The organism is Azospirillum sp. OGB3 (assembly GCF_014192915.1).
GTDB lineage: Bacteria > Pseudomonadota > Alphaproteobacteria > Azospirillales > Azospirillaceae > Azospirillum.
In genome coordinates this window covers 113,423-169,875 of the sequence record NZ_JACHYN010000010.1, presented here as the reverse complement: position 1 = coordinate 169,875, position 56,453 = coordinate 113,423, and the positions used below count along the sequence as shown (strand labels likewise).

Annotated in this window: 53 protein-coding genes, 1 tRNA gene and 1 pseudogene (2 of these 55 running past the window's edge); 34 read left to right on the top strand and 21 right to left on the bottom strand. The window is 68.9% G+C overall.

Going from position 1 to position 56,453, the window contains the following annotated elements; genetic code table 11:
- The 4 genes from FHW79_RS19975 to FHW79_RS19960 all read left to right on the top strand — a co-directional run.
- On the top strand, positions 1–384 hold the 3' portion of the coding sequence (locus FHW79_RS19975; protein ID WP_114860858.1) for a NifX-associated nitrogen fixation protein. It extends 81 nt beyond the left edge of the window; the window shows 384 of its 465 coding nt (coding positions 82–465); its start codon lies off the left edge, out of view; the stop codon is at positions 382–384.
- 10 nt (positions 385–394) lie between these two features.
- The gene (locus FHW79_RS19970; protein ID WP_183180557.1) at positions 395–601 is read left to right on the top strand and encodes a CCE_0567 family metalloprotein; all 207 of its coding nucleotides are present in this window, start codon (positions 395–397) and stop codon (positions 599–601) included.
- Positions 602–762: 161 nt separating this feature from the next.
- Positions 763–1,056 carry a ferredoxin III, nif-specific gene (fdxB, locus tag FHW79_RS19965; protein WP_114860860.1) on the top strand — a complete coding sequence of 98 codons (294 nt, stop codon included), beginning with the start codon at positions 763–765 and terminating at the stop codon, positions 1,054–1,056.
- A 52-nt stretch (positions 1,057–1,108) separates the two neighbouring features.
- Positions 1,109–1,699, top strand: a complete 591-nt coding sequence (locus FHW79_RS19960) for a nitrogen fixation protein NifQ (RefSeq protein ID WP_183180556.1) — start codon at positions 1,109–1,111, stop codon at positions 1,697–1,699.
- A 37-nt stretch (positions 1,700–1,736) separates the two neighbouring features.
- On the opposite strand, the gene FHW79_RS19955 is transcribed toward FHW79_RS19960, so the two are convergent.
- The gene (locus tag FHW79_RS19955) at positions 1,737–2,234 is read right to left on the bottom strand and encodes a hypothetical protein (protein WP_183180555.1); all 498 of its coding nucleotides are present in this window, start codon (positions 2,232–2,234) and stop codon (positions 1,737–1,739) included.
- A 281-nt stretch (positions 2,235–2,515) separates the two neighbouring features.
- On the opposite strand from FHW79_RS19955, the gene FHW79_RS19950 reads away from it, so the two are divergent.
- The 12 genes from FHW79_RS19950 (at position 2,516) to FHW79_RS19895 (ending at position 14,398) form a co-directional block, all read left to right on the top strand.
- Positions 2,516–2,896 carry an iron-sulfur cluster assembly accessory protein gene (locus tag FHW79_RS19950; RefSeq protein ID WP_137102562.1) on the top strand — a complete coding sequence of 127 codons (381 nt, stop codon included), beginning with the start codon at positions 2,516–2,518 and terminating at the stop codon, positions 2,894–2,896.
- A gap of 48 nt (positions 2,897–2,944) precedes the next feature.
- On the top strand, positions 2,945–3,862 hold the full coding sequence (gene nifU / locus FHW79_RS19945; protein WP_183180554.1) for a Fe-S cluster assembly protein NifU: 918 nt from the start codon (positions 2,945–2,947) through the stop codon (positions 3,860–3,862).
- A gap of 3 nt (positions 3,863–3,865) precedes the next feature.
- Positions 3,866–5,083, top strand: coding sequence for a cysteine desulfurase NifS (gene nifS, locus FHW79_RS19940; RefSeq protein ID WP_183180553.1), 1,218 nt, complete (start codon positions 3,866–3,868; stop codon positions 5,081–5,083).
- Between the two features lie 245 nt (positions 5,084–5,328).
- Positions 5,329–6,474 carry a homocitrate synthase gene (gene nifV / locus FHW79_RS19935; protein WP_183180552.1) on the top strand — a complete coding sequence of 382 codons (1,146 nt, stop codon included), beginning with the start codon at positions 5,329–5,331 and terminating at the stop codon, positions 6,472–6,474.
- A 61-nt stretch (positions 6,475–6,535) separates the two neighbouring features.
- Entirely contained in the window at positions 6,536–7,366 is an 831-nt protein-coding gene (gene cysE, locus FHW79_RS19930; protein ID WP_348984228.1) for a serine O-acetyltransferase, read from the top strand.
- 17 nt (positions 7,367–7,383) lie between these two features.
- On the top strand, positions 7,384–7,707 hold the full coding sequence (locus FHW79_RS19925; RefSeq protein ID WP_183180550.1) for a nitrogenase-stabilizing/protective protein NifW: 324 nt from the start codon (positions 7,384–7,386) through the stop codon (positions 7,705–7,707).
- Positions 7,708–8,052: 345 nt separating this feature from the next.
- A complete protein-coding gene (locus FHW79_RS19920; RefSeq protein WP_183180549.1) occupies positions 8,053–8,901 on the top strand; it encodes an electron transfer flavoprotein subunit beta/FixA family protein in 849 nt (282 codons plus the stop codon).
- A 53-nt stretch (positions 8,902–8,954) separates the two neighbouring features.
- Positions 8,955–10,034 (top strand): electron transfer flavoprotein subunit alpha/FixB family protein, encoded by a 1,080-nt coding sequence (locus FHW79_RS19915; RefSeq protein ID WP_183180548.1) that lies wholly within the window; start codon positions 8,955–8,957, stop codon positions 10,032–10,034.
- Positions 10,035–10,078: 44 nt separating this feature from the next.
- Complete coding sequence (locus FHW79_RS19910; RefSeq protein WP_183180547.1) at positions 10,079–11,380, top strand: FAD-dependent oxidoreductase; 1,302 nt, start codon at positions 10,079–10,081, stop codon at positions 11,378–11,380.
- Positions 11,377–11,670, top strand: a complete 294-nt coding sequence (locus tag FHW79_RS19905; RefSeq protein ID WP_014239763.1) for a ferredoxin family protein — start codon at positions 11,377–11,379, stop codon at positions 11,668–11,670. The genes FHW79_RS19910 and FHW79_RS19905 overlap by 4 nt, the downstream gene beginning before the upstream one ends.
- A gap of 223 nt (positions 11,671–11,893) precedes the next feature.
- The gene (locus FHW79_RS19900) at positions 11,894–12,193 is read left to right on the top strand and encodes a hypothetical protein (RefSeq protein ID WP_183180546.1); all 300 of its coding nucleotides are present in this window, start codon (positions 11,894–11,896) and stop codon (positions 12,191–12,193) included.
- 213 nt (positions 12,194–12,406) lie between these two features.
- A complete protein-coding gene (locus FHW79_RS19895; RefSeq protein ID WP_183180545.1) occupies positions 12,407–14,398 on the top strand; it encodes a methyl-accepting chemotaxis protein in 1,992 nt (663 codons plus the stop codon).
- Between the two features lie 50 nt (positions 14,399–14,448).
- Here the strand turns inward: FHW79_RS19895 and FHW79_RS19890 are convergent, their stop codons facing one another.
- From FHW79_RS19890 to FHW79_RS19875, 4 genes are all read right to left on the bottom strand, one after another.
- Positions 14,449–17,430, bottom strand: a complete 2,982-nt coding sequence (locus FHW79_RS19890; protein ID WP_183180544.1) for a DUF3369 domain-containing protein — start codon at positions 17,428–17,430, stop codon at positions 14,449–14,451.
- A gap of 150 nt (positions 17,431–17,580) precedes the next feature.
- Positions 17,581–18,300 (bottom strand): Crp/Fnr family transcriptional regulator, encoded by a 720-nt coding sequence (locus FHW79_RS19885; protein WP_183180543.1) that lies wholly within the window; start codon positions 18,298–18,300, stop codon positions 17,581–17,583.
- A gap of 182 nt (positions 18,301–18,482) precedes the next feature.
- Positions 18,483–19,088, bottom strand: a complete 606-nt coding sequence (locus FHW79_RS19880) for a cold-shock protein (protein WP_051657916.1) — start codon at positions 19,086–19,088, stop codon at positions 18,483–18,485.
- A 351-nt stretch (positions 19,089–19,439) separates the two neighbouring features.
- On the bottom strand, positions 19,440–21,638 hold the full coding sequence (locus tag FHW79_RS19875) for an ATP-dependent RecD-like DNA helicase (protein ID WP_211108398.1): 2,199 nt from the start codon (positions 21,636–21,638) through the stop codon (positions 19,440–19,442).
- Between the two features lie 220 nt (positions 21,639–21,858).
- Between FHW79_RS19875 and FHW79_RS19870 the strand changes: the two genes are divergently transcribed.
- The gene (locus FHW79_RS19870) at positions 21,859–24,030 is read left to right on the top strand and encodes a malate synthase G (RefSeq protein ID WP_183180628.1); all 2,172 of its coding nucleotides are present in this window, start codon (positions 21,859–21,861) and stop codon (positions 24,028–24,030) included.
- 506 nt (positions 24,031–24,536) lie between these two features.
- The gene (locus tag FHW79_RS19865) at positions 24,537–26,489 is read left to right on the top strand and encodes a methyl-accepting chemotaxis protein (RefSeq protein WP_247884510.1); all 1,953 of its coding nucleotides are present in this window, start codon (positions 24,537–24,539) and stop codon (positions 26,487–26,489) included.
- Positions 26,490–26,595: 106 nt separating this feature from the next.
- On the opposite strand, the gene FHW79_RS19860 is transcribed toward FHW79_RS19865, so the two are convergent.
- Positions 26,596–26,670, bottom strand: a tRNA-Val gene (locus FHW79_RS19860).
- A 233-nt stretch (positions 26,671–26,903) separates the two neighbouring features.
- On the opposite strand from FHW79_RS19860, the gene FHW79_RS19855 reads away from it, so the two are divergent.
- From FHW79_RS19855 to glk, 3 genes are all read left to right on the top strand, one after another.
- On the top strand, positions 26,904–27,782 hold the full coding sequence (locus FHW79_RS19855) for an N-formylglutamate amidohydrolase (protein ID WP_183180542.1): 879 nt from the start codon (positions 26,904–26,906) through the stop codon (positions 27,780–27,782).
- Positions 27,783–28,245: 463 nt separating this feature from the next.
- On the top strand, positions 28,246–29,643 hold the full coding sequence (otsA, locus tag FHW79_RS19850; protein WP_183180541.1) for an alpha,alpha-trehalose-phosphate synthase (UDP-forming): 1,398 nt from the start codon (positions 28,246–28,248) through the stop codon (positions 29,641–29,643).
- A gap of 10 nt (positions 29,644–29,653) precedes the next feature.
- On the top strand, positions 29,654–30,628 hold the full coding sequence (gene glk / locus FHW79_RS19845; RefSeq protein ID WP_183180540.1) for a glucokinase: 975 nt from the start codon (positions 29,654–29,656) through the stop codon (positions 30,626–30,628).
- 6 nt (positions 30,629–30,634) lie between these two features.
- Here glk and FHW79_RS19840 read toward each other — a convergent pair whose 3' ends face one another.
- Entirely contained in the window at positions 30,635–31,228 is a 594-nt protein-coding gene (locus FHW79_RS19840) for a uracil-DNA glycosylase (RefSeq protein WP_247884509.1), read from the bottom strand.
- Positions 31,229–31,329: 101 nt separating this feature from the next.
- On the opposite strand from FHW79_RS19840, the gene FHW79_RS19835 reads away from it, so the two are divergent.
- Both FHW79_RS19835 and FHW79_RS19830 read left to right on the top strand, forming a co-directional pair.
- The gene (locus FHW79_RS19835) at positions 31,330–31,731 is read left to right on the top strand and encodes a 4a-hydroxytetrahydrobiopterin dehydratase (protein ID WP_183180538.1); all 402 of its coding nucleotides are present in this window, start codon (positions 31,330–31,332) and stop codon (positions 31,729–31,731) included.
- Between the two features lie 168 nt (positions 31,732–31,899).
- The gene (locus tag FHW79_RS19830) at positions 31,900–33,084 is read left to right on the top strand and encodes a glycosyltransferase family 4 protein (RefSeq protein WP_183180537.1); all 1,185 of its coding nucleotides are present in this window, start codon (positions 31,900–31,902) and stop codon (positions 33,082–33,084) included.
- Between the two features lie 3 nt (positions 33,085–33,087).
- Here the strand turns inward: FHW79_RS19830 and FHW79_RS19825 are convergent, their stop codons facing one another.
- The 10 genes and pseudogenes from FHW79_RS19825 to minC form a co-directional block, all read right to left on the bottom strand.
- Entirely contained in the window at positions 33,088–34,290 is a 1,203-nt protein-coding gene (locus FHW79_RS19825) for an aminotransferase class V-fold PLP-dependent enzyme (protein WP_183180536.1), read from the bottom strand.
- Positions 34,287–34,670, bottom strand: coding sequence for a cupin domain-containing protein (locus tag FHW79_RS19820; protein WP_183180535.1), 384 nt, complete (start codon positions 34,668–34,670; stop codon positions 34,287–34,289). The genes FHW79_RS19825 and FHW79_RS19820 overlap by 4 nt, the downstream gene beginning before the upstream one ends.
- Positions 34,667–35,665 carry an N-acetyl-D-Glu racemase DgcA gene (dgcA, locus tag FHW79_RS19815; protein WP_183180534.1) on the bottom strand — a complete coding sequence of 333 codons (999 nt, stop codon included), beginning with the start codon at positions 35,663–35,665 and terminating at the stop codon, positions 34,667–34,669. Before dgcA ends, FHW79_RS19820 begins: the two co-directional genes overlap by 4 nt.
- Before the next feature lie 79 nt (positions 35,666–35,744).
- On the bottom strand, positions 35,745–36,851 hold the full coding sequence (locus tag FHW79_RS19810; RefSeq protein WP_183180533.1) for a methyl-accepting chemotaxis protein: 1,107 nt from the start codon (positions 36,849–36,851) through the stop codon (positions 35,745–35,747).
- A 431-nt stretch (positions 36,852–37,282) separates the two neighbouring features.
- Positions 37,283–38,593: a methyl-accepting chemotaxis protein gene (locus tag FHW79_RS19805; RefSeq protein ID WP_183180532.1), complete on the bottom strand. Its 1,311-nt coding sequence runs from the start codon at positions 38,591–38,593 to the stop codon at positions 37,283–37,285.
- A complete protein-coding gene (locus FHW79_RS19800) occupies positions 38,568–39,116 on the bottom strand; it encodes a PAS domain-containing protein (RefSeq protein WP_094305923.1) in 549 nt (182 codons plus the stop codon). Before FHW79_RS19800 ends, FHW79_RS19805 begins: the two co-directional genes overlap by 26 nt.
- Positions 39,117–39,349: 233 nt before the next feature.
- Positions 39,350–40,741 carry a CRTAC1 family protein gene (locus tag FHW79_RS19795; protein ID WP_183180531.1) on the bottom strand — a complete coding sequence of 464 codons (1,392 nt, stop codon included), beginning with the start codon at positions 40,739–40,741 and terminating at the stop codon, positions 39,350–39,352.
- A 388-nt stretch (positions 40,742–41,129) separates the two neighbouring features.
- Positions 41,130–41,378, bottom strand: a pseudogene (minE, locus tag FHW79_RS33550) (cell division topological specificity factor MinE); the annotation flags it as partial.
- Complete coding sequence (gene minD, locus FHW79_RS19785; protein WP_035672130.1) at positions 41,375–42,190, bottom strand: septum site-determining protein MinD; 816 nt, start codon at positions 42,188–42,190, stop codon at positions 41,375–41,377. The gene minD and the pseudogene minE, both read right to left, overlap by 4 nt.
- Positions 42,191–42,331: 141 nt before the next feature.
- Positions 42,332–43,090 carry a septum site-determining protein MinC gene (minC, locus tag FHW79_RS19780; protein WP_211108396.1) on the bottom strand — a complete coding sequence of 253 codons (759 nt, stop codon included), beginning with the start codon at positions 43,088–43,090 and terminating at the stop codon, positions 42,332–42,334.
- A gap of 740 nt (positions 43,091–43,830) precedes the next feature.
- On the opposite strand from minC, the gene FHW79_RS19775 reads away from it, so the two are divergent.
- From FHW79_RS19775 to FHW79_RS19725, 11 genes are all read left to right on the top strand, one after another.
- A complete protein-coding gene (locus tag FHW79_RS19775; protein ID WP_137140118.1) occupies positions 43,831–44,568 on the top strand; it encodes a PhoH family protein in 738 nt (245 codons plus the stop codon).
- Between the two features lie 251 nt (positions 44,569–44,819).
- Positions 44,820–47,000, top strand: a complete 2,181-nt coding sequence (locus tag FHW79_RS19770) for a bacteriohemerythrin (protein WP_211108395.1) — start codon at positions 44,820–44,822, stop codon at positions 46,998–47,000.
- A gap of 27 nt (positions 47,001–47,027) precedes the next feature.
- A complete protein-coding gene (locus FHW79_RS19765; protein ID WP_183180528.1) occupies positions 47,028–47,273 on the top strand; it encodes a hypothetical protein in 246 nt (81 codons plus the stop codon).
- Between the two features lie 72 nt (positions 47,274–47,345).
- Positions 47,346–47,948: an SCO family protein gene (locus tag FHW79_RS19760; protein WP_183180527.1), complete on the top strand. Its 603-nt coding sequence runs from the start codon at positions 47,346–47,348 to the stop codon at positions 47,946–47,948.
- 176 nt (positions 47,949–48,124) lie between these two features.
- A complete protein-coding gene (locus tag FHW79_RS19755) occupies positions 48,125–48,487 on the top strand; it encodes an AtpZ/AtpI family protein (RefSeq protein WP_014239729.1) in 363 nt (120 codons plus the stop codon).
- A gap of 12 nt (positions 48,488–48,499) precedes the next feature.
- On the top strand, positions 48,500–49,243 hold the full coding sequence (locus FHW79_RS19750; RefSeq protein WP_035672105.1) for a F0F1 ATP synthase subunit A: 744 nt from the start codon (positions 48,500–48,502) through the stop codon (positions 49,241–49,243).
- A gap of 73 nt (positions 49,244–49,316) precedes the next feature.
- Positions 49,317–49,541, top strand: a complete 225-nt coding sequence (locus tag FHW79_RS19745) for an ATP synthase subunit C family protein (protein ID WP_014239727.1) — start codon at positions 49,317–49,319, stop codon at positions 49,539–49,541.
- Positions 49,542–49,628: 87 nt separating this feature from the next.
- Positions 49,629–50,279, top strand: a complete 651-nt coding sequence (locus FHW79_RS19740; protein WP_051140136.1) for an ATPase — start codon at positions 49,629–49,631, stop codon at positions 50,277–50,279.
- Complete coding sequence (locus tag FHW79_RS19735; protein WP_183180526.1) at positions 50,276–50,755, top strand: F0F1 ATP synthase subunit B; 480 nt, start codon at positions 50,276–50,278, stop codon at positions 50,753–50,755. The genes FHW79_RS19740 and FHW79_RS19735 overlap by 4 nt, the downstream gene beginning before the upstream one ends.
- Positions 50,756–50,851: 96 nt before the next feature.
- The gene (locus tag FHW79_RS19730; RefSeq protein ID WP_183180525.1) at positions 50,852–51,652 is read left to right on the top strand and encodes a class III extradiol ring-cleavage dioxygenase; all 801 of its coding nucleotides are present in this window, start codon (positions 50,852–50,854) and stop codon (positions 51,650–51,652) included.
- A gap of 222 nt (positions 51,653–51,874) precedes the next feature.
- Positions 51,875–53,944 (top strand): HAMP domain-containing sensor histidine kinase, encoded by a 2,070-nt coding sequence (locus FHW79_RS19725; RefSeq protein WP_183180524.1) that lies wholly within the window; start codon positions 51,875–51,877, stop codon positions 53,942–53,944.
- A 19-nt stretch (positions 53,945–53,963) separates the two neighbouring features.
- Here the strand turns inward: FHW79_RS19725 and FHW79_RS19720 are convergent, their stop codons facing one another.
- From FHW79_RS19720 to FHW79_RS19705, 4 genes are all read right to left on the bottom strand, one after another.
- Entirely contained in the window at positions 53,964–54,662 is a 699-nt protein-coding gene (locus FHW79_RS19720) for a class II aldolase/adducin family protein (RefSeq protein ID WP_183180523.1), read from the bottom strand.
- Positions 54,663–54,723: 61 nt separating this feature from the next.
- Positions 54,724–55,728, bottom strand: coding sequence for a WD40 repeat domain-containing protein (locus FHW79_RS19715; protein WP_183180522.1), 1,005 nt, complete (start codon positions 55,726–55,728; stop codon positions 54,724–54,726).
- A gap of 131 nt (positions 55,729–55,859) precedes the next feature.
- Positions 55,860–56,249, bottom strand: coding sequence for a hypothetical protein (locus FHW79_RS19710; protein ID WP_183180521.1), 390 nt, complete (start codon positions 56,247–56,249; stop codon positions 55,860–55,862).
- A gap of 11 nt (positions 56,250–56,260) precedes the next feature.
- Positions 56,261–56,453 carry the 3' portion of a formate dehydrogenase subunit gamma gene (locus FHW79_RS19705; RefSeq protein ID WP_183180520.1) on the bottom strand. Its footprint extends 881 nt past the window's final position, so only the last 193 of its 1,074 coding nucleotides appear in the window; its start codon lies off the right edge, out of view — the gene reads right to left on this strand; its stop codon occupies positions 56,261–56,263.

Here is a 56,453-nt window from a genome sequence, read left to right as displayed (position 1 = left end):
GACAGCTACGGCGCCTGGGAAGGCAAGAGCGACGAGACGATCCTCGCCCCCTTCATCCTCGACAAGGAGGCCCGCGCCGCCATTCCGATCATGGGCGACCCGGACCCCGACACGCTGTGGCGGCTGGAGCTGTTCTACAAGGCCGTCGGCATCACGGTCGAGAAGCAGACCGGCCACATCGCCTCCCCCATCATGAAGATGAGCCACGAGGGCTTTGGCCGCATGGTGCTGACCACCGGCCGGCTGGTCGTGGTGTCGAAGCACCTGCGCGACGTCCACCGCTTCGGCTTCCCGTCGCTGGAGAAGCTGGCCGCCGACGGCGCCAAGATCGTGGAGGAGGCCGTGGCGCTGATCCGCAAGTATCCCGACGTCGCCGATCTGTGAGGAATCCGCCATGTCCGACATCGACGCCCTGAAGGACGAGGTCAAGAAGCTCAACGCCCGCGCGACCCAGAAGAAGATGGACCTGCACGACCTGTCGGAGGAGCTGCCGCAGAACTGGCAGTCCATCCTCCAGGTCGCCCAGGAGACCCACGACGCCTACAAGGCCCTGACCGAGAAGCGCGCCGCGCTGAAAGCGCTGGAGGCGGCGTCCGCCTGAGCGCTGGTTCGGAAACATTGCCCCCACCCTAACCCTCCCCCGCTGCGCAGGGGAGGGAACTGTTCCCCCTCCCCCGCCCAGCGGGGGAGGGCCGGGGTGGGGGCAACCACAGCGTCCAATTCCCACCAAACAACACACCAAGCCCGATTGAGGAGCAGACGATGGCTGAGTTCGTGACCGGCACCACCCGCGGCGGCGCCGCCTGGACGCCGAAATTCGTGGAAAGCGTCGACCAGAAGATGTGCATCGGCTGCGGCCGCTGCTTCAAGGTCTGCGGCCGCGACGTGCTGGAACTGATCGGCATCACCGAGGATGGCGACATCGTCGACGCCTTCGACGACGAGGCCGAGAAGAAGGTCATGAGCGTCAAGAACGCCGGCAACTGCATCGGCTGCGAGAGCTGCGGCAAGGTCTGCTCCAAGAGCTGCATCACCCACTTGCCCCAGGCGGCCTGACGGTCGCCCAACCTTGCCTGAGACGGCCTGACCACCCCCGGAGGAGGACGCCATGGGCATCCTGCACGCCGCCCCGCCGGGGGTGGGCGACACCACGCGGCTGTACCGCTGGCTGACCGACCGCCAGGGACGCTGCAACGTCTTCGACGCGCATCTGTTCGCCTGCATCCTGGCTCGCCGCTGGCCGGCGGGTCCGGGCGCGCTGGGTCTCGACGAGCGGGCGCTTGGCCAGCTTCTCGACCGCTACTTTCCCGGCGCCTTCGCGGCCGGCCTGCCGGTTCCCGACAGCTCGCCCGCCCCTCTGCCTGTGCTTCTCCGGGGTGAGGCGGACGACATCGCCGCCCTCCTGCTCGCCCACCGCTCGCTGGGCATCGAGGAGGAGGACTGGCTCGCCGCCATCGTGGCGCGGGCCATGCTCGACGAGGGTGAGCTGTGGCGGGACCTCGGGCTGGCCGGACCGAGCCACCTCGCGGCGCTGATGGAGCGCCATTTCGAACCGCTGGCCCGACTCAACGCCACCGGCACCCGCTGGAAGGCCTTTCTCTACCGCTTCCTCTGCGCGCGGGACGGGCTGATCCCCTGTGGCGCCCCGGTCTGCCGCGATTGCGGCGCGGAAGCGGTCTGCTTCGGGGCGGGTGACTGACGGACCCGATCCGCCAATCACCCGTCCCTTTGCCGAGTCACTCGTCCCCCACGCCCCTCGCCAGCGCGGCGATGACGCCGTAGCCGACCCGGTCCTGCGGGTCGATCTCCACCAGCTTGGCGAGGATCGCCCGCGCGTCCTCCACCCGCGCGCTGCGCAGGCTGATGAAGGCCAACGCCTTCAGGGTGAAGAGGGTGAAGCGCGGCGGCCCTTCCTTCGCCCAATCCGCGCTGTCCACGCGCAGGCCCCGCCAGTCGCCGGCGTATCCACCCTCGCGCGCCGCCGCGTCCAGACCGATCATCGCCACCCGCTCCGCATCCGCGAGGCGCTTGCGGTTGAAGTAGAATTTGTAGAGCGCGTAGAAGACCGGCAGGACGCGCGGCCCCATCCGGTGGGCCTCCCACAGCAGTGCCTCGCAGGCCGCGGCGTCGGGGCGTGCCTTCACCGCCTCTTGGAGCTTCTCGTCGATGTGCTCGGGCACCTCGCCGAAGGCCATGCGCCCGTTGGACATCCGCAATTCGACCGGCCGCTCCATTACCCCGTCCCTTTCCGTTGTTTCGCGAAACCGTGCGCCCGACCGACAATCCTGTATGGGCCGCAAGCCGGTTTCGCAAAAGCCCATAATCAAATTGTGCGTCCTTTCGTCGCAGGATGTCGCAAAGCCGACATGGCCCCGACCCGACAATTGTCGGGAAAACACCAGCCACCCGATCTGACAATTTATCAAAATCAACAACTTAGAAGTTGGCACACCGCTTGCTGTTCTATGACCAGGAACGGTCGGCATGCCCGACGGAGCATTTGGAGGCGGCAGACATGGTGACCCTGACGGATGCGGCGGTGAACACCCTGGAGCGCGTGCTGGCGAAGTCCGGCGGCGCCGCGGCCGGCCTGCGCATCGCGGTGGCCGACGGCGGCTGCGCCGGCATGAAGTACCAGATGGGGCTGGAGGCCACGGCGGGCGACGAGGACGCCGTGCTGACCTTCGGCCCGGTGACGATCTTCGTCGATCCGACCAGCCAGCCCTTCCTGACCGGCGTGGTGGTCGATTTCGTCGAAGGGGTCGAGGGCGCGGGCTTCAAGTTCGACAACCCGAACGCCACGGGCAGCTGCGGCTGCGGCAAGTCCTTCTCGGCGGGTCCGGGGGGCAGCTGCTCCTCCGCGCCGTCGGCCGGCGGCTGCGGCACCGCCCACTAACCCCGAACACTCTCCCCCACCCGATAACGTCGGGAAAGGCAAGGCGTCATGTGGAACTACACCGACAAGGTCAAGGAACACTTCTTCAACCCGAAGAACGCCGGCGCGCTGGATGAGGCGAACGCCGTGGGCGAGGTCGGGTCGATCACCTGCGGCGACGCCCTGAAGCTGATGATGAAGGTCAACCCCGACAGCAAGGTCATCGAGGACGCGAAGTTCCAGACCTTCGGCTGCGGCTCGGCCATCGCGTCCTCGTCGGCGCTGACGGAGATGATCATCGGCAAGACGGTGGACGAGGCGCTGGCCGTCACCAACCGCGACATCGCCGAGTATCTGGGCGGCCTGCCGCCGGAGAAGATGCACTGTTCGGTCATGGGCGCCGAGGCGCTCCGCGCCGCCATCGCCGACTTCAAGGGCGAGGAGTGGGTCGACGACCACGAGGAAGGCGAGCTGGTCTGCAAGTGCTTCGGCATCGACGCGGCGATGATCGAGCGCGCGGTGACCGTCAACAGCCTGACCACGCTGGAGGAGGTCACCCACTACACCAAGGCCGGCGGCTCCTGCCAGACCTGCCACGAGAAGATCGAGGAGGTGCTGGAGGCCGTGCTCGCCAAGACCGGCGCGCTGGCCCCGCCCAAGCCCCACGCGCCCGGCACGGTCGGGCTGGACGCCATCAAGCCGCTGGCCCCGAAGGCCGAGGCCGCCCCGGCGAAGCTCACGAACGTGCAGCGCATGCAGAAGATCATGGTCGCCATCGAGGAGCTGCGCCCGCAGATCCAGCGCGACGGCGGCGACGTGGAGCTGGTGGACATCGACGGCAAGGACATCTACGTCCGGCTGACGGGCGCCTGTTCCGGCTGTTCGCAGTCCGCCGGCACCATGATGGGCGTGCAGGCCAAGCTGGTCGAGGCGCTGGGCGAGTTCGTCCGCGTCAAGCCCGCCTCCCTCCTGCCGGTGGGGGCCTGAGCCATGACCGCGAACAACCTTCAAAAGGGCATCTACCTCGACAACAACGCCACCACCCGCGTCGATCCGGAGGTGCTGGCGGAGATGCTGCCGCTGTTCACCGAGCAGTTCGGCAACCCCTCCTCCATGCACGGCTTCGGCGCCGCGGTGGGCGGCAAGATCGAATGGGCGCGCAAGCAGGTGCAGGCGCTGCTCGGCGCCGCCCATGACAGCGAGATCGTCTTCACCTCCGGCGGCACGGAGAGCGACAACACCGCCATCCTGTCGGTGCTGGAGGCCTATCCGAAGAAGAAGAGCATCGTCACCAGCGTGGTCGAGCATCCCGCCGTCCTGGCGCTGTGCGACTATCTGGAGAAGAAGCGCGGCTACACCGTCCACCGCATCGGCGTGGACAACCGGGGCAACCTCGACCTCGACGCCTACGAGGCGGCGCTGGGTCCGGACGTCGCCATCGTCTCGATCATGTGGGCGAACAACGAAACCGGGACGATCTTCCCGATCGAGGAGCTGGCCCAGCTCGCCAAGGCGGCGGGGGCGGTGTTCCACACCGACGCGGTGCAGGCGGTCGGCAAGATCCCGATGACGCTCGCCACCAGCGCGGTGGACATGCTGTCGCTGTCCGGCCACAAGCTGCACGCGCCCAAGGGCATCGGCGCGCTCTACGTCAAGCGCGGCCTGCGCTTCCGCCCGATGCTGCGCGGCGGCCACCAGGAACGCTCGCGCCGCGCCGGCACGGAGAACGCGCCGGGCATCGTCGGGTTGGGGGCGGCGGCACAGCTCGCGCTCATGCACATGACCGACGAGAACACGCGGGTGAGGGCGCTGCGCGACAAGCTGGAGCAGGCCATCCTGGCCGCCGTTCCCAACTGCTTCGTCACCGGCAACCCGGCCAACCGCCTGCCCAACACCTGCAACGTCGCCTTCGAGTACATCGAGGGCGAGGCGATCCTCCTCCTGCTGAACGAGGCCGGCATCGCCGCCTCCTCGGGGTCGGCCTGCACCTCCGGGTCGCTGGAGCCGAGCCACGTGATGCGGGCGATGGGCGTGCCCTACACCGCCGCCCACGGCGCCACCCGCTTCTCCCTGTCGCGCGAGACGACCGAGGAGGAGATCGACCGGGTGATCGCGGTCGTTCCCGGCATCATCGCGAAGCTGCGCTCGCTGTCGCCCTACTGGTCGCAGGCGGGCGCGCCGAAGGAGTTCGCCCCGGTCTATTCGTAACACCGAGATCGCAGGCCGGGCCGGGCCCACGCCCCGGCAACCCGCCCGACGACACCCGCCGGGACGCGGTTCCCCGGCCCGGTCTGCGACACACTTTCTGGCCCCGCTGCCCCCTCCCTAACCCTCCCCCGCTTCGCAGGGAAGGGAATCAAGGCCCTCTCCCGCCCAGCGGGGGAGGGAGGGGACCCACGCAGTGGGGAGGGAGGGGGCAACCACCGCGACGCATTCGCATCGAGGCTCACGTCATGCCGATGGCCGGTTCCACCATCATCAACGACACGACGCTGCGCGACGGGGAGCAGACGGCGGGGGTCGCCTTCACGCTCGACGAGAAGATCGCCATCGCCCGCGCACTCGACGAGGCCGGCGTGCCGGAGCTGGAGATCGGCATCCCCGCCATGGGCCCGGAGGAGCGCGAGGGCATCCGCGCCGTCGCCGCTCTGGGGCTGAAGGCGCGGCTGATGGTCTGGTGCCGCATGCACGACACCGACCTGAAAGCCGCGCTGGACTGCCGGGTCGGCACCGTCAACCTGTCGATGCCCGTCTCCGACATCCACATCACCAAAAAGCTGAAGCGCAGCCGCGCCTGGGCCCTGGCGGAGATCGAACGCAAGGTCAAGACGGCCCGCGACCACGGGCTGGAGGTCAGCCTGGGCGGCGAGGACTCCTCGCGCGCCGACATGGATTTCCTGATCGCCGCCGCGACCGTGGCGCAGGAGGCCGGCGCCCGCCGCTTCCGCTTCGCCGACACGCTGGGCGTGCTCGACCCCTTCCAGACGCGCGCCTGCATCGAACGGCTGCGCCGGGCCACCGATTTGGAGATCGAGATCCACGCCCACGACGACCTCGGCCTCGCCAACGCCAACTCGCTGGCCGCCGTGCTGGGCGGGGCGACCCACGTCAACACCACCGTCAACGGTCTCGGCGAGCGCGCCGGCAACGCCCCGCTGGAGGAGGTGGTGGTGTCGCTGAAGGTGCTCTACGGCCAGGACTGCGGGGTGGACACCCGCGCGCTGGGGGCGATCTCCGACCTCGTGGAGCGCGCGTCCAACCGGCCGGTGGCGGTCAACAAGTCGATCGTCGGCGACGCCGTCTTCACGCACGAGGCCGGCATCCACGTCGACGGGCTGCTGCGCGACCGCGCCACCTACCAGAATTTCGACCCCGCCGAGGTGGGGCGCGAGCACCGCATCGTGCTGGGCAAGCATTCCGGCACGGCCGGGGTGAAGATGGCCTACGGCCAGCTCGGCATCGCCTGCGACGACGCCACTGCCCAGGCGGTGCTGCCGCGGGTCCGCGCCCTCGCCACCCGCGCCAAGCGCGCCCCGACGGCGGAGGAGTTGCGCGCCTTCCACGACGACGCCACCCGCTGGAGCGTCGTCTCTTCGTGATCCGGAGGACCCCATGGCCGCGATCGACGCCCACCCGGACCTCGCCATGAAGGAAGCCAGCCTGTGGCGGCTGCTGCGCGAGGACGTCGCCTGCGTCTTCGACCGCGACCCGGCGGCGCGCAACGTCCTCGACGTGCTGACCTGCTACCCCGGCATCCACGCGCTGGTGGTCCACCGGCTGTCCAACGCCATGTGGCGGCGGGGTCTGCGCTGGCCGGCGCGCTTCCTGTCCTATCTGGCCCGCGCCCTGACCAACATCGACATCCACCCCGGCGCCACCATCGGCCGCCGCTTCTTCATCGACCACGGGGCCGGCGTCGTCATCGGCGAAACCGCGGAGGTCGGCGACGACGTGACGCTCTACCACGGCGTGACGCTGGGCGGCACCTCCTGGACCAAGGGCAAGCGCCACCCGACGCTGGGTGACGGCGTGCTGGTCGGGTCCGGGGCCAAGATCCTGGGGCCGATCACCGTCGGCGCCCACTGCCGCGTTGGCGCCAACTCCGTGGTGACCAAGGACGTGCCGGAGGGCATGACGGTGGTCGGCATCCCCGGCCGCGTCGTCCGTCCCGACACCCAACGCCGGCTGGCCGCCCACGGCATCGATCTCGACCACCACCTGATGCCCGACCCGGTCGGCAAGGCCATCGCCTGCCTGATCGACCACATCAACCGCATCGAGGCCCGGCTGGAGGCCCACGCGGCGGAGGAGGCCACGCGCCCCGCCCCGCCCCATTCGGCCCCGCCGCTGAGCGCGATCCGGCTGGACGATCTGCCGCTCGACGGCATCGTCTGCCGGAGCTGCGGAAACCTGTGCGACCAGGACGCCTGCGGCGACCGCAACCACGATCACCACGACACCGGCGCCCACGCCGATCATTACGTCATCTGAACGGAAAGGACCCCGCCATGAGCTTCAAGGACGATCTGGAGGATCTGGAGACCGCGGAGGATTTCCTGCGCTTCCTCGGCGTCACCTACGAGCAGCGCGTGGTGAACGTGAACCGCCTGCACATCCTGCAGCGCTTTCACGACTATCTGTCCGCCGACACCGGCATGGAGGGGCTGGACGACGAGGGCATGGCCGCGCGCTACAGCGCCCATCTCCAGCGCGCCTACCAGGACTTCGTGGTGTCCAACGCCATCGCCGAGAAGACCTTCAAGGTCCACCAGGAGGAGGCCAAGCGGATGGCCGACCGTTTCGTCCCGCTGGACGCCCTGCTGCCGACCTGATCCCTTCTTCGTTCGATTTTAAAACGGCCTGCGGACCCGCCTTCCGGCGCGCGTCCGCGGGCCGTTCCGCTTTCTGGCCGTCCATCGCCGCCGCCGGCCGTTGTCGGGTTTGTCCGGTTGGCGACAGAGGCCGGACGGGGCTCCGGAATCGCGTCGGGCCGCGGCGCACACCCCTGTTGAGAAGCCGACACGTTGGCCCTTTGTCGTTTTTGCGACAATCTCTCAATCGCCATTAAATTGATTATTTTCAATATCTTACCGCAGACGCGCAGAACTGGCACGCCGCTTGCTGATAGGGCCGCAGCCACGCCGCGCGACAGGCGGCGGAATGTCAAGGAGACCGGGATGCACATCGTTGTCTGTATCAAACAGGTGCCCGACAGCGCCCAGATCCGCATCCACCCCGTGACGAACACGATCATGCGTCAGGGCGTCCCGGCCATCATCAACCCCTTCGACCTCTTCTCGCTGGAGGAGGCGCTGCGGATCAAGGACAAGGTCGGCGCCCGCGTCACCGTCCTGACCATGGGGCCGCCGATGGCCGAAACCTCGCTGCGCAAGGCGCTGTCGCTGGGCGCCGACGACGCGGTGCTGCTGACCGACCGCAAGTTCGCCGGGTCGGACACGCTGGCGACCTCCTACGCGCTGACCTCCGCCATCAAGAAGCTGTCGGAGGAGGAGACGGTCGATCTGGTCTTCTGCGGCAAGCAGACGGTCGACGGCGACACCGCGCAGGTCGGTCCGGGCATCGCCACGCGGTTGGGCTTCCAGCAGCTCACCTACATCACGAAGATCGAATCGATCGACCAGGGCGCCAGGGAGATCGTCGTGCACCGCCGTTCCGAAGGCGGCGTGCAGGTGCTGAAGACCGCGCTGCCCTGCATGATCACGATGCTCGAAGGCACGAACACCATCCGCTTCGGCAAGATGGACGACATGTTCCGCGCCGCCCGCTACGGCCTGAAGACCTGGAGCAAGGACACCACCGGCGCCGAAGAGACGAAGGTCGGGCTGAAGGGCTCACCCACCGTCGTGTCGAAGGTCTTCGTGCCCAAGCCGCGCGCCCAGAAGGCCACGATGGTCGAGGCCGACGCGCCGACGCCGGACGCCCAGGCTGCCGCCGCGGTCGAGGCCATCTTCGGCGCCCAGCCGAAACTCGCCGACGAGCTGCTCGCCCGCGCCGCCGGCCTGTGACGCGCTGGCCTTGACGCGCCGTTCCTGACGAATCCTCCGCCGGAGACATCCCGATGAGCGAACCAAGCAAGCCGCAGGGACGCAAGTTCCAACTGCCCGAGCACCTGAAGGAATACAAGGGCATCTGGGTGATCGTGGAGCAGGAGCGCGGCTCCGTCCATTCCGTGTCGTGGGAGCTGGTGGGCGAGGCCCGCAAGCTCGCCGACAAGCTGGGGGTCGAGGTGGGGGCCGTGGTCCTGGGCGCCGACAGCCCGGAGCTGAACGCCATCTGCGGCGACGCCTTCACCTACGGCGCCGACGTCGTCTACAAGGTGACCGACCCGGTCCTGGCCGACTACCGCACCGATCCCTACACGCGGGTGATGACCGACGTGGTCAACACCTACAAGCCGGAGATCGTGCTGCTGGGCGCCACCACGCTGGGCCGCGACCTCGCCGGCGCCATCGCCACCACGCTCGCCACCGGCCTGACCGCCGACTGCACCGAGCTGGACATCTACATGGACAACCGGTCGCTGGCGGCCACCCGCCCGACCTTCGGCGGCACCCTGCTCTGCACCATCCAGACGCTGGCCTACCGCCCGCAGATGGCCACGGTGCGCCCGCGCGTGATGTCGATGCCCGACCGCGACGACAGCCGCACCGGCCGCGTGGTCGAGGTCTTCCCGAACCTGCGTGAGACCGACGTCATCACCAAGGTGCTGAGCTTCATCGCCGACCGCGAGCAGAACGAGGCGCAGCTCGCCTTCGCCGACATCATCGTGGCAGGGGGCAAGGGGCTGGGCAAGCCGGAGAACCTGAAGCTGGTCTTCGACCTCGCCAAGGTCCTGGGCGGCGAGGTCGGGGTGACCCGTCCGCTGGTCCAGGCCGGCTGGACCGGCTTCGACCGTCAGGTCGGGCAGACCGGCAAGACGGTGCGCCCCAAGCTCTACATCGCCGCCGGCATCTCCGGCGCCATCCAGCACCGGGTCGGCATGGAGAAGTCCGACCTGATCCTGGCCATCAACACCGACCCCAACGCGCCGATCTTCGACTTCGCCCATCTCGGGCTGGTCGGCGACGCACTGACCATCCTGCCGGCCCTGACCGACGCTTTCGGCAAGCGCCTGTCGGTCAACCGGCTGGCCGGCTAAGCAACCGCCCGGAAACCAAGGGACGAACAGGAGCCACAAGGACCATGGTCGAAAAGTTCGACGCCATCGTCATCGGTGCCGGCCCGTCCGGCAACGCGGCGGCCTACACGCTGGCCAAGCAGGGCCTCAATGTTCTTCAGCTCGAGCGCGGGGAGTATCCCGGCGCCAAGAACGTCCAGGGCGGCATCATGTACGCCGCCGAGCTGGAGAAGATCATCCCGGACTTCCGCGAGGATTGCCCGACCGAGCGCCACATCATCGAACAGCGCGTCTGGCTGCTCGGCGACGACAACTACATCGGCACCAACTACCGGTCGGACGCCTTCAACAGCGACAAGCCGAACCGCTACACGATCATCCGCGCCAACATCGACAAGTGGTTCTCCGAGAAGATCCGCGAGGCCGGCGGCCTGCAGATCTGCGAGACCACGGTGACGGAGCTGATCCGCGACGCGTCGGGCAAGGTCATCGGCGTGCGCACCGACCGCGAGGGCGGCGAGATCCACGCCGACGTGGTCATCATGGCCGATGGCGTGAACGCCCTGCTCGCCCGCCGCACCGGCTTCCAGCCGGAGCTGGCGCCGCAGAACGTCGCGCTGGCGGTCAAGGAGATCCTGTTCATCGATCCCGAACTGATCCAGCAGCGCTTCGGCCTGAAGGACGAGGAGGGCGTGGTCATCGAGATCATGGGCAAGGTGACCAAGGGCATGGTCGGCACGGCGTTCCTCTACACCAACAAGGAATCGCTGACGATCGGCATCGGCTGCCTGATCTCCGACTTCAAGCAGGGCGCCATCCCGCCCTACAAGATGCTGGAGGACCTGAAGAACCACCCCGTCATCAAGCCGCTGATCGAAGGGGCGGAGATGAAGGAATACGCCGCCCACATGATCCCCGAGGGCGGCTACAAGGCGGTTCCGCAGCTCTTTGGGGACGGCTGGATGGTGGTCGGCGACGCCGCCCACTTCAACAACGCCGCCCACCGCGAGGGCTCCAACCTCGCCATGGCGTCCGGCCGCATGGCGGCGGAGACGGTGATCGAGCTGAAGCAGGCCGGCAAGCCCTTCAACGCCGCCAACCTCGCCGCCTACAAGAAGAAGCTGGACGACAGCTTCATCATGAAGGACCTGAAGAAGTACCGGAACCTGCCGGGCATCATGCACGAGAACAAGCAGTTCTTCGGCGCCTATCCCGACACGCTGACCGCCGCCGCCCACAGCTGGTTCACCGTGGACAGCGTCGACAAGAAGACGAAGGAGAAGGAGATCATGAAGTCCTTCGTCAGGAAGCGCTCGATCATGGGTCTGATCGGCGACGCAATCAAGCTGGTGAGGGCCGTGCGATGAGCATCGTGGTCAAGATCGAAGAGAAGCTGTACCAGAACCGCTACATCGTGGACGAGAGCCGGCCGCACATCCAGATCCGCAACGACGCGGTCTGCAAGTCCTGCGAGTCCCAGGCCTGCACCGTCTGCTGCCCGGCCGCCTGCTACAGCAAGAACGAGACGGGCAGCGTGACGCTGGCCACCGACGGCTGCCTGGAATGCGGCACCTGCCGCGTGGTCTGCCAGGACAAGGAAAATATTCAGTGGGACTACCCGCGGGGCGGCTACGGCATCAGTTATAAGTTTGGTTGAGGAACGCACCGGCGGTCCTACGGCCTTCGCCGCTGGTCCGCCGGTCGTCTCCCTCTCCTATCCGCCATGACTGAAACCCCTCCCCGCCTCGCGGGGAGGGGTTTTCTTTGGTGCCGGGGGGATCGGCGCCCCACCCGAATTTTCAACAATCCGGCGGATGCGGAAGGGACGGACGCTGCTCATATCCGTTGTATCGAGACCCGCGGAACGAGGGAGACGGAACATGCAGCTTCGTGTCTGCTTCGAAAACATGAAATCGGTCAACGTCAACGACGCGTCGATGATGCGGTATTACGCCGAAAGCTATCTGGCCGACTTCCGGCCAGAATGGGCCGGCTTCATCATGCTGCCGCACAACGAGACCCAGCGCGCCACCATGGAGCCGGCCTGGCAGATGCTGATCCGCAACGCCACGCCGGACACGGAGCGGCGGCTGGTCGAGTATGTCCGCGGCAACCCGATGGCCGCCTACCACGTGCACATTTATCGCCGGGACCGCGGCAATGAAATAAAGGTTCACTGAAATTTTCCAAACTCTCCCTATGGCAAAGAACACACAAAGCATAATTCAGGAGAGATAGCAAAAAGGCCGCCGCTTGATGCCCAACATATGACCGCTTACAACGAAGGAATGGCGGCGGCCTTTTGACTTTTTTTACTTATTGAAGTTCACATTGGCGCTCGAAAAGAAACGGACGCAGGCGGATCCGAATCCGCTGCACGAAGGAAGCGCTTCATGAAATTCACCATCAAATTCATTTTGCTCTCGGTTCTCAGCCTGTTGGGCGCCCTGCTGGCGCTGAGCGATCTGGCAGGGCTGCGCGCGCTCAACGTGGCGAACGGAAATCTCCGCACGGTCCACGATGAGCGCGTTCTGCCTTTGCGAGACCTCAAGATCATTTCCGATGCCTATGCCGTCTTCATCGTCGATGCCTCGCACAAGGCGCGCAACGGCAACTTCACCTGGGACGAAAGCCTGTCTTCCGTCCGCAAGGCCAAGGAGGCCATTCGCGAGCGCTGGAACGCCTATCTCGGCAGCGCCCTCAACCCGGAAGAGACGGCCCTGGTGAATGGGATCAAGCCGGACATGGCGAAAGCCGACGCGGCGGTGGAGCGGCTCATCGGCGTCCTGTCGGGTCGGGACGCCGCCGCGCTCGATGCCTACGTGAGGAGCGAGTTGTACCAGACGATCGATCCCGTCACCGACGGCATCAGCCAACTCATCGACCTTCAGGTGCGGGTCGCCGGAGAGCGCTATGCGGAAGCTCAAGCGACCCACGCCACCGCCAATTTAACCTCCCTGATGCTCCTGGGGATCGGCGCTGTGATGGTGATCCTGGGCATGGCGGTGGTGGTGCTCCGCGTCGTACGGCCGGTGGCACGGCTCACCGACACGATGCGGCACATCGTCGGAGGCGACTATGACACCATCGTGCCGGCGACCGGGAGGCGCGACGAGATCGGCGCGATGGCCCAGGCGGTGGAGGTGTTCAAGGCCAACGGGCTGGAAAACCAGCGCATGCGCCGGAAGCAGGAGCACCAGCAGGAGCAGGCCGAGGCCGCCAAGCGCGACGCGCTGGAAGCCATGGCCCAGACGGTGGAGCGCGAAACCCGCAACGCCGTGGACCAAGTGTCGAAACGCACTGGGCAGATGAAACACAACGCCATCGCCATGGCCCAGTCGGCGAGCGCGGTCGGGGGGAACAGCCAGTCCGTGGCCACCGCCGCAGAGCAGGCCCTGCGCAACGCCCAGACCGTCGCCGCCGCCTCGGAGGAGTTGGCCGCCTCGATCCGCGAGATCGGCACCCAGGTGGCGCAGGCCAGCAGCATCACCCGCGTCGCCGTGGAAAAGGGCAATCAGGCGCGCGGCACCATCCAGTCGCTGTCCGACGCCGTGCAGAGGATCGGCGATGTCGCCCATCTCATCCAGAACATCGCGAGCCAGACCAATCTGCTGGCGCTGAACGCCACCATCGAAGCCGCAAGGGCCGGCGAGGCCGGCAAGGGATTCGCCGTGGTGGCCAGCGAGGTGAAGAATCTGGCAAGCCAGACCGCACAGGCGACCGAGGACATCGCCCGGCAGATCGGCGAGATCCAGGCGGCGACCAGCGGTGCCGTAGCCGCCGTCTCCACCATCACCGGCAGCATCGGCGAAGTGGATCAGGTGGCCGGAGCGATCGCCGCGGCGATGGAGGAACAGGCCGCCGCGACCCAGGAGATCAGCCGCAGCGTCAACCAGACCGCCGAAGCCGCGCGTGAGGTTTCCCGCCGCATTGCCGAAGTCTCCGGCGAGGCGAAGGCCACCGGTGACCACGCGTCCGATGTGCGCGTCGCCGCCGACGACGTCTCGGGCAGCATCGACGAGCTGCGCGGCATCCTGGTCCACGTCGTCCGCACCTCGATGAGCGAGGTGGACCGCCGCCGCGAGGCCCGCTACGCGGTGGATCTCCCCGCCCGCGCCGACACCTCCGCCGGCAACCGGATCTGCCGCCTGCACAACCTGTCCTCCAGCGGCGCCGCGCTGGAGGTCTGGGACGGCGCCACGAACGGCGCGCGGGGCACGCTGCACATCGACGGCTTCGGCATGCCCCTGCCCTTCACCGTCGTGACGGTCCAGACTCAGAGCTGCCACGTCCGTTTCGAATTGCCGGACGAGGCGAAGGCCGGATTCGAACAACGGTTCAACGCGCTGGTCCGTGACCGCGCCCTGCGGCCGATGGCCGCTTGAGGAACCGTTTGGGAGCCGCCTGATCGGATGATGGGCATGGCGCCGGCTCGCTAAGCCGGCGCCATGCCATGAATGTACGCGGCGGCGCGGCCAAGTTCATGGTCGACGCGGGCGACCAGCGAACCGATGCCGTCGAGCCGCCGTTCCACACAGGACAGTTCGATGTCATCGCTCGCCGCCGCAAGATCGCGTGCGCCCACCGTGCGGGAGGACCCCGCCAGCTTGTGGGCGGCCTGACGCACGCCGTCCCAATCCTCCGCCGCGTGGGCGGCGACCAGACGATCGCGGCTGGCGCTGTTGGAGACGATGAATTCCTGCAGCAACTGCCCGACAAACTCCATGTCCCCGTCGAACAGCGTCGCCAGCACGCCCACGTCGATGGGCGGCGCGTCGGGGTCGGAGTTTAGCGCCGCGACGGGTGCGGTGGGAGCCGGCACCGGTTCGGGCCCCGGCTTGGACGGCAGATGGCGGTCCAGCAGGCGGCGGAGCTGGCCGATCTCCACCGGCTTCGACACGGCGTCGTCCATCCCGGCGGACAGGCAGCGCTGGGCCTCTCCGGCCATGGCGTTGGCGGTGACCGCGATGATGGGCCGGCGGGGACGCCCTTTCGCCGCCTCCTCGGCGCGGATCAGGCGGGTCAGCTCGAAGCCGTCCATCTCCGGCATCTGGCAATCGGTCAGCAGCAGCGCGTAATCGCCGTCGCGCCACAGGGCCAGCGCCTGGACGCCGTCCTCCGCCATGTCCGCCGTCTGGCCGAGCAGGGCGAGCTGCCGTTGGATGACCTGCCGGTTGGTCGGATGATCCTCGGCCACCAGGATGCGGGGTGCCGACACGCCCCCCGCCGCGGTCGGAGGCGCTGTGACCGGTCCGGGATGCCCCGCCTCGGCCTCGACCGCCGGTCCGCGCCCCGCGGCGGCCAGCACGGCGCGCACCAGGTGGCTGCGGCGAACCGGGCGGGCCAGCCCGACCGCGTCGATCAGGGCACCGCGCCCGCCCAGCAGCACCCGCCCGCGCGCCAGGCCCGGCACCGCGGCGTCCAGCGCCTGCACATCCTCCTCAGCGGTCGTCAGCACGACGTCGCAGAGCGTGCCGGGCGGCAGGGCCCGCACCCCCGCCGCCGCGTCCGGTGCGTCCAGCAGCACCGCACCGTCGGTGCTCAGGTAGCGGGCGAGGAACCCCCGCTCCTCCGCGTCGGCGGCGAGAAGCAGCACGGACAGCCCGGCCAGTGGCGGAGCCGCGACACCCACGGCGTCGCCGTCCGGAGCGAGATCGGCGGTGAAGGTGAACCAGAAGGTGGAGCCGCGGCCCGGCTCGCTCGCCACCCCCACCTCGCCGCCCATCAGCTCGGCGAGACGGCGGCAGATCGACAGCCCCAGCCCGGTCCCGCCGAACCGCCGGGTGGTCGAGGCCTCCGCCTGCGTGAAGGGGCGGAAGAGCTGGGCCTGCGCCTCCGTGGCGATGCCGATGCCGGTGTCGGTCACGGCGATCCGGATGGTCGCCCGCCCATCCTCGAAGCGCACCAGCTCGGCCCGGATGCGCACCGCGCCGGAGGGGGTGAATTTCACGGCGTTGCCGGCGATGTTGAACAACACCTGCCGGATGCGCACCGAATCGCCCATGACCAGCGGCGGCAGGTCGGGATCGACGTAGGTGATCAGCGTCAGGTCCTTGTGCCGCGCCGCCGGGGCCAGCGTCTCGGCCACGCCCTCCACCACCGCGGACAGCGACACCGGGGCGCGCTCCAGATCCAGCCGCCCGGCCTCGATCTTCGAGAAGTCGAGGATGTCGTTGATGATGGTCAGCAGCGCCCCCGCCGAATCGCGCACGACGGCGACCAGCTCCTGCTGCTCGGTGGTCAGCGGCGTGTATTCCAGCAGCTCCAGCATGCCCTGGACGCCGTTCATCGGCGTGCGGATCTCATGGCTCATCGTCGCCAGGAACAGCGACTTGGCCTGATTGGCCGCCTCCGCCTCCGCCCTTGCGGCCTCCGCCGCCTCGGTCGCGGCGACCAGCTCGCGGGTGCGGTCGGCCACTTGGCTTTCCAGGTTGCGGTTCAGCGCGGTCAGCTCCTCGTACAGATGCACGTTGTCGAAGCCGACCGCGACCTTGGAGCAGAAGACCTCCAGCAGCCGCCGCTCATCCTCGGTCAGGGAACGTTGGTGGCTGATGTGGAACACCGTGTCGTGGTGCCGCGAGGTGGAGCGGAAGACCAGCAGGCTGCGCTCCCGCTCGTAGCGGTTCCGCCCGTCGGCCAGCGCCTGGGCCACCGCCTCCGCCGCCTCCGCCGGCAGGGCGGCGCGCACCGGCTTGCCCTCCGCCGCCGCGTGGACGCCGCTCGCCCCAAGCACCAGCGGGTCGCGCGCGGCACCGCCGGTTTCCTCCTCCGTCCAGCGGCTGCACAGGGCGATGCCGTCGCAGGGCGGGCAGATCTCGGCGATCTTCGACACCGCGCCGCGGACGAACTCCGCCATGGTCCGCTTATCCAGCAGGGCGGAGGAGGCGTCCAGGATGCGCTCCAGACCGCGCCGGTGATCCTCGATGGCGGTGATGTCCTGATAGCCGCGCAGGGCGGCGACGACCGAGGTGAACAGCTTCTGCGCCGTCAGCTCCGTCTTCGATTTGTAGTCGTTGATGTCGTAGTTGAGGATGACGTCGCGTTCCGGCGCCTGCCCCGGCTGGCCGGTGCGCAGGATGATGCGGACGCGCCGGTTGTTCAGCTCGCTGCGGATCATGCGCACCAGCCGCAGGCCGGCGTCGTCCGATTCCATCACCACGTCCAGCAGCACCACGGCGATGGCCGGGTTCTGCTCCAGCAGGCTGCGCGCCTCGGCCGCGGTGCCGGCGGACAGGAACTGCGCCGGGCGGCCTTCGAAGGTGAAGCCGCGCAGGACCATCTTGGTGGTCGCGTGGATGGCCTGATCGTCGTCGACGATCAGGATGATCCAGGGATCGGCGGGCTCCGGCGCCGCTTCCTTCGCCGTCTCGGCCTCGATACCCGGCTCGTCGTCGGCGAAAAGAAACTCGTCGCTCATCCAACTCCCTCCGCACCGCCGGCAGCTTCCGGATGCGGGAGGATACCACAGCGCCGCTGCGCGTGAACATGCCCCAGCGGCCCGCCACAACCCTTCATCGGCAAGGCGCCGCCGTTGACGACAACCCCAGACTGCGCCCCTCGCCCCCCGTCAGCCGTGGGAATCGCCTCCGGCATCGGCGTTGCAGAATCCGCGCAGCGCGTCCAGGTCGGCGACGGACACCGTCCCGCCCTGGGTCTCCACCCCGACGCCGCGCAGCTTCGCCAGCGCGCGGGAAAAGGTCTCCGGCTGCATGCCGAGGCGTCGCGCGACCAGCGCCTTGTCGAAGGGCAGAGCGAAGCTGGCGGCCCCGCTCCCGTCCGGGCAGAAGCGCAGCAGGAAGCTGCCGACCCGCTGGGCGGTCGGCTGGACCTGCAACTGCTCGATCTGCTGGACGAGGTGGCGCAGCCGCACCGACAGCGAACCCAGCATGGCGAAGGCGATCTGCTCGTCCTCGCGCAGGCAGCGGGCGAAGCCCTCCGCCGTCAGGGTCATGACGCGCGAGTCGGCGACCGCCTCCGCGCAGACCGGGAATTTGCCGCTGGCGAACATGGCGGCCTCGGCGAAGGTCTCACCGGGGGCGACGATGGTCACCACCGCCTCCGCCCCGTCGCGGGTGAGGCGGTAGAGCTTCACCCAGCCGTCGAGCAGCGCGAAGAAGCGGTCGGCCTCCTCGTCCTGGACGAACAGGGTGGTGCCGCGCGGAACCGTGCGCACCTGGGCGGTGCTGACCAGAAGCTCCAGCGACCGGTCAGGCAGGCGCCCGAACAGCGCGTTGGACCGCAGCGTCGCGGCGTCCTGGGGCCGATAGCCCGGCGGATCGTTCCTCATGCCTACCCTCACCTCGTCACCACAGAACCTCGGCCACTGTCGCAGCTTGCACAAGGTTTGGGCAAGACAGGGAATCACCGCGACGATGCGGATGCCTCGGGCACCGGCACCCGGGACCCGGAAACGAACCGGGGCGCCCCCTTGCGGAAGCGCCCCGGCCGTTCTTCAGAGGCTGAAGAGGCTTAGCGGTACTCGACCTTGCCGGCCTCCGGACCCTTCTGGCCCTGGCGAACGGTCACGCGCACCTGATCGCCTTCCTGGAGCGTCTGCATGCCGGAGCGACGCAGAACGTTCACATGGACGAAGACGTCCTTGCCACCGGTGCTCGGCGTGATGAAGCCGAAGCCCTTGTCGGCGTTGAACCACTTGACGGTGCCGTCGACCTCTTCGCCGCCGCCGGCGTCGTTGCCCCAGCCGCCGCGGTCGTAACCGCCGCCGCCGCCGTAGCCGCCACGGTCATAGCCGCCGCCGCCAAAGCCACCGGCGCCACCCGTGCGGGCCGGACGGGCCGAACGGGACGCGGTGGAGGTGTCCACGGATTGGATGGAAGCAACCTGCGGACCCTTCGGGCCGCGGGCGAGGTCGCAAACGATGGTCGCGCCTTCGTCGAGCGCGTCATAGCCGGCGGCCTGAACCGCGGAGACGTGCAGGAAGGCGTCGGGCGAACCGTCCTCGGGTGACACGAAGCCGAACCCCTTGGTGGGGTTGAACCACTTCACAGTGGCGGTGACGTTGGCCTTGGTGATCTCGGGAGCGCGGTAGCCCTGGCGGGGCGGGCGGTCGAACATGTGTCTTCAAGCTCATAGAGGATGCCGAATTATCTTTGTCACAGGGTACGAGCCATCCGTCAAGCACGCCAAAGGCCAGACGCCCCGTCCTGCGACATTCGGCCAGGGGGAAGCGCGTCCGTTCGGAAGGGGTACCGGTCCCGAAGACGCCTGGTGCCGACCCCGCCCGGCGGGGGGCCGCAACGTCCACCCCGGTCCTGGGACGGCGACGATTTCTTTCGCCAATTGAACAGCTTAAGACATTTTCCACAGCGTTCCGCGGGACACGCGCCGCACAGCGGAGCCGGAGCCGCAAACCCCGCGCGCATACGCTTGTGACAAAATCCCGACATGGTTGTCCCCCGCCAAGGGTCATAGAGGCGACAGCCACTCCCCCAGCTTCGTCCAGCGCCGCCGACCCTGGACTCCACGCACCGCCATGGCGAGCGCGCGGCGCTGGCCGAGCATGATCACCAGCCGCTTTCCCCGCGTCACGCCGGTATAGATCAGGTTGCGGTGGAGCATCGTGTAATGCTGGGTCACCACCGGAATGACGACCACCGGGTATTCGGAGCCCTGGCTCTTGTGGATTGTCGTCGCGTAGGCGAGGACGATCTCGTCCAATTCTCCGAAATCATAGGTCACCGGACGGCCGTCGAAGGTGGCGGTCAGCGTCCCTTCTTCGGCATCGACGGCGGATACGATGCCGAGGTCGCCGTTGTAGACCTCCTTGTCATAGTTGTTCTCGACCTGCATGACCTTGTCGCCGGGGCCGAAGGTCCAGCCGAATCGCTCGACTCGGGACTCGCCCGGTGGGTTCAGCACCCTCTGCAATTCGATGTTCAGCGACCGCGCGCCAAGGCCGCCGCGGTTCATCGGGCAGAGGATCTGCACGTCGCGCACCGGGTCGGCGCCGAAGCGGCGGGGGATGCGGTCGCGCACCATCTCGATCAGCTTCGCCACCCCGGCCTCCGGAGTCGCCGCCTCGACGAAGTAGAAGTCGCTGTCCTCCCCGGCCTTCGGCGTCTCCGGCATCTGGCCGGCGTTGATGCGGTGGGCGCTGACGATGATGCGGCTGGTCGCCGCCTGCCGGAAGATCTCGGTCAGCCGCACCACCGGCACCGCGCCGGAGCCGATCACGTCCCCCAGGACCTGCCCCGGCCCGACCGAGGGAAGCTGGTCCACATCGCCGACGAGCAGGAGGGCCGCCCGCCCCGGCACGGCGCGCAGCAGGGCGTTCATCAGCGGCACGTCGACCATGCTGGTCTCGTCCACCACCAGCAGGTCGCAGTCCAGCGGGTTGGTCTCGTCGCGCTTGAAGCCGCCGGCCTGCGGGTCGGTCTCCAGCAGGCGGTGGATGGTCCGCGCCTCCAGGCCGGTGCTCTCGCTCAGCCGCTTGGCGGCGCGGCCCGTCGGGGCGGCCAGCGCGATCGACACGCCCTTGGCCTTCAGCATGGTCAGGATGCTGTTCACCAGCGTCGTCTTGCCCACCCCCGGCCCGCCGGTGATGACCAGCAGCTTCGACGTCGCCGCCCGACGCAGCGCCTCCCGCTGCCCCTCGGCCAGCGTGATCCCGGCCTTCGCCTCCACCCACGGAATCGCCTTCTCCGCGTCGATCTCCGGCCAGGGTACGGGACCACCGGCCAGCCGGTGCAGCCGCTCGGCGATGGCACGCTCCGCCCGGTGCAGGCTCGCCAGGAACAGGCAGGGCTCGCCGCCCAGGCTGTCGGCGACCACCGCGCCGTCCTGCCGTTCCAGCTCCGCCGCGGTCTCCAGGATGGAGGCGTCGATTTCCAGCAGCTTCACCGCCATGGGGATCAGCTCGGCCACCGGCACGCCGCAATGGCCCTGGTCGGTCGCCTCGGCCAGGGCGTAGCCGATGCCGGCCCGCGCCCGGATCATCGCGGTCTTCTCGATGCCCAGCCGGGCGGCCACCGCGTCCGCCGTCTTGAAGCCGATGCCGCGGATGTCGCGGGCCAGCCGGTACGGATTCTCGGTGATCAGCCGGATGGCGTCCGGCCCATAGGTCTTGAAGATGCGCACCGCGCGCGAGGTGCCGACCCCGTGACTGTGCAGGAAGATCATGATCTCGCGGATCACCTTCTGGTCGGCCCAGCCGGCGATGATGCGCTGCGCCCGCTTCGGCCCGATGCCGGTGACCTGCCGCAGCCGGTCCGGCTCCTGCTCGATCACGTCGAACACCGCCTCGCCGAAGGCCTTGACCATCTTCTTCGCGTAGACCGGGCCGATGCCGCGGATCAGGCCGGAGCCGAGATACTTCTCGATCCCCTCCATCGTGGTCGGCGGGGTGGCGCGCAGGAAGTCGGCCTTGAACTGGAGCCCGTGGTTGCGGTCGTTCACCCAGGCGCCGCTGGCCTGCACGAACTCCCCCGCGCCGATGGTGGCGGCGTGGCCGACCAGGGTGACGAGGTCGCGCTGCCCGCGCACCTTCAGCCGCAGCACGCAGAATCCCGTCTCCGGGCTGTGGAAGGTCACCCGCTCCACCAGCCCCGACAGCGGCTCCCGCGCGGGCGTGCCCGCCGCCGGGGGTGCATGGCCGGATATGCTCATGCCACCCAACATAGGTGCTGGCGTGGCTTTGGGGGAGTTCCCCGCGCAACCGCTGCAGCGCGTCAATTCGGGGGAAGACCGCGGCGCCGCGAATGTGTACCTTGTCGCGCGAAACCCGCGCCGGACACCGGAGCGGGCTTGCGGTGAAAAAACGTCAGCCAAAGAACGACAAACCGAAAAACCGCGGTGTCTACGACTTCGGAAGGAAAGAGCAGCAATGGTGACGGAACGCATTCAGGTTGGCGGCTTGCAAGTTGCCACGGAGCTTCACCGCTTCATCGAGAACGAAGCCCTGCCGGGCACCGGCGTGACGCCGGAGCAATTCTGGTCGGGCCTTGACGCGATCCTCCACGATCTGGCCCCGCGCAACCGCGCGCTTCTGGCCAAGCGGGACGCGCTCCAGGCCCAGATCGACGAGTGGTACCGCAGCCGCCGCGGCCAGCCGCTGGACCGCGCCGCCCACACCGAATTCCTCAAGGAGATCGGCTATCTCCTGCCGGAAGGCCCGGACTTCGCCGTGACGACCGAGAACGTCGATCCGGAGATCTCCACGACCGCCGGCCCGCAGCTCGTCGTGCCGGTGATGAACGCCCGCTACGCGCTGAACGCCGCCAACGCCCGCTGGGGCAGCCTGTACGACGCGCTCTACGGCACCGACGCCATCCCCGACACGGACGGGGCGGAGCGCACCGCCGGCTACAACCCGAAGCGCGGCGAGAAGGTCATCGCCTTCGCCCGCGACGTGCTGGACCGCGCCGCCCCGCTGTCCGACGGGTCGCACGCCGACGCCGCCGGCTACACGGTGGACAACGGCCGCCTCGTCGTCGCGCTGAAGGACGGCCGCGCCACCGGCTTGGCCGAGCCGGAACGTCTGGTCGGCTACAACGGCGCGCCGTCCGCCCCGACCGCCATCCTGCTGGCCGACAACGGCCTGCACATGGAAATCCGCATCGACCGCAGCCACCCGATCGGCAAGACCGACGCGGCGGGCGTCGCCGACCTCGTGCTCGAATCCGCCCTGACCACCATCCAGGACTGCGAGGACTCCGTCGCCGCCGTGGATGCCGAGGACAAGGTGCTGGCCTACCGCAACTGGCTGGGCCTGATGACCGGCAGCCTGACCGCCAGCTTCCCCAAGGGCAGCGGCACGGTCGAGCGCCGGCTGAACCCCGACCGCAGCTACACCAGCCGCAACGGCGAGACGATCACCCTGCCCGGCCGCAGCCTGATGCTGATCCGCAACGTCGGTCACCTGATGACCAACAGCGCGGTCCTGCTCAACGACGGCAGCGAGGCGCCGGAAGGCATCCTCGACGGCATGATCACCTCGCTGATCGCGCTGCACGACGTCAAGGGCGCCCGCCTCAACAGCCGCGCCGGCTCGGTCTACATCGTGAAGCCGAAGATGCACGGGCCGGAGGAGGTCGCCTTCGCGGACGAGCTGTTCGCCCGCGTCGAGGACGCGCTGGGCATCGCGCGCAACACGCTGAAGATGGGCATCATGGACGAGGAGCGCCGCACCACGGTGAACCTCAAGGAGTGCATCCGGGCCGCGGCGGCGCGCGTGGTGTTCATCAACACCGGCTTCCTCGACCGCACCGGCGACGAGATGCACACCGCCATGGAAGCCGGCCCGATGATCCGCAAGAACGACATGAAGTCGTCCGCCTGGATCAAGGCCTACGAGGACTGGAACGTGGACACCGGCCTGCTCTGCGGGCTGAAGGGCCACGCCCAGATCGGCAAGGGCATGTGGGCGATGCCCGACCGCATGGCCGACATGCTGGCCGCCAAGATCGTCCACCCGCAGGCCGGCGCCAACACCGCCTGGGTGCCCTCGCCCACCGCCGCCACGCTGCACGCCCTGCACTACCATCAGGTCAACGTCGCCGCCCGCCAGGAGGAGCTGGCCCGCCGCGAGCGCGCCAGCCTGGACGCCATCCTGACCATCCCGCTGGCCGACCGCCCCAACTGGTCGGAGGAGGAGATCCAGCAGGAGCTGGACAACAACGCCCAGGGCATCCTCGGCTACGTCGTGCGCTGGATCGACCAGGGTGTGGGCTGCTCCAAGGTGCCGGACATCAACAACGTCGGGCTGATGGAGGACCGCGCCACCCTGCGCATCTCCAGCCAGCACATCGCCAACTGGCTGCTCCACGGCATCACCACCGAGGCGCAGGTCATGGAGACGATGAAGCGCATGGCCGCCGTGGTGGACAAGCAGAACGCCGGCGATCCGCTCTACCGCCCGATGGCCGCCGACTTCGACGGCAGCGTCGCCTTCCAGGCCGCCTGCGACCTCGTCTTCAAGGGCCGCGAGCAGCCGAACGGCTACACCGAGCCGGTGCTGCACCGCCGCCGCATCGAGGCCAAGGCCAAGGCTGCGGGCTGACCGGACCCACCAGCCGGCGCGCATCACAGGCCCTTATCCCGAAGGCCCTTCCCCGTTCGCGGGGGAGGGCCTTTTTCTTTGCGTCCGCACAATGACGTGACCGGTCACGGGACATGAAACAAGTCCTCAATGGCGGAAAATCCGGAACATTGAACCACAAATGAAATTGAGGGCTCCAAACAAGTTTTCCCTGAACGAAAGCCCTCGTCCAAACGTCCAATTACCGCGCACCGCGACCGCATGCCAGGTTAGGACCCTTTCTTACGGCAAACGCATCTCTTGGTTCCGTTATAGGATCAACGGTAAACTTGATTTCATGACTGATTGAATGAATTGTCCCAGCGAAACAACTGCCGGCCACAGGTCAATCTCGGCAATATATGGAATGGAGCATTGTTATGAATTTCTTGCACGCCGTGACCATCAAACGAAAGGCAACACTGACGTCCGTGTTCGTTTTTATCGTCATGGCGATCGCAACGTTCTGCGTTGGGAAAGAAACATCGTTGCAGGAGCACCACCTCTCCCACGTCCGCCAGACCGTCGACACGGTGAGCCGCAAGATCGTGCCGCTGAGCGAGATGATCGCCAACATCCGTTACGATGTGGCGCAGGTTCAGCAATGGTTGACGGACGTGTCGGCGACCCGCGGGCTGGACGGTTTGGACGACGGGCCGGCCAAGGCGGATGAGTTCGCGAAGGCCTTCGCCCAGCACGCCGAGAGCGCCCATGCCATCGCCCGGGAACTGGGGCTGACGGACATGATGCGGATCATCGCCGCCACCCGCGACGCCTTTCCCCCCTTCTATGAGTTGGGCCGTCGCATGTCCCAGACCTACGTCGAGGGCGGTCCGTCGGCGGGGAACGCCATGATGGGACAATTCGACGCGGTCGCCGAGAGCATGGACAAGGAGATGGAACAGCTCCTTTCCACCATGGAGCAGATCCGCGACGAGCGTCTGGGCGGCCTCGACGCGGCGGTGACCGACATCGAGACTTCCGCCGCCACGCTGCAAACCCTGCTGATCGCGGCGGCGTCGGTGATGCTGTGCCTCATCGCCGCCTCCATAATCTTCCTGCGGCGGGGGGTGGTCGGCCCGATCGACTGCATGCGGCTGACGATGACCGGCATGGCCGCCGGCAACCTGCGGATGGAGGTCGGGTTCGCGGGACGCCGCGACGAGATCGGCCAGATGGCCGATGCCGTGCGCGTCTTCCGCGAAGCCGGCTTGGAGAACGAGCGCCTGCGCGCCGAACAGGAGCGCGCCCGCGAGGCCGGCGAGATGAAGCGGCGCCTTGCTCTGGCCGCCATGGCCGACACGGTGGAACGCGAGACCCGCGCCGCCGTGGAACAGGTGGCCCGGCACGCCGGGCAGATGGCCGGCAACGCCGAGGCGATGGCCGCCTCCGCCGGGATGGTCAGCGACAACTCCCAGAGCGTCGCCGCCGCGGCGAGCCAGGCGCTGGCCAACGCCCAGACGGTCGCCGCCGCGGCCAACGAGCTGTCCGCCTCCATCCAGGAGATCGGCCGACAGGTGACGGCGTCGGTGTCGGTGACCGGACAAGCCGTCGAGAAGGCCGGGTCCGCCAGGGCGATCATCGGGCACCTGTCGACGGCGGTTGAGCGGATCGGCGCCGTCGCCCGGCTGATCGGCGACATCGCCAGCCAGACCAACCTGCTGGCGCTGAACGCAACCATCGAGGCGGCCCGCGCCGGGGAGGCGGGCAAGGGGTTCGCGGTCGTCGCGCAGGAGGTCAAGAACCTCGCCAGCCAGACCGCCCGCTCCACCGAGGAGATTGCGACACTGATCACCGACGTGCAATCGGTCACCAAGCAGGCCGTTGACCGGGTGAGCGAGGTCGCCGCGAGCATCGACCAGGTGTCCGACATCTCCTCCTCCATCGCCGCCGCGGTCGAGGAGCAGGACGCGGCCACCCGGGAGATCGCCCGCACCGTCAACGAGACCAGCCACTCCGCGCAGGAGGTCTCCAGCCGCATCGCGCTGGTGTCCGAGGAGGCCAACCAGAGCGGCGGGCGGGCCGCCGGGATGCGCGCCGTTGCCGGAGACGTGGCGCGGAGCATCGACGATCTGCAAAGCGTCCTGGTGCGTGTGGTCCGCACCGCGACCAACGACGTCGACCGCCGCCGCAACACGCGCTTCCAGATCGACCTGCCCTGCACCATCGACGGTGCCGACGCCGGAACGGACGGCAAGGCGCGAATCGCCAACCTCTCCTTGGGCGGCGCGATGATCGCCGACGCGCCGATGATGAGGGTGGGCACTCCCGGCACCCTGCGCGCGCCCGGCCTGTCCCGCCCCGTGCCTTTCACGGTGAACTCCTGCGCGCCCGGGCAGTTGCAGGTGAAGTTCCATGTGCCGGAGGCCGACCAGCCGGCGCTGGAGCGCGATCTGGAAAAGCTGGCGCGCGGCACGGCGCCAAACCGCAACGCGGCCTGACCCGCGGGATGGCAAGGCCCTTGCCCACCGTGGCAAGGGCCGGTCGCCCGGCAGAGCCCAGATGTGGCGAAGGCCGGAAACCCGCTAGGGTTCCGGCCTTCGAGGATGGTGGGCGCGACAGGGATTGAACCTGTGACCCCTACGATGTCAACGTAGTGCTCTCCCGCTGAGCTACGCGCCCATCCGTGCCGCCGGTCGGTTCGGGGTTCGGCATCCGTCTTGCGTCCCGTCCGGCGTGGGCGTGGGGTGTACCATCATCCCGGGGGTCTGGCAAGCCCGGATTTCACTTTTTTGCCGCCCGGCAGCGGACACCGTCATTTTTCCGCCGAGGGGACAAGCCGCGCTTCACATCTGTTGGGGCGTGAGCGGGACGGTGCGTGACAGAGCCGTCCGGGTCCACTACATCACAATGCCATGGATGCTTCCGTCGACGCCGCCACACCGGAGCCGGCCTTCGAACTTCTGGCCCCGGACGAACAGACCCAGCCGCTGGTGCTGGCCTCGCCGCACAGCGGCAACCGCTATCCGGCCGAATTCCTGGCGGCGGCGCGGCTCGACCCGCGCGCGTTGCGCAAGTCGGAAGACTGTTTCGTCGACGAGATCTTCGCGGGCGCCCCGGCGCTGGGGATCCCGTTGATCCGCGCGCTGTTCCCCCGCGCCTTCCTGGACGTCAACCGAGAAGCCTACGAGCTGGACCCGGAGATGTTCGCCGACGCCCTGCCGCCCTACGTCAACACGCGCTCGCCGCGCGTCGCGGCGGGGCTGGGCACCATCGCGCGCGTGGTTGCCAACGGCGAGGACATCTACCGCGGCAAGCTGCGCTTTTCCGAAGCGGTGCGGCGGGTGGAGCAGTGTTACACCCCCTACCACACCGCGCTGCGCCGGCTCGTCGAGGACACGCGCGCCCGGTTCGGCCACGCGGTGCTGATCGACTGCCATTCCATGCCCTCCCCCGGGCTGGGCGACCGCGACAACCGGCGCAGCGACATCGTGCTGGGGGACTGTTTCGGCAATTCCTGCGCGCCCGCGGTCACCGAGACGGCGGAGCGCTTCCTGCGCGGCCTGGGCTACACGGTCAGCCGCAACGCGCCCTACGCCGGCGGCTACACCACCCGCCATTACGGGCGCCCGCGCCAGGGCATCCACGCGCTCCAGATCGAGATCAGCCGGGACCTCTACATGGACGAGGCCTCGCTGTCGCGTCTGCCCTTCCTAACCGTCCTGACCCGGCACATGCACGAGATGGTCGACAACATCGCCCACCTGCCGCCCGGCCCCCTTGCGCCGCGCTGACCAGCCTTTCACGCGCCGAACGGCGCACAAAAAAAGGCCGGGGCAAAGGCCCCGGCCCGAGTCTAGGGAGGAAACGCCCAAGAAGTGCGTTACGGCACCGCCCGCGTCGCAGACACGATCGATGCCGCACTGCACAATATGATGAAACCCCGTCCGGGGATCAAGAGGGAAAATGTTTTTTCATGCTATTCAATGGTTTAACCAAAGTTAAGACAAAGCTTCGGCGCGGCGCAAGCAGCCGTTTATGCTGCATTGCACACAGAGTCCCATCCCTGCTCCCGCACAATCTGGGGCTGGCGGCGCGCCCGCCAACCCACCCCGGCCCTTCGGCATAACCCATTCGACCGATAGGGAACCAACCCCCCACACGGTCGTTTTGTCCCTGCGCGTCCCGGGGTCCGCCCCGACACGCGCCATTCGGCCGCTTAACCACGCGGCCGTCCGGCACCGGAGAACCACCCACGTGAGCAGACTGGTCGTCGTATCCAACCGCGTCGCCCCCATCGACGAAGGCAAGCAGGCCGCCGGGGGCCTCGCCGTGGCCGTGCTGGCCGCGCTGAAGAAGACCGGAGGCATCTGGTTCGGCTGGAGCGGCACGGTGGTCGAGGAGGAGTCGCAGAGCGAGCCCCGGCGCACCGACGTCGGACGCCTGACCTACGCGACGCTGGACCTCAGCCGCCGCGACTTCGAGGAATATTACAACGGCTTCGCCAACCAGACCCTGTGGCCGCTGTTCCATTACCGCGTCGGCCTGATCGAGGTCAGCCGCCGCACGCGCGAAGGCTACAAGCGGGTCAACGGCTATTTCGCGGAGAAGCTGGTTCCGCTTCTCCAGCCGGACGACATGGTGTGGGTCCACGACTACCATCTGATCCCCTTCGGCGAGGAATTGCGCCAGCGCGGCTGCACCCAGCGCATGGGCTTCTTCCTGCATACGCCTTTCCCGGCCCCGGAAATCCTGGTGGCCCTGCCGAACCACCGGGAGCTGATCCGCGAGCTGTGCGCCTACGACCTCGTCGGCTTCCACACCCAGGTCGACCTGCGCAGCTTCGCCGACTACATCCGGCAGGAGCTGGACGGCGAGGTGGAGGACCGCGGCCCCGAGGGCGGCATGCTGATCCACGCCTTCGGGCGCACGCTGCTGGCCCGCGCCTTTCCCATCAGCATCGACACCGAAAATCTGGTGGGCATCGCCGAAACCTCCGGGCGTTCACGCCACACCCAGCGGCTGAAGGAAAGCCTCGTCGGGCGGCAGCTGATCATCGGGGTCGACCGGCTGGACTACTCGAAAGGCCTGCCGCAGCGCTTCCAGGCCTTCGAACAGCTTCTGGCGGCCTACCCGGAGCATTGCAACCGCGTCTCCTTCCTTCAGGTGGCGCCGCCGAGCCGCGAGGACGTGCCCGAATACATCGCCATCAAGCGCGAGCTGTCGGAGCTGTCCGGACGCATCAACGGGCGCTTCGCCGAATTCGACTGGGTGCCGATCCGCTACCTGAACAAGAGCTTCGGGCGGCGCGTGCTGGCCGGTTTCTACCGCACCGCCCATGTCGGGCTGGTCACCCCGCTGCGCGACGGCATGAATCTCGTCGCCAAGGAGTATGTCGCCTGCCAGGACGCCGACGACCCCGGCGTGCTGGTGCTGTCCAGCTTCGCCGGGGCGGCGCGCGAACTCGATTCGGCGCTGATCGTCAATCCCTTCGACATCGAAGCGGTCGCCGACGCCCTGCAGCGCGCCCTGACCATGTCGCTGCCCGAGCGCAAGGAGCGCCACGCCGCGATGATGCGCATCCTGCGCAGCCACGACATCGGCTGGTGGCGGGAAAGCTACGTCGATGCCTTGACGCGCGCGCCGTACGGGTGAAACTGACTTTATGACCACAGACAGCAATGCCGCCTCCGGCCCCGTCACCCTGGTCGCCGACATCGGCGCCACCAACGCCCGCTTCGGCCTGATCGACGGCACGGGCATCCACGGTTCGCGCGTGCTGCGCTGCGCCGACTTCCCGTCGCTGGAGGCGGCGGCGCTCGCCTATCTGGGCGGCGTGGCGCACGACGCCCGGCCCAGCCGCGGCGCCTTCGCCATCGCCGGCCCGGTGACCGGCGACGCGGTGCTGATGACCAACCGCGGCTGGTCCTTCTCCACGGCCGAGGTGCGCGGCCGGCTGGGGCTGGAGCGGCTGGCAGTCATCAACGATTTCACCGCCGTCGCCCTGTCGGTGCCCCGCCTCACCGCCGCCGATGTGCGCCAGGTGGGCGAAGGCGCGCCGGAACCGGGCCGCGTCGTCGGGGTGATCGGGCCGGGCAGCGGGCTGGGCGTGTCGGGGCTGGTGCCCGGCGCCGAGGGCTGGACCGCGCTCGCCGCGGAGGGCGGCCACGTCACCATGGCGCCGGTCAGCGACCGCGAGAGCGCCGTCCTGGCCCAACTCCGCAAGAGCTTCGACCATGTGTCGGCGGAGCGGGTGCTGTCCGGGCCGGGGCTGGTCAACCTCTATCAGGCGCTGTGCGTCCTCGACCACCAGGAGCCGGAGCCCTTCACCCCGGCCCAGGTGTCCGACGCGGCGACCGCCAACACCAACCCGCATTGCGTGGAGGCGGTGGAGATGTTCTGCGCGATGCTCGGCACCGTGGCGGGCAACCTCGCGCTGACGCTGGGGGCGCGCGGCGGCATCTACATCGCCGGCGGCATCGTGCCGAAGCTGGGCACCCTGTTCACCCACTCCCGTTTCCGCAAGCGCTTCATGGAGAAGGGCCGGATGCGTGACTTCCTGACCCCCATCCCGACCTACGTCATCATTCACGAGCTTCCCGCCTTCCTCGGTCTGGCGGAGGCCGCCGAGCGGGCGTAAGGGCGCTTACGCCGTCAGGCGCGACGCGGCCAGTTTCAGGTCGGCCAGGAAGGTCGGCTGTTCAGCGAGCTGGCCGCGCAGGATGTAGCTGGGGTGGAAGGTCGCCACCACCTCCGCCCCCGGCACGAGGCGGCAGGGCTGGACCGTGCCGCGGAGCTGCATGATCCCGTTCAGCCCGGTCAGCGCCCACAGCGGCGTGCGGCCCAGCGCGACGATGACGCGGGGGGCGAAGCCCTCCAGCGTCCGCTGCAGATGCTCGATCTCGCCGGAGAATTCCCCCAGCACCCAGTCGGAGGTGCCGAACGGCCCCCAGCGCTCGTCCAGCGCCCGCCCCTCCTTCCTGGCACGGGTGCGCGAGGCGAAGAAATGGCCGACCTTGTTGCCCGGCGGCTGGTAACGGAAGACGTTGGCGACGAGGCATTCCGCCCGCTCCACGCCCACTGCCTTCAGCGTCTCGTCGAGGAGCTGGCCGCTGCGCCCGACGAAGGGCACGCCGCGCCGCACCTCCTCCGCCCCCGGCGCCTCCCCCACGATGGCGAGGCGCGGCCCGGCGGCGGTCTTCGTGGGCTGTTGGTAATCGGCGAAGGGCAGGTCCGTCATGCGCGCGTCCATGGCTGGTCGTGAGGCTTGCCGCCGCGAGGCTTCGGCCCCAGCATTGTTCAAAACGAGGAGTCGAATCCAACAACACAGGAGGACGCGAGATGGCGACACACCAGGAGCTGGCGGGAAAGAGCTGCGAACCCTGCCGCGGCGGCATTCCCCCGATGGACCGCGCCATGGCGGAGAATTATCTGGTGCAGGTCCCCGGCTGGTCGATCAAGCCGGACCCCGACCGGCTGGAGCGCGACTACCGCTTCTCCAACTTCCGCGAGGCCCAGCATTTCGCGATGCGCGTCGGCGACCTGTGCGAGGCGGAGGGCCACCACGCCGAGATCCTCTATGGCTGGGGTCATTGCACGGTCACCTTCTGGACGCACAAGATCAGGGGCCTACACGAGAACGACTTCATCATGGCCGCCAAGGTCGAAGGGCTGATCGACGAACCCTACGCCCCGGTCTCGGAGTCCATGGGCGACGTCTCTCCCACCGCGCGGCACGGCTGATTTTTCCCCTCTCCCCTCAACTTTCTCCCCTCTCCCCTCCGGAGAGAGGGTTAGGGTGAGGGGGGTGCGCCTTTGCCGGACCGACCACAAAGCGCATCCCCCTCACCCGGCCCTCCGGGCCACCCTCTCCCCAGAGGGAAGAGGGCAATCCAACCCGGAGCACGCCCCATGCCCAACGCCCTGCCCGCCGTCATTCAATGGGGCCTGTCCAGCTACAGCGGCTGGGGCGTCAACGGGCTGCAACTGGCGCTGAGCTGGACGCGCAGCGGGCGGCTGGTGCCGGTCTGCTCGCTGCCGCTGCGGCTGGAGGACATCGCGCTGTCGCCGCTGGAATGGCGGCGCATGGCCGGCTTCGTCCGCGAATCCGAGGCACTGTGCCGGCAGATCGCGCCCCATGCTGGGCAGGAGATCGGCGTGTCGGTACCGGTGCTGCGCGGGCTCGGCAACAACCTCGTCGGCAGCCGGTCGGTGGAGGGGGTGACGGTCAAGGGCCAACCCACCGTCGGCGTCTGCTATCTGGAGGACTCCGCCATCGACGCCGAGGGCCGGGCACGGGCGGAGCAGTGCGCGGCCATCGTCGCCGGGTCGAGCTTCGTCGAGCGGGTGCTGACCGGCGCCGGCATCGGGCGGGTCCGCACGGTGCTGCAGGGCGTCGATCCCACCCATTTCCACCCGGCGCCCAAGGTCGGCTGGTTCAAGGACCGCTTCGTCGTCTTCTCCGGCGGCAAGCCGGAGTTCCGCAAGGGGCAGGACCTCGCCCTGCTCGCCTTCTGCGCCTTCGCCGAGCGCCATCCCGAGGCGCTGCTGCTGACGGCGTGGCACAACCCCTGGCCGGAAAGCGCCCGCTCGCTGGAGGCCAACCCCGCCGTGGCGCCGGTGCCCTTCCACGACAACGGGCAGTTCGACGGCGCGGGCTGGGCGGTGGCCAACGGCGTGCCGCCCGATCAGGTGATGGACCTCGGCCCGGTGCCCAACGCCGACATGGCCCGCATCCTGCGCGAGGTCGACGTCGGCCTGTTCCCCAACCGCGGCGAGGGCGGGACCAACCTCGTCGCCATGGAATGCATGGCCTGCGGCGTCCCTGCCATCCTGTCGGCAAACACCGGGCACCTCGACCTGATCGGAACGGACCGTTGCGTCCCGCTGACCCGACAGGGCGCCATCCGGACGTCCTTCGGCACGGAGGGCTGGGGCGAGAGCGACGTGGAGGAGATCGTCGCGGCGCTGGAAGGGCTGTGGGCCGACCGGGCCCGCGCCGCGGCCATCGGGCGGGCGGGCGCCGCCTTCCTGGCCGGGCTGACCTGGGACCGTTACGCTGACGGCGTGGCGGAGGTCGTGGAGTCGGTGCTGTAGCGCCTACAGCGCCTTCACCGCCGCCAGCAGCCGTTCCACCTCCGCCTCGTCGTTGTAATAGTGCGGAGAGGCGCGGACGACCTCGGTCAGGCCACGGGCCTCCATGTCGAAGGGGGTCGAGGGCGCCGAGGACACCGACAGGTTGATGCCCTGACCGCGCAGGGCGGCCTTGATGGCGCGCGGGTCGTGACCGTCCACCGTGAAGGTGACGATGGCGCAGCGCTCCGCCCCGAGGTCGCGCACCGTCACGCCGGGAAGCGCGTCTAGGCCCTGCCGCAGCGCGTCGGCCAGCGCGAAGGCGCGGTCGCGGATCGCCGCCAGCCCCCAGGACAGCGCGTAGTCCACCGCCACCCCCAGCCCGAGCCGGGCGGCGATGTTGCTTTCCCACAGCTCGAAGCGGCGGGCGTCGGGGCGCATGGTGTAGCGGTCCGGCCCTACCAGCGCGGCGCCGCTGTGATCCAGCGTGTGCGGCTCGATGCGGTCGAGCCAGTCCTTGCGGACATAGAGGAAGCCGGTGCCCCGCGGCGCGCGCAGGAACTTGCGCCCGGTCGCCGACAGGAAGTCGCAGCCCAATTCCTCGACGTCCACCGGCATCTGGCCCACCGTCTGGCAGGCGTCGAGCAGATAAGGGATGCCGTGCCGCCGCGCCACCCGCCCGATGGCGGCCGCCGGGTTGACCAGCCCGCCGTTGGTCGGGATGTGGGTGATGGCGATCAGCCGGACCGGACCCTTCCCCGGCTCCCCGATCATCGCCTCCAGCGCCGCGACGGAGGTCTGGCCGGTCTCATCACTGGGAATCACCTCGACCGCCACGCCGGTGCGCCGGGAGGCCTGCAGGAAGGGAATCAGGTTGGCGGCGTATTCGGCGCGCGCCGTCAGGATGCGGTCGCCGGGCCGGAAGCCCTCCTCCGGCAGGGCGGCCAGCGCGTTGAAGGCCATGCCCCAGGCCGCCGTCGCGCTCTCCGTCAGCGCCACCTCATCCCGCGAGCAGGCGAGCAGGCGGGCCACGGAGTCGTAGACGCCCTCCAGCCGGCCGTTGGCGTGCTCGGCCGCCTCGTAGCCACCGATGGTGGCCTCCAGCGCCAGATGCGCGGTCACGGCGTCCAGCACCGGCTGCGGCGGCAGGGCGGCCCCGGCGTTGTTGAAGTGGGCGACGTGCCGGGTGCCCGGCGTCTCGGCGCGGGCGCGCGCGACGTCGATGGTCATTGGTCCTCCCCCCGCCCCGGTGTCTCCGGGGGCTGCTTCTCGCCGATGTGAACCGCCAGCCAGACGGTCGGGGCGGTCGGATCGGTCCAGGCCACGCGATGCCGCCGCCCGGCGGGGATCATCAGCCAATCGCCGGGTCCGAGCGTCCGCTCCGCCTCATCCTCAAGCTGCAACCGGGCCGCGCCCTGGACGACCAGCACGAACTCGTCCCACGCCTGATCGTACCAAATGCCGTCGGGGGACGCCTGACCGGTGGACAGGATGCGCTCGATGCGCACCGTGCCAGACGACGCCGCCGCTTCCGTCAATGTCGTGAAAATCTCGTCCGGCAGCGCTTCCGCCGGCAGGCCCGCCAGCAGGTTGCCGGCCGGAACGCTCATCCCCAGAGTTCGGGGGCCGGCGGACACAGAGTTCCACCGTCGTAATGCAGGGCCGGCGTGCGGTCCTCGGCCAGCAGCAGCGGCCCGTCGAGGTCGACGTAGCGCGCGCCCTGGGCCAGCAGCACGGCGGGCGCCATGGCCAGCGAGGTGGCGACCATGCAGCCGACCATGATCTCGAAGCCGGACTCCTGAGCCGCCTGCTTCAGCAGCAGCGCCTCGGTCAGGCCGCCGGTCTTGTCCAGCTTGATGTTGACCACCCGGTAGATGCCCTTCAGCCGGTCGAGCGAATCCAGCCCATGGCAGGATTCGTCGGCGCCCAGCGCCACCGGGCAGTCGATGCCGCGCAGCGCCTCGTCCTCGCCGGCGGGCAGCGGCTGCTCGATCAGCTCCACCCCCAGATCGGCCAGCACCGGGGCGAAGCGGCGGAGCATCTCCAGCGTCCAGGCCTCGTTGGCGTCGACGATCAGGCGGGTGGTCGGGGCGGCCTCGCGCACCGCGCGCACGCGGTCGAGGTCGCCCTCCCCGGTCAGCTTCATCTTGAGCAGCGGATGGTCCGCCGCCCGCGCCTTGGCGGAGGCGGCCATCGCCGCGGGCTCGTCCACGCTCAGCGTGTAGCAGGTGGTCAGCTTCTTCGGCGCGTCGGGCAGCCCGGCGAGCCGCCACGCCGGTTTGCCCGCCTGTTTGGCCTCCAGGTCCCACAGCGCGCAGTCCAGCGCGTTGCGCGCCGCCCCCGGCGGCAGAAGGGCGCGCAGCCGCTCGCGGTCCAGCCCGTCCGCGACCGCCCCGGCCAGGGACTCCAGCGTCCTGACCGTCTCGTCCAGCGACTCCCCGTAGCGGGCGTAGGGCACGCATTCCCCGCGGCCCCGCTTGCAGGACTCGACCACTTCGGCGACCACGACCTCGGCCTCGGTCTTGGCGCCGCGCGATATGCGGAAGGTCCCCGCGATGGGGAAGGTATCGCGGCGGACGTATAGACGGCGGGCGGTGGACGACATGAAACTCTCCAGCAACGCGGCGGACCCGAAGTGTAAGCAAACCCGCCGCGATGACCAGAGCAGGGTGGGAATGCCAGCCTTACCCGTGAAGCCCGGCCCCGTTCATTCCCATACGCCCGTGCCCACCAGAGGTTGCGGGCGCCTGCTGCTGGCGTGGATCGGGGTCCTGCACGATCACCCCGTACCAGCCCAGCCCCTTGTAGGTCTCGTAGCCCGGCGTCAGGGCGTAGCCGTAGGTGCGCCCGGCGCCGTCGGCGTAATGGCCCATGCTCTCGCCGCTGCGGCGGATCTGGACGGTCTCGCTGAGGATGCCGCGCCCGTCGGACGAGGCGATCACGCGGTGCCGCGCGTCGAGCAGAAGGCAGCGCGAGCGGGAGCGCTCCTCCTCCTCCAGCCGGACGCCCTGGACGACGGCGGCGGCCTGAGGCTCCCAGTCGAAGAAGATGCCCAGCACGCCGATCGGATCGCCGTCCGCCTCGCCGCCGCGCCGGATCGCGGTGGCGTAGGTGGCGACCACCCGGTCCTCCAGGCGGCCGTTGCGCGCCACGTCGCCCACCGTGAACTCGCCGCCGTTGCGCGTGGCCAGCGCCTGGCGGAACCACCCCTCGTCTCCCACGCGGGCACCCTGGGCGCCGGGGTAGCGGCCGGGACGGCCGGTGGCGATCACCTCCCCCTTCAGGTCGGCGATCCACAGGTCGAGATAGACGGTGTAGGATTCCAGGATGACGCCCAGCCGGTGCGAGGCGTGCTGGCGGTTCACCTCGGTCGGGTCGGCGGCGCAGTCCACCACCGCGCTGTCGGTCGCCCACCAGCGCACGTCGCAGGACCGCTCGTACAGGTTCCGGTCGATGATCTCGATCATGTTCAGCGACAGGTCGGCCAGACGCCGCCCGTGCATCTCCTGCACCATGGCGCTGCCGGTGGTGGTCAGGTGGTCGACGCGCGAGACGATCTCCGACCGCAGTTCCTTGGTGATGGTGTTCACCTGCTTGGAAATCTCGGAGACCTCGTTCGCGACCACCGCGAAGCCCCGCCCGGCGTCGCCGGCCCGCGACGCCTCGATCAGGGCGTTCATCGCCAGCATCTTGGTGCGGCGGGTAATGTCTTCGATCAAAGACACTTTCCGGGAAGCGACATCCAGGACGCCCCGGGAAAGCTCGAACAGTTCGTTTCCGGCCACACTCATCCCGAACACCTCTGTGAGTTTGGGTGGGATATCTTTTTTAGACGTCTAACCATCAAACGCTGTGCCAACAGCCCTTTTGGGACCATCAGAGCGCGCAACGCCCTGGAACGCCTGCGTTTTCACGCAAACTCCCGAGATCGGCCTCAATGTTTTCGAGATGTCAGTTTCGAAATTGTGATGAATTCGGCGTCATAATGGAGTCCGAACAATCACACGCGGCACCGGTCCTGCCGCGCCGCACCCCACGCACCGCGTGCGCCGCAACAAAAACACCGGTTTCTCCTAAAAAATGAGGCAAAAGGTCGCATGGACCCATTGCACCGCTTCGACACTGCTTAGCATACAAGCAAATGCCGGGCGGCTAATCAATGCCCACCTAATAAGCAAGTGCAGTTTTTCGGACAAAAAAGGCGACTATGCACAAAGAAGCGTCAGGCGACCTTGTGCATCTCGTCGAGGAAAAGCTGCACCTCGCGGGTCAGGCGGTCGGCCTGGACGCTCATCCGCTCCGACGCGGCGAAGACCTCGTGTGCGGTGCCGCTGGTCCGTTCGGCGGCGGTGGTGACGTCCTGGATGTCCTCGGTGACGGCGCGGGTGCCGGCGGCGGCCTGATCCATGTTGCTGACGATCGAGCGGATCGCCGAGCCCTGCTGCCCGATGCCCGCGGCGATGCCGCCGGCGATCTGGTTGATGTCCTGGATGGTGTGGCCGATGCCGACGATGGAGGCGACCGCCACGTCGGTGGAGGACTGGATGCCGGCGATCTGCCCGGCGATGTCGCCGGTGGCCTTGGCGGTCTGGTCGGCCAGCCGCTTGACCTCCTGCGCCACCACGGCGAACCCCTTGCCCGCCTCGCCGGCCCGCGCCGCCTCGATGGTGGCGTTGAGCGCCAGCAGGTTGGTCTGGCTGGCGATGTCGTTGATGAGGGTCACCACCTCGCCCACCGTCTTGGCGGCCCCCGACAGTTCGGCGATCAGGGCGTTGGAGCGCTCGGCCTCGCCCGCCGCGTTGGCGGCGACCTTGGCGACCTCCTCCACCTGTCGGGCGATCTCGCGGATGGAGGCCGACAGCTCCTCGGTCGCCGCGGCGACGCTGCCGACCGAGGAGCCGGTCTGCGACGCGGCGGCGGCCACTGAGGACGCCTTGCCGGTGGCGGTCTGGGCGTCGGTCTCCATGGTGCGGGCCGACATCTCCAGTTGGTGGGCGGTGCCGGACACCTGCTCGCACACCGCGCGGATCTGCGTCTCGAAGCGGTCGGTGACCCCGGCGAAGCCCTTCACCTTGCCGGCGATGGCGTCGGTGGCGGTGTTGATGGTGCGCGACGCGTGCAGGAAATTGCCCTGCATGCCCTTCAGCACGATCCGCCGGAAATACTTGTTGGCCGACACGTAGCTCATCGAGGCGGTGGCCTCGCGGATGAAGGCGTCGGTGCGGTCGATCGAGTCGTTCAGGGCGTGCATCAGCTCGCCGAGGTCGCCCGTCTCCCGGACATTGACGACCCGCGCCTCGAAGTCGCCGCGCGACACCGCCTGGCAGACCGCCACCGCCTGCCCCACCGCGGCGCGGGCGCGCACCATGCACAGCATGACGCCGACCAGCGCGGCCAGCGCGGCGGCCCCGATCCCGATGCGCAGCGGCGCGCCGCCGACACCCAGCGAATCGGTCACCAACAGCGCTGTGACGAGCAGCGCGGCAACCGCCCCCAGGCCGAACGCCTTAGAGAGAGAAGACGAATTCGTCATACCCGATCCCCTTCTCGGTCAGCAGCCCGACAACGGTGGCGAAGGCCTCGTTCATGCCCTGCTTGCGGTCTTCGTGGCGGTTTTCAATGTCCAGGAGCGTGCGGTAGAGCGGCACCACCTTGTCGATGGCGCCGCGGTCCGGCACCCGGCGCGACGAGTGGTAGCCGACGAGCCGGCCGTTGACGTCGTAGCTGGGGGTGACATGGGCGAAGACCCAGTAATGGTCGCCGTTGCGCGCCCGGTTGACGACATAGGCGAAGATCTCCTGCCCCGCCCCCAGCGTGTCCCACAGCAGCTTGAACACGCAGCGCGGCATGTCCGGGTGGCGGACGATGGAATGCGGAGCGCCCATCAGCTCCGCCTCGCTGTAGCCGGCGACGCGCTGGAACACCCGGTTGGCGTAGGTGATTCGGCCCTTCAGGTCGGTCTTGGAAACGATGACCTCGTCGGCGTCGAAGAACCGCTCGACCCCGGTCAGCGTCCGGTCGCGGGGGCCGGGACTGAGAACAGCGCTGTGTGCCATGTGCCTGCGGTCGCGGGCCGAGAGCCCGGCGCCCCCTTATTGGTTCGCGGTCGGTTACAGGGCGTACATCTCCCCATCCGCGCGCTCCCGTCGGGCACTGGCGGACGCCGCAAAATAAAGACCATGCAGGTTATACAAAAGATTAAATTTGTTGCCGGACGGAAATATGATTCAGCTCAACCGTTCGCCCGGCATCGCTCAACCGTCGGCCGGACGCAAGATTGTGCCGCGCCTCACTCCGGCGGGTAGGGCACGGTCAGCAGGCGGCCGATGGGCGGGTTCTCGACGATGGCCGTCATGCCGTCCGGCCAGCGCACCTCCAGCCGCTCCACCGCGCGGGCGGCGCCCAGCCCGAAATGGGCCACCGGCTCCATCTGGCAGAGATAGCCCGACCCGGCGCAGACGGACCGCACCTGCCGCCGCCCGTTGGCCGTGCAGGTGACGACGGCGCCGCGGGCCGGCGCGCCGTAGTGGGTCAGCGGCAGCACGCGCAGCCACCCGTTGTGGTTGGCCGCCGTGCGGTAGAGCGACAGGGGCTGCGGCGATCCGCCGCCATGCCCGCCGCCCTCTCCATGGCCGTGGGCGACCAGCAGTTCCAGCCGCCCGTCGCCGTCGATGTCGGCGACCGCCGCCCCGGTCCCCAGCCCCTTGGGCTCCAGCGCGTCGCCGAGGTCGATAGCCTGCCAGCGGTCGTCGCGCCAGCCGAACAGGCGGTTGGGTTCGCCGTGCAGGTTGAAGAACAGCTCCTCGTAGCCGTCGTTGTCGAAATCGGCGGCGATCACGCTGGACACCCGGCCCGGAAAGGACATCTCGGGATCGGCCTCGTCCACGAAGCCGCCGCCGGAGCGCTGGACGAACAGGCGCTGCGGCCCCTCCCAGGCGCCGACCAGCAGCCCGAACCCGCCATAGCCCGGCCCGTCCACCGCGGTCACCGCCCGCCCGGCGAAGCGCGAATCGGCGACGCCCCGCTCTTCGGCGATCTCCTCGTAGGTGCCGTCGCCCAGGTTGCGGAACAGGAAGTTCGGTCCGCCCTCGTTGCAGGCGAAGAGGTCGACGCGGTCGGACAGGAACGGCATGGCGAGCAGCCCGCGCCCGGCACCGATCAGGTCGATGCCCGCGTCCTCCGCCGCGTCCTCCAGCCGCCCGCGCCGGCTCAGCTCGAACAGGCGGAAGGGGCCGCCGTCCGCCGCCACGACGAAGCCGTAGCGGCCATGGCCGTGCCGGTCCATGGCGATCACCGACCGCCCGGCGATGCGGTTCGCCATGCCGGCGTTCTCCGGCTGGGCCAGCAGGTCGAGCCAGTGCTTGCCGAAGCAGGCGAACAGCCGGTCGCCCATCTCCTTCGGGCCGCTCGCCCGGTCGGAGTTCAGGACGTACAGCTCCTCCCGCCCGTCGCCGTCCACGTCGGCGGCGGCGATGGCCACCGCGCAGCCCGAGGCGTCGGCCAGCAGAGGCCCGGCGATGTCCACCAGCCGGGAGCCGTCCCATTTGAGGATGAGGTTGTTGGTGGCGTAGCCCGTGACCACCAGTTCGAATGCCCCGTCACCGTCGACGTCGGTCACGGTGATGCCGTTGGACAGGCGCGGCTGGTTGCCGTCGATCAGCCGCGAGCATTCGAAGAACATCGGGCGCCACTCCCTCACTGCCGCGACGACGCCCGGGGAGGGTTTGACCCGCGAGGGCCGGTCCCTGACGGGCTCTCATCCGTTGATACCTCTTCGAACGGCTGAGGTAAACCCGCACGGAAGTCCAGCCCGGCAAGGAGCTGCGGCCTATGACCGCGCAGGCAGCGTTCCGGCGGGCATGAAAAATCCCGCCGCAGCGGGCCGGCTGCGGCGGGATTGGTCTCGGATCGCGCGACTCTCAGCGGCGCTTCTTGACCCCGCCGTTGGTCAGCGAGCCGCCGGCGGCCAGCTTGACCGCATCGGACTCGTCGCCGTCCTTGGCCGCCGCCGGACGGTTGCCGGCCACCGCCAGCTTGGCGCTTTCCTTCAGCGCCTTGGCGGCGGCCTCGCGGGCCGGCAGCTCGATGTTCAGCTCCAGCGTCGAGCAGTCGCCGCCGCGGTCCAGCTTCACCTCGACCTTGTTCTGGTCGATGTCGATGTACTTGGCGATGACCGCCAGCAGCTCCTGCTGGAGCATCGGCAGATAGTCCGGCCCCGTCCGCCCGGCGCGCTCGTGCGCCATGACGATCTGAAGACGTTCCTTGGCCTGGACCGCCGACGCGCGCGGGGCGGAGCGGAAAAAGCTGAAGATGCTCATGCGGACCTCCGGAGGAGGCGGCTGAACAGGCCCTTCTTCTGCGGCGTGACGAAGCGGTGCTCGACATCCTCGCCCAGGAAGCGGGAGACCGCGTCCAGATAGGCCTGGCCGGCGTTGGACGCCTCGTCGAGGATGACCGGCATGCCGACGTTGGAGGCGCGCAGCACGGCCTGGCTCTCCGGGATCACGCCGAGCAGCTGGATCGCCAGGATCTCCAGAACGTCGTCGACCTTCAGCATCTCGCCGCGCTCCACCCGCTCCGGGTCGTAGCGGGTGAGGAGAAGCTGCTGGGTCACCGGCTCCAGCCCCTGCTCCGCCCGGCGCGAGCGCGAGGCCAGCACGCCGAGGATGCGGTCGCTGTCGCGCACCGAGGAGACTTCCGGGTTGGTCACGATCACCGCGTGGTCGGCGAAGTACAGCGCCATCAGCGCGCCCCGCTCGATGCCCGCCGGGCTGTCGCAGACGATGTAGTCGAAGTCCTTGGACAGTTCGTTCAGGACCTTCTCCACGCCTTCGCGGGTCAGGGCGTCCTTGTCGCGGGTCTGCGAGGTCGGCAGGATCGACAGGTTGTCGATGCGCTTGTCCTTGATCAGCGCCTGGCTCAGCTTCGCTTCGCCGTTGATGACGTTGATGAAGTCGAACACCACGCGCCGCTCGCAGCCCATGATGAGGTCGAGGTTGCGCAGCCCGACGTCGAAATCGATGACGACCGTCTTGAAGCCGCGCAAGGCGAGTCCGGTCGCGAAAGCGGCGGAGGAGGTCGTCTTGCCGACGCCGCCCTTGCCGGAAGTCATGACGATGATCTTGCCCAACGGAGCTTCTCCCACGTTCCTAAATGTTGCCGCCAAGGTCCGGTTACCGGTTTACGCAGATCAGGGTCTGTGCCGGGCACGCTTTGCGTGACACCGTCCTCGCACAGAGGGCCGTTCGACCGAAAGCGCTCAAAAGCGTCATCACTGGGGCTCCATGTGAAGATAGCCGTCGCGCAGGAAGATCTGCACCGGCTTCTTCAGCACGTCGTTCCCGAAATCCTCGCTGACGCGGTACAGCCCGGCCACCGAGACGACCTCGGCCTCCAGGCTGTGACAGAAGATGCGCGCGTTGGTGTCGCCGGACACGCCGGCCAGCGCCCGGCCGCGCAGCGCGCCGTAGACGTGGATGTTGCCGTCGGCCACCACCTCCGCGCCGGGGGAGACCGGGGCGGTGATGACCAGATCCGTCTTCTCGGCGTAGATCTGCTGGCCGGAGCGCACCGGCTCGGTCACCAGCAGCGCCGGGCGGTAGACCGGCTCGGGCGGCGGGGCGGGAATCGGGGCGGCGCCGGCCTGCGGGTCGGCGGGGGGTGCGGTGGACTCCAGCTTGGCGGCGCGCCCGGCGGGCATCGGGGTCAGCCCGACGGCGAGCGCCCCCTCGTGGACCGCGCGCGGGCCGCCGCGGAAGCCGACCGGCAGCAGGTACAGCGCGCGCAGGTTGGTCACCAGGGCGGCGATGTCGAAGCGCGGGGTGTCCTCCGTCAGCTCCTCGAAATCGAGGACGACGGGGGCGTTGCGGAAGAAATTGGGCGCCTGCCGGACCTTCACGGCGAGTTGGGTGAAGAAGTCCGGCGAGGCCGGATCATTCACCTTCAGCACCATCATGGTGAAGGAATTGCCCCGCAACTGGAACGGACCGTCCCGATCGGCACCCTGCCTGGCGCTGCTCACCGCTGCCATCCTGCTTGTGTTCCTGCCGAATCCGTATCGTCCGCATGTCTGGGGCCATCGGCCAGGCACCAGGGCGGAAGGGTCAACCACCCGGGTTCTAGCGGCGCGGACCCCATCCGTTCAAGCCTTTCCCGGCGCCGATGGAGTGACAACCGCCGGACACACGCGCCATGGGCCGGAACAGGGCATCCCCGTCCGGGCTAGAGGTCCATGTGTTGCGTCAGCGGAAGGTCTCACCACAAAGTATGGTAATGGAACTGGATTCGCCGGGCAAAGGGTTTTGCAGGGATATGCCCTTTTCACGCTGCGGCATCTTTCCCTCGTCCCGACACCCGCAGAGATGGTCATGGGTCCGTCAGAACATCCCTGCGTCGCGATGCCGCCGGGTTCCCTCCGCCTCTGGCGGTAGTCCGTCGCCGCTGCGCCTCCCCCTGCGGCTCATCCACAACATCTTGTGTGAATCTTTTGCGATGCCCGCAATTCCGCCTGACCTTCGCCGCCGGGCGACCTATGTTTGTGATGTGAGGTTCCTAGTCTGACGAAGAGGTTCCGCTTGCACCCTGCTTCGTTCCCGAGCGTCCGAATGTCGCCGGCAGCCCATGACGGGCGCAGCCGACGGGACGCACGCCTCGCACCGGCAAGCCAGACTCCGGCCATCCTGTTGCACAGCAGCATCGACGACCTCCCCCTGCGGGAGGTTTTTTTGTGCCCGGAGCCGCCGCCCACCAACGTGACGTTAGGAGAGCGATATGGCCAAACGCCAGACCAAAGGCAGCGCCGTTTCAGCGTCCGAGTCGACGGTCCACCCACTGTTCCCCGCCGCCGGCTGGGACCCCGTGGGCGGCGCCGACCGCCGCGACCAGAGCTATCTCCGCAAGGTCAAGCCCCAGAGCCCCAACCAGAAGAGGCTGATGGAGGCGATCAAGGACCATAACCTCGTTGTGGCGCTCGGCCCCGCCGGCACCGGCAAGACCTACCTGGCGATCTCCTCCGCGGTGGAGGCGCTGGAGGAGGGCAAGGTCGACCGGATCGTGCTGTCCCGCCCGGCCATCGAGGCGGGCGAGAGCATCGGCTATCTGCCGGGCGACATGCACGAGAAGATGGCCCCGTTCCTGCGCCCGCTCTACGACGCGCTGAGCGAGCGGCTGGGCGCCAAGCGCCTGCGCGCTCTGATGGCCGACGGCACCATCGAGATCGCGCCGGTCGGTTTCATGCGCGGGCGCACCCTGAACAACGCCTTCGTTGTGATCGACGAGGCGCAGAACTGCACCTACGCCCAGATCAAGATGCTGCTGACCCGGCTGGGTTGGCATTCCACCATGGTCCTGACCGGCGACCCCGACCAGACGGACCTGCTGGACAACCTGTCGGGCCTGGCCGACATCGCGCGCCGGCTGGAGGCGGTGGAGGGCATCGCCGTCGTCCGGCTGAGCGACACCGACATCGTCCGCCACCCCCTGGTCGCCAGCATGCTGACCGTGCTCTGAAGCCGTCGGCAAACGAACGGCACCGACACGCACCCACCCTTTCCAATTCGCAACTGCGGGAGGCCTTCGGGCCTCCCCTTTCTTTTCCGGGGCGCTGCAATCTTTCTCTTCCAAACTTTTGGACGGCGACCCGCGACGTTTTCTCACCCTGGGTTGATGCGCCTTGACGACGATCAGGCCCCCGGAGCAAAAGTAACAAAAAATTTAGCAGAATTTCCGGACGGTCACCGCTTCGTCCGGGACCGGCGCCCTTGCGCCGGAAGACGAAGATTCCGGAGGAACGTCAGGTGTTCGAGCGCATCAGCATCAAGGGTAAGATCTCCGTCATCCTGGGCGTCGCGGCCGTCGGGCTCGCCCTGATCGCCGCCGTCAGCCTGTTCGGCCTGCGCGCCGAGATGATGAAGGACCGCCAGGACAAGACCCGCAGCGTGGTGGAGGTCGCGCACAGCCTCGTCGCCCATTACGAGGAGATGGAGCGCAAGGGCACGCTGACCCGCGACGCCGCCCAGGCGGCGGCCAAGGACGCGCTGCGCCGGCTGCGCTACGCCGGTTCGGAGTATTTCTTCGTCATCGACCGCGCGCAGCGCATGATCATGCACCCCATCCGTCCGGAGATGGACGGGCAGGACCAGTCGCGCTCCGCCGACCCGAACGGCAAGCTGCTGTTCGTCGAGATGACCCGCGTCGGCGTCGCGGCGGAGGGCGGCTTCGTCGACTATCTGTGGCCGAAGCCCGGCCAGGCGGAGCCGGTGCCGAAGATCTCCTACGTGCGCGGGTTCGAGCCTTGGGGCTGGCTGATCGGGTCGGGCATCTATGTGGACGACGTGGCCGCCGCCTTCCGCGAGGCCGCCCTGTTCCTCGGCGGGCTGGGGCTGCTGATCGCCCTGGCGGCGACGGGCATCGCCCTGCTGGTCAGCCGGGCCATCGTCCGGCCGCTGCACGCGATGACCGGGGTGATGCAGACGCTGGCCGGCGGCGACACGGCGGTGACGGTGTCCGGCACCCGGCGCGGCGACGAGATCGGCGTCATGGCTCGCACCCTGGAGATCTTCCGCAACAACCAGATCGACCTGCAGCGCCATTGGGAGCGCCAGCAGGTGGAGCACCGCGTGACCGGGCAGCGCGCCCGCGCCCTGGAGCGGCTGACGGAACGGTTCGACGCCACGGTCACCGCCATGGTCGGCGCGGTCGGTCGGGCGGTGCAGGCGCTGGAGAACACGGCGCGCTCGCTGTCCGACACCGCCGACCGCAACATGCGCGAGGCGGCGTCGGTCGCCGGGGCGTCGCAGCAGGCGTCGGTGAACGTGCAGACCGTCGCCGCCGCCGCCGAGGAGCTGAGCAGCGCCATCGCCGAGATCGGCACCCAGGTCGCCACCTCCTCGCACATCTCCATGCAGGCGGTGACCGCCTCCCGCCAGGCCAGCGACCGCATCGACGGGCTGGGCCACGCCGCGCAGAAGATCAACGAGGTCGCCGACCTCATCACCAGCATCGCCAACCAGACCAACCTGCTGGCGCTGAACGCCACCATCGAGGCCGCGCGGGCCGGCGAGATGGGCAAGGGCTTCGCCGTGGTGGCGGGCGAGGTGAAAAATCTCGCCGGCCAGACCGCCAAGGCGACGGAGGAGATCGCCGCCCAGATCGGCGAGGTGCAGCAGGCCTCGCAGGGCGCCGTCACCGCCATCCGCGAGATCGCCGGGATCATCGCCCGCAGCGACGAGATCGGCACCTCCATCGCCGCCGCGGTCCAGCAGCAGGGCGCGGCGACCGGCGAGATCGCCCGCAGCGCGGGAGAGGCCGCGCAGGGGACGCGGCAGGTCTCCACCAGCATCGACGAGGTGTCCTCCTCGGCCCTGGAGACGGAAAAGGCCGCCAACGGCCTGCTCGACGCCGCGGAAAGCCTCGCGCAACAGGCCGGGTCCCTGCGCGCCCTGGTCGACGCCTTCCTGGTCAATGTGGCGGCGATCAACAGCGCGGAACTGGCCACCCTCTTCGCCCCCGCCGGGGAGGAGGTCTTCATGCCCTGGAACGACACGCTGGCCGTCGGGCAGGAGGACATCGACAACGACCACATGATCCTGGTCGCGCTGATCAACCGGGCGGCCCGGCGCATCCGGGGCGGCGAAGTGCCGCAGGCCATCGGATCGGCCATCGACCAGCTCGTCGCCTACACTGTTCTGCATTTCGAGGAGGAAGAGCGGGTGATGCAGCGTTCGGGCTATCCCGATTTCGTGCAGCACAAGGCTCAGCACGACGCCCTGCGCAAGCGCGTGGCCGAGCTGAAGCAGCGCTTCGCGGCCGGGGAGGCGCGGGTCGGCGACGATCTGCTGGCCCTCTTCCGCGACTGGCTGACCGGCCACATCCAGCGCTTCGACAAGCGGATCGGACATCATCTGGCCCACCCGGGTGAACCGGCGCGCAAGGCGGCGTGAACAACCGGACACACGGCCGCATTCCCGATGGACATGATCATCGATGCTCTGGTCGAGGGAGTCGCCTGGTTGATGGCCAAGGCCACGGTCGACTTCGTCGTCTGGAAGCCCCGCCTGGCCTGGCTGTTCCTCGCCCTGGTGCCGGGCGGCATCGCCGCCGCCGCGGTCTACGCCGCCACCGGCAGGTTGAGCGGCACCGCGCTCGCGCTGATCGCGCTGGCGGCGGCCCCCGCGGCGCTGGCGCTGCGCTGGGCGGCGGGGCGCCTCTGGTGACGGCCGGGCGCCGCCGGCTTGGGCAGATTGTCCTCTTGACCTGGACCGTGCGCCGCCCCATTCCAGTCGGTCATGAAAGCCCGACTCATCCGCATCGCCGCCGCCTCCGCCGTGGGGCTCGTGATCGCCGCCGGCATCGCCTGGTGGCAGGTCCAGAACGCCTCCAGCACGGTGCAGAGCAGCGTGCCCATCGGCGGCCCCTTCACGCTGACCGACCAGGACGGCAGGACGGTCACCGACGCCGACTACCGCGGCAAGTATCTGCTGATCTATTTCGGCTATACCTACTGCCCCGACGTCTGCCCGACGGAGCTGGGCACGATGGCGCGCGTCATGGATCTGCTGGGCGTGCAGGCGGACAAGGTGCAGCCGATGTTCATCTCCGTCGATCCGGAGCGCGACACGGTGGCGCATCTAAAGGACTATGTCGGGCTGTTCCACCCCAATCTGGTCGGGCTGACCGGCACGCCGGAGCAGGTCAAGGCGGCGGCCAAGGCCTACCGGGTCTATTACGCCAAGGCGCCGCAGGAAGGCGGAAAACCGGAGGATTACTTGATGGATCACTCCAGTTTTCTTTACCTGATGGGCCCCGACGGGCGCTTCCTCGGGGTGTATCCGGCCGGCACCACCGCCGACCGCGTGGCCCAGGATCTGGGCAGCCGTATTGCCGGCTGACGGAAAACACGGGCTGAACCGTGCCCATTGACCCGGTAATACCAAGGTTTCAGCGCGGTTTCGTTGGGTTTTCAAGCACTTGTATTAAGGGTTTTGCGACTTGACAGGGTTGTGCCCTGTCCGTATGGTCTCGCCGCTTTCGCGTGGCTGCGAGACAACGGGGACAACGAAGCGACATGAGCGACGAAAAGCCCCCGCCGTCTCTGGCAGAGCTTGACGCCCGACTGAAGAAGGCGCGTGAAGGGAAGGAATCGCAGAGCGGTCCGGGGAAATATCACCGGCTGCCGCAGAGTCCTCTCGGCATCGCCTTTCGAATCGGGACCGAGCTGGTCGCTGCCATGATCGTTGGCGTCGGTGGCGGGCTCCTGCTCGACCGCTGGCTCGGAACGGCGCCCTGGGGATTGATCGTCATGTTCTTCCTCGGCGCGGCGGCCGGAATTCTGAATGTCTACCGGGCCATCACCGGGCTCGGATTAGCCCCCGGCTACCGCCGGGCCCGTGAGGATGACAACGAGCGTCCCAACGGCGACGCACACTGAGCGAGGACGACCTTGGATCCGCTGCACCAGTTCCAGATCAACCCGATCCTCCAGATCGTGATCGCCGGGTATGACGTGTCCTTCACGAACTCGGCCTTCTTCATGGTCGTGGCGGTCGCGCTGATCTACGCGCTGCTCGTCTTCGGCATGTCTGGCCGTGCCCTGGTTCCGGGCCGCCTGCAGTCCCTGGCCGAGATCTTCTACGAATTCGTCGCGAACATGGTTCGGGACAACGCCGGGCACGACGCCCGCCCCTACTTCCCGTTCGTCTTCGCGATCTTCATGTTCGTGCTGTTCGGCAACCTCGTCGGCATGATCCCCTTCACCTTCACCTTCACCAGCCACATCATCGTGACCTTCACGCTGGCGGCGACGGTGTTCGTGTTCGTGACCGTCCTGGCCCTGATGAAGCACGGCCTGCATTTCTTCAGCTTCTTCATGCCGCACGGCGCGCCGCTGGCGCTCGCCCCGATCCTCATCCCGATCGAGGTGATCTCCTACCTGATGCGCCCCGTCAGCCTGTCGATCCGACTGTTCGCCAACATGATGGCCGGTCACACCATGCTGAAGGTGTTCGCGGGCTTCACGGTCATGATGATCAGCGGTCTGGGCGCCGTCGGCTTCCTCGCCGGCCTCGTCCCGCTGGCCATCAACATCGCGCTGACCGGCTTCGAGTTCCTGGTCGCGTTCCTGCAAGCCTACGTCTTCTCGATCCTGACCTGCCTGTACATCCGCGACGCTCTGGAACTGCACTGAGCACCAGCGCCGACCCGGATCACCTCGTTACCTTTTCCACCACAGTTCACCCTTACCTAGAGGAATGAGTACCATGGAAGCTGAAGCCGCCAAGTACGTCGGTGCCGGTCTGGCCGTTATCGCCCTCGCCGGCGTCGGCCTGGGTATCGGCAACATCTTCTCGACCCTCATCGGTTCGATCGCCCGCAACCCGGCCGTCCAGCCGAAGGTCTTCCCGATCGGCATTCTGGGCTTCGCGCTGACGGAAGCCGTCGCGCTGTTCGCCCTGCTGATCGCCTTCCTGATCCTGTTCGCCTAAGGCCCGAGCGAACGTCATATTTCGCTCTGACGCGGCGCCGGGCTCTCGAAGTTTCGGCGCCGCATTCTTGCCTAGGGGGACCGATCCATGCCGAACCTGTTGGCCAAGCGACGGCTGGTCCGCTGGTCGGGTGCTGCGGGCGCCTCGCTCGCCACTCTGACCGTGCTTGCCGGTAACGTCCTGGCGGCGACGGCGGAGCACGCGCCGGAAGCCGCCCATGGCGGCGAGCACGCCGCCGGCGGCCTGCCGCAGCTCAATCCCGCCACCTTCCCCACCCAGATCTTCTGGCTGGCGCTGACCTTCATCACCCTCTACTACCTCCTGTCCAAGAAAGCGCTGCCGCGCGTGGCCGAGGTTCTGGAGGAGCGCCAGGAGCGCATTTCGCGCGACCTGAGCAAGGCCGCTTCGCTCAAGGAAGAGGCCGAGGCCGCCATGGCCCAGGTCGACCAGTCCCTCGCCGGGGCCCGTTCCGAAGCCCAGGCCCTGATCGCCCAGGTGGCCGCCGAGATCGACGCGAACAACCACGCCCGCCAGGCCCAGTTGAACGCCGAGAACGCCGAGCGTCTGCGCAGCGCCGAGGCGAACATCGCCGCGGCCAAGGAGCAGGCGATCGCCAACGTCCGCTCCATCTCCGCCGACATCGCCCGTGACGTCGCCGGCCGCCTGGCCGGGCTGAACGTCGACGCGGCCCAGGCCGATGCCGCGGTCGCCGCCGTGATCGAGGAGCGCCGGTCATGAACACGCCTGAAATGTGGGTCGCCATCGCCTTCATCATCTTCGCCGTCCTGGTGTGGAAGAAGGCGGCCGGCGCGATCACCGGCCTTCTCGACGCCCGCGCCGAGAAGATCCGTGCGGAGCTGGACGAGGCCCAGCGCCTGCGTGAAGACGCCCAGGCGCTGCTCGCCAACTACCAGCGCCGTCAGCGCGACGCGCTGAAGGAGGCCGAGGCCATCATCGCCCACGCCCGCGAGGAGGCCGACCGTCTCCGCTCGCAGGCCGGCGCCGACCTCGAAGCCTCGCTGAAGCGCCGCGAGGCCCAGGCCATGGACCGCATCGCCCAGGCGGAAGCCGGGGCGCTGGCCGAGGTCCGCAACCTGACCGTCGACATCGCCATGGACGCCAGCCGCCGCATCCTGGAAACCGGCATCCAGCCGGCCCAGGCGGACAAGCTGATCGAACAGTCGATCGCCGAACTGCCGAAGCACCTGCACTAAGATCGTTGCTCAACCGGCAACGGTCTTTCGAAAAACCCCGGCCTAGGCGCCGGGGTTTTTCTTTGGTCGAATGGTCCGGCAACCCGGAGCCCTTCCATGACCACGACTCAGCCGGCCACCGCCCTGCCCTCCTCCCTTCCCAGCGTTTTCGTCTCCCACGGCGCCCCCACCCTCATCATCGAGGATTCGCCGGGCCGCCATTTCCTCGCCGGTCTGGGCAAGCGGCTGGGCCGCCCGAGCGCGGTGATCGCGGTGTCGGCCCACTGGACGACCCGGGTCCCGGCGATCAGCGGGGCGGCTCGGCCGGAGACCATCCACGACTTCTACGGCTTTCCCCGCGCCCTCTACGCCATGCGCTACGCGGCCCCCGGCGCCCCGGCGCTGGCCGACCGCGTGCGCGCGCTGACCGGCGCCGCGGTGGATCCCGGCCAGGGGCTCGACCACGGCGCCTGGGTGCCGCTGATGCTGATGTACCCGGAGGCCGACATCCCGGTCGCCCAGCTCTCCGTGCAGCCCGGCGCCACCGCGGCCGACCACATCGCGCTGGGACGCGCCCTGGCGCCCCTGCGGAACGAGGGCGTGCTGGTCCTCGGCAGCGGTGGCGCCGTCCACAATCTCGGCGATTTCCGCTTCGGCCAGAGCGACGTGGCCGGTTGGGCGGAGGAGTTCGCCGGCTGGCTCGACGGGGTGCTGGCGGCGGGTGACGAGGCGTCGCTGGCCGGCTGGAAGACGCTTTGCCCGCAGGCCAAGGCGGCCCACCCCACCGACGAGCATTTCCTGCCCCTCCCCGTGGCCTTCGGCGCCGCCGGCGATACGGTGCAAACGGAGCGGCTTCACACCGGGTTCGAGCATGGCAGCATCGGCATGCAAGCCTACGCCTTCCACGGCGCCGCCTGAAACGAAGCCGGAGATGTTTGAAGAGGGGATGTTTAAAGAGGGGATGTTTAAAGGGGGCTGCCCCTTACGCACTTGTCTGTTTGCGCCGTTGCGTCGCCAAGCTACAATCCGCGCGACCCGTCCGTGCACACGGAAGGGTTTCTGACAACGTCGGGCTTTTCCCGCCCGCAACCTTCGGCCGGATCTCGTGGCTTACCAACGACAGCGCGTACGGGACGTGGCGTGAAGCGGAACGGAACCCTGCCCCGGTCCGGCGACGCCCCCTCCCCCCTCGGTGCCCCGGCCCACCCCACGCGCTCCCTGCCGGGGCTCGGCCTCCTGCGACGCCTGGACGAGCTGACGCTCGTCGCGCGCGTCGGGCTGGGCTTCGGCGTGGTCCTGGCGCTGGTCCTTCTGCTGGCGCTGATCGGCGTGGCCTCGCTCTACGGGGTCAGCCGCGAGGTGGGCACCTTCTCCGGCCACGCCGATGCCTCCCAGACCGCCGCGGACCTGGACATCGGGTTGCGTGACCTGGAGGTTTCGGTCCGCGACCATCTGGCCGAGGGCGATCAGCAGAGCCTGCTCGACGCCGGGCTGCGCCGCGACGGCCTGCTGGAGCGCCTGACCGCCCTGGCCAACATGGTGGGCGGCGAGGCCGACCGCCGCTCGGTCGAAGGCGCGCGCAAGGCGCTGGACGCCTATTGGAGCGGCTTCGAGGCGCTGGTCGCCCTGCGCGGCGAGCGCGCCCGGCTGACCGAGTCGGTGCTGGAGCCGCAGATTTCCCAGATCCGCGCCGGGCTGGGCCGGCTGAAGGACGCGGGCGGCGTCGATTCGGCGGCGCTGGCCGGCGATGCGACCGTCGCCATCCTGATGATGCAGGACCATCTCGGCCGCTACGTGGCGCGGCGCGACGACCGCGACTCGCTGCGCATGCGCGCCGAGCTGGGCAGCGCCCGCGCCAAGCTGGCGGAGATGAACCGCTACCTCTGGGTCCCCGGCACCCGGCAGACCATCGACGAGGTGGAGGCGGCGCTGGCCGGAATCGACGGGGTCCTCGACGGCATCGAGGCCTCCCTGGCCGACGAGGACGGGCTGCGCGCCGAGCGGCTGATGCCCAACGCCGCCGCCGTCGCCGCCCACGCCGCGGAGATCCGCCAGCGCAACGACGCCATCGCGGCGGCGCTGCGCGGCGGCCTCGCCGAGCAGTCCTGGCGCACGCTGCGCATCGCCCTGTGGGCGGCGCTGGGGGTGACGCTGGCCGGGCTGGCGATGGTCTGGTTCGTCAACCGCCGCGTCGCCCGCCCGGTCGCCGGCATGGCCGCCGCCGTGACCTCGCTCGCCGCCGGACGGACCGACATCGCCCTGCCGCCGGACGACGGGGCGGACGAGGTGGCCGCCATGGCCCGCGCCGTCCGCGTCCTGCGCGACAACACGGCTGAGATGGAGCGCCAGCGCCGGGAGGCCGCCGACCGGCACGGGCAGCTTCTGCGCGACAAGGAGCGCGCCGACGCCGCCAACGAGGCGAAGACCCATTTCCTGGTGAACATCGGGCAGGAGCTTCACGCCCCGCTCAACGAGATCGTCGCCTCCAGCCAGTCGCTGATGGGCGAGCTGCACCGGCTGGGCGCCGGCGAGCTGGCAACCGACATCGAGCAGATCCAGTGGACCGGCGAGCAGATGCTGACCCTGGTCGATGCGATCCTCGACTATGCCCGGATCGAGGCCGGCAACATGGACGTCGTGCTTCAGGATCTCGACGTGCACCGGCTGCTGATCGAGGCGCGGGAGCGCACCCTGCCCGCCGCCGACCTGAACGGCAACGAGGTGACGCTCCAGGCCGACGCCGCGGCGCTCGGCCAGATGTATTCGGATTTCGGCAAGGTGCGGCAGGCGCTCCTCAACCTGCTCGACAACGCCTGCAAGTTCACCCAGGGCGGCACCGTCCTGCTGGCCGCCGAGCGGGTCGAACGAGACGGCGAGCCCTGGCTGCGCTTCACCGTGACCGACAGCGGCAGCGGCTTCGCCACCAGCCAGACCGCCCGGCTGTTCCAGCCCTTCGTCCAGGGCGGCGGCGCCAAGCGGCGCGGCGCCGGGCTCGGCCTGACGCTGGTCGGCCATTACGCCGCCATGCTCGGCGGCGACATCGAGGTGGCGAGCGAACCCGGCCAGGGCACACGCGTCACGGTGGCCCTGCCCGCCTACTATCAGCCTCCGGCGGAGGAGCGCCCGCTCCAGGTCGGCCCCACCGGGGCGGCCAAGCGTCCGCTGGTCACCGTCGCCCCCCTGCGCCCGGTCGCCCAGCTGGCCTCCTGACGCCTGGAGCCGTCGGCCGTCAGGCCTCGCGCGGGCGGGCGGTGTCCTCCGGCGCGGCGCCCTCGTCGGGCGGCAGGCCGTACTTCATGCGGCGCATCTTCTCGGCAACGCGCGCGATCTCCTCGGGCGGCAGGATGACCGGTTCGCCCAGCAGATGGGCGTGGAGATACTGACGGGCCAGCGTCTCCACCTCCACCGCCAGGGCCAGCGCGCCTTTCACCGTCTTGCCCAGCACGATCATGCCATGGTTGGCCAGCAGGCAGGCCAGCCGCCCCTCCAGCGCCGCGAGCGCGTGGTCGGACAGCTCCTGCGTCCCGAAGGTGGCGTAGGGCGCGCAACGGATCGAATCGCCGCCGGCCAACGCCACCATGTAATGGAAGCTGGGGATGCCCCGGCCATGGACGGCCAACGCCGTCGCGAAGGTCGAATGGGCGTGCAGCACAACATCCACATCGGGCCGCGCCTTCAGGATGTCGCGGTGGAAACGCCATTCCGACGAGGGCCGCCGCCGGCCCACATAGGTCCCGTCGAAGCCCATCTCCACGATGTCCTCCGGCGCCGTCTCGTCGTAGGGCAGGCTGCTCGGCGTGATGAGGAAGCCGCCCTCCACCCGCACCGACAGGTTGCCGGAGGCGCCCTGGTTGATGCCCGCCCCGTTCATGGCGAGGCAGGTGTCGATGATGGCGCGGCGTTGCGCCGGGTAGGTCAGGCTGGTCATGGGCGGCGGTCTCGTGTGCGGAACGGATGCGGCCGAACCGGCCACGGGCGGGGGCGCCCTGTCAAGGACGCTCGGCGTCGGCCTTGCCCATCAGGTCCCAATGGCGGACCACCGCGTCGTAGCCGGCGGACAGGGCGCCCCGCCCGTCCGGGGTGAAGGCGACCGCCAGGACCGGCTTCTCGTGGCCGCGGAACGAGGCGAGCTGCCGCCCGGTGGCGGTGTCCCACAGCCGGACGCGCCGATCCCCTCCCCCGCCGGACAGCAGGGTCCTGCCATCGGGCGAGACAGCGACGGAGGTGACGAAGCCCGTATGCCCGTAGAGCGTGCGCAGGAGCGTGCCGGTCTCCAGGTCCCACAGCCGCACCGTCTCGTCGCTGGACGCCGTGACGGCCAGCCGCCCGTCGGGGGACAGGGCCAGACCGTTCACACTGCCCTCATGCCCTTCCAGAATGGCCTTTTCCCGCCCGGTCGCGGCGTCCCAGACGCGGACCTGGAAGTCGTAGCCGGCGGAAACCAGCCGCCCGCCGTCCGGGGTGTAAGCCACGGCGTTGACGTTGGCGCCATGCCCCTCCAGCACCCGCAGCGCGGCGCCGCTCTCCGGGTCCCAGACGCGGATGGCGAAGTCCCAGCCGGCGGAGGCGAAGCTCCGGCCGTCCGGCGCCACCGCCAGACCGGCGACGGTGCCGGTGTGGCCTTCGAAGCGGTGCAGCGGCCGGCCGCTCTCCAGGTCCCAGAGGATGATGGCGGAGTCGCGGCTGCCGGTCAGGGCGCGTTTGCCGCCCGGCAGGAAGGCCACGGAGGTCACCCCGGCGGCATGCTCGTGGAAGGACGCGATTTGCGAGCCGGAGGCGAGGTCCCAGAGGATGGCCGAATAGTCCCAGCTCCCCGTCAGGACACGGGCGCCGTCGGGCGACACGGCGACGGCGTTGACCATGGCGCCATGGCCGATCAGGTCGGCGGCGCGGGACAGCAGGGGAACGGTCAGGACGGGCGCCGCGGCGGCCAGCGCGAGCAGCCGGCGGCGGGCGTGGCACGGCGGGTTCCCCGGATGGCGCGCTCTTCCCATGCCCGAACCACCTCCCGAAAAGGAAAAGACCGGCGGCCTCTCAGCCGCCGGTCTGGGGTAACAGGTGTCAGCACCGGACGTTCTTGGTGCCCGGTTTTCTCAGCGCCCGGCTATTTCAGCGCCCGGCTATTTCAGCGCCAAGTGTGCCCGCGGGCGACCGCGGGGTTGTTGGAGGTCCGGTTCGGCTCGTAGCTGCCGCCCTGGGGCAGGCTGTAGCCCGCCGCGTGGTGGCGGAAGGGCGGCAGCGTCAAACCGGTCGCCGCATCGACGGTCAGGGTGTTGACCATGAAGGCGGCGTTCCCGGCGGTCCCCGGCATCATGGCGGCGACCTTGTAGACGGCGGTGCCGTCCTCCAGCGCCGCCTCGGTCACGCGCAGGACCTGCACGTTGTAGGTCTGCTCGACGATCCGCTTCACCTCGTCCGCCGGCTTCGCCGCCGGAGAGGTCTGGTCGGAGGTCTGGGCGGCGGCCGGAGCGGCGACCGCCCCGGCCAGCAGCAGGCCGATCAGGAAGGAACGCATGGATGGTGTCCTCACTCGGCGGGCGCGCGGTGGCGGCCGTGGTGATGGCCCCCATGACGGCCGGGGGTCTCGCCGGTGACCTCCTGAACCCACAGCGAGTGGTGCTCGCGCGCCCACTGGAGTTCGACGTCGCCCGTGCCCATGGCGTCGAAAGCGCCTTCCATGCCGACCGAGCCGATGTAGATGTGCGCGATGATGACGGCG

What these genes read in the sequence shown, in the direction of transcription:
- FHW79_RS19970 (WP_183180557.1), top strand. Translation starts at nt 395, where the DNA reads ATGTCCGACATCGACGCCCTGAAGGACGAGGTCAAGAAGCTCAACGCC.
- fdxB (WP_114860860.1), top strand. Translation starts at nt 763, where the DNA reads ATGGCTGAGTTCGTGACCGGCACCACCCGCGGCGGCGCCGCCTGGACG.
- FHW79_RS19960 (WP_183180556.1), top strand. Translation starts at nt 1,109, where the DNA reads ATGGGCATCCTGCACGCCGCCCCGCCGGGGGTGGGCGACACCACGCGG.
- FHW79_RS19955 (WP_183180555.1), bottom strand. Translation starts at nt 2,234, where the DNA reads ATGGAGCGGCCGGTCGAATTGCGGATGTCCAACGGGCGCATGGCCTTC.
- FHW79_RS19950 (WP_137102562.1), top strand. Translation starts at nt 2,516, where the DNA reads ATGGTGACCCTGACGGATGCGGCGGTGAACACCCTGGAGCGCGTGCTG.
- nifU (WP_183180554.1), top strand. Translation starts at nt 2,945, where the DNA reads ATGTGGAACTACACCGACAAGGTCAAGGAACACTTCTTCAACCCGAAG.
- nifS (WP_183180553.1), top strand. Translation starts at nt 3,866, where the DNA reads ATGACCGCGAACAACCTTCAAAAGGGCATCTACCTCGACAACAACGCC.
- nifV (WP_183180552.1), top strand. Translation starts at nt 5,329, where the DNA reads ATGCCGATGGCCGGTTCCACCATCATCAACGACACGACGCTGCGCGAC.
- FHW79_RS19925 (WP_183180550.1), top strand. Translation starts at nt 7,384, where the DNA reads ATGAGCTTCAAGGACGATCTGGAGGATCTGGAGACCGCGGAGGATTTC.
- FHW79_RS19920 (WP_183180549.1), top strand. Translation starts at nt 8,053, where the DNA reads ATGCACATCGTTGTCTGTATCAAACAGGTGCCCGACAGCGCCCAGATC.
- FHW79_RS19915 (WP_183180548.1), top strand. Translation starts at nt 8,955, where the DNA reads ATGAGCGAACCAAGCAAGCCGCAGGGACGCAAGTTCCAACTGCCCGAG.
- FHW79_RS19910 (WP_183180547.1), top strand. Translation starts at nt 10,079, where the DNA reads ATGGTCGAAAAGTTCGACGCCATCGTCATCGGTGCCGGCCCGTCCGGC.
- FHW79_RS19905 (WP_014239763.1), top strand. Translation starts at nt 11,377, where the DNA reads ATGAGCATCGTGGTCAAGATCGAAGAGAAGCTGTACCAGAACCGCTAC.
- FHW79_RS19900 (WP_183180546.1), top strand. Translation starts at nt 11,894, where the DNA reads ATGCAGCTTCGTGTCTGCTTCGAAAACATGAAATCGGTCAACGTCAAC.
- FHW79_RS19895 (WP_183180545.1), top strand. Translation starts at nt 12,407, where the DNA reads ATGAAATTCACCATCAAATTCATTTTGCTCTCGGTTCTCAGCCTGTTG.
- FHW79_RS19890 (WP_183180544.1), bottom strand. Translation starts at nt 17,430, where the DNA reads ATGAGCGACGAGTTTCTTTTCGCCGACGACGAGCCGGGTATCGAGGCC.
- FHW79_RS19885 (WP_183180543.1), bottom strand. Translation starts at nt 18,300, where the DNA reads ATGAGGAACGATCCGCCGGGCTATCGGCCCCAGGACGCCGCGACGCTG.
- FHW79_RS19880 (WP_051657916.1), bottom strand. Translation starts at nt 19,088, where the DNA reads ATGTTCGACCGCCCGCCCCGCCAGGGCTACCGCGCTCCCGAGATCACC.
- FHW79_RS19875 (WP_211108398.1), bottom strand. Translation starts at nt 21,638, where the DNA reads ATGAGCATATCCGGCCATGCACCCCCGGCGGCGGGCACGCCCGCGCGG.
- FHW79_RS19855 (WP_183180542.1), top strand. Translation starts at nt 26,904, where the DNA reads ATGGATGCTTCCGTCGACGCCGCCACACCGGAGCCGGCCTTCGAACTT.
- glk (WP_183180540.1), top strand. Translation starts at nt 29,654, where the DNA reads ATGACCACAGACAGCAATGCCGCCTCCGGCCCCGTCACCCTGGTCGCC.
- FHW79_RS19840 (WP_247884509.1), bottom strand. Translation starts at nt 31,228, where the DNA reads ATGACGGACCTGCCCTTCGCCGATTACCAACAGCCCACGAAGACCGCC.
- FHW79_RS19835 (WP_183180538.1), top strand. Translation starts at nt 31,330, where the DNA reads ATGGCGACACACCAGGAGCTGGCGGGAAAGAGCTGCGAACCCTGCCGC.
- FHW79_RS19830 (WP_183180537.1), top strand. Translation starts at nt 31,900, where the DNA reads ATGCCCAACGCCCTGCCCGCCGTCATTCAATGGGGCCTGTCCAGCTAC.
- FHW79_RS19825 (WP_183180536.1), bottom strand. Translation starts at nt 34,290, where the DNA reads ATGACCATCGACGTCGCGCGCGCCCGCGCCGAGACGCCGGGCACCCGG.
- FHW79_RS19820 (WP_183180535.1), bottom strand. Translation starts at nt 34,670, where the DNA reads ATGAGCGTTCCGGCCGGCAACCTGCTGGCGGGCCTGCCGGCGGAAGCG.
- dgcA (WP_183180534.1), bottom strand. Translation starts at nt 35,665, where the DNA reads ATGTCGTCCACCGCCCGCCGTCTATACGTCCGCCGCGATACCTTCCCC.
- FHW79_RS19810 (WP_183180533.1), bottom strand. Translation starts at nt 36,851, where the DNA reads ATGAGTGTGGCCGGAAACGAACTGTTCGAGCTTTCCCGGGGCGTCCTG.
- FHW79_RS19805 (WP_183180532.1), bottom strand. Translation starts at nt 38,593, where the DNA reads ATGACGAATTCGTCTTCTCTCTCTAAGGCGTTCGGCCTGGGGGCGGTT.
- FHW79_RS19800 (WP_094305923.1), bottom strand. Translation starts at nt 39,116, where the DNA reads ATGGCACACAGCGCTGTTCTCAGTCCCGGCCCCCGCGACCGGACGCTG.
- FHW79_RS19795 (WP_183180531.1), bottom strand. Translation starts at nt 40,741, where the DNA reads ATGTTCTTCGAATGCTCGCGGCTGATCGACGGCAACCAGCCGCGCCTG.
- minC (WP_211108396.1), bottom strand. Translation starts at nt 43,090, where the DNA reads ATGGCAGCGGTGAGCAGCGCCAGGCAGGGTGCCGATCGGGACGGTCCG.
- FHW79_RS19775 (WP_137140118.1), top strand. Translation starts at nt 43,831, where the DNA reads ATGGCCAAACGCCAGACCAAAGGCAGCGCCGTTTCAGCGTCCGAGTCG.
- FHW79_RS19765 (WP_183180528.1), top strand. Translation starts at nt 47,028, where the DNA reads ATGGACATGATCATCGATGCTCTGGTCGAGGGAGTCGCCTGGTTGATG.
- FHW79_RS19760 (WP_183180527.1), top strand. Translation starts at nt 47,346, where the DNA reads ATGAAAGCCCGACTCATCCGCATCGCCGCCGCCTCCGCCGTGGGGCTC.
- FHW79_RS19755 (WP_014239729.1), top strand. Translation starts at nt 48,125, where the DNA reads ATGAGCGACGAAAAGCCCCCGCCGTCTCTGGCAGAGCTTGACGCCCGA.
- FHW79_RS19745 (WP_014239727.1), top strand. Translation starts at nt 49,317, where the DNA reads ATGGAAGCTGAAGCCGCCAAGTACGTCGGTGCCGGTCTGGCCGTTATC.
- FHW79_RS19740 (WP_051140136.1), top strand. Translation starts at nt 49,629, where the DNA reads ATGCCGAACCTGTTGGCCAAGCGACGGCTGGTCCGCTGGTCGGGTGCT.
- FHW79_RS19735 (WP_183180526.1), top strand. Translation starts at nt 50,276, where the DNA reads ATGAACACGCCTGAAATGTGGGTCGCCATCGCCTTCATCATCTTCGCC.
- FHW79_RS19730 (WP_183180525.1), top strand. Translation starts at nt 50,852, where the DNA reads ATGACCACGACTCAGCCGGCCACCGCCCTGCCCTCCTCCCTTCCCAGC.
- FHW79_RS19720 (WP_183180523.1), bottom strand. Translation starts at nt 54,662, where the DNA reads ATGACCAGCCTGACCTACCCGGCGCAACGCCGCGCCATCATCGACACC.
- FHW79_RS19715 (WP_183180522.1), bottom strand. Translation starts at nt 55,728, where the DNA reads ATGGGAAGAGCGCGCCATCCGGGGAACCCGCCGTGCCACGCCCGCCGC.
- FHW79_RS19710 (WP_183180521.1), bottom strand. Translation starts at nt 56,249, where the DNA reads ATGCGTTCCTTCCTGATCGGCCTGCTGCTGGCCGGGGCGGTCGCCGCT.